Raw genomic sequence first — 57,671 nt, forward strand, 5'->3', positions numbered from 1 at the left:
AATTGACAATATTAAGTTTTTTATCATAAATTGATATAAATTCAAATCATTCCCTTGAACAGGTATTCCCAAATATTCGAACTGCAAATTATTTTTTCCAGGAAGAAGGGTAACTTCTGCAGACAATGAAGAAATATTGTTACTTACAGGTACATTCACAAACAACCCCAATCCCGAAACTCTTAATATAGAACTTTCTACACTAGAGGTTTCGCTTTCCCAAGACAATTGAACTTTAATAGATTGACTTGTAGAATTGATCAATTCTAAATTGAACTTAGATTGGGTGCCAATAGCCCAACGAAAATAGCTCTGTCCATCATACTGATAGCTACTAAATCCATGTCCCCATACAATGCTTAACAGTCGAGTAGGCATTCTAACGGGGAGATATAGCATTTCTTTCACATTATGAGCTAACTCTTCTAGCATATTGGGGGAAAGAAGATATAAATTCGATAAATGAATATTCGATATCAGTAAGTGATCCACTTTATTTAATTCATCTGCAATAATTGCAGGGTGACATTTCTTGTAGACTCCAGGTTCATTATCGTTATTCAATGCACCATTTTCCAAAAAGGATGATGGTTGAATCCAAGTGAGATTTCTCCTAAGGACTTCAGGAAATAATCCACTAATAATCCCCCCCCAGTGGCCAATTACACCATAATAACCATTATGATCTTTGTACAGAAGTTCAGCTAATCGTTCGGCGGAAATAAATTTAAAAATCGAATATTCATCCTGTTTAATAAAACTATGGGAGTACGCTGTATACGTCTCTATTTTATAGTTTGAATCAACAGCAATTCCATTGGATAAAACGATAGATTCTGAAATTTGTTCTTCAAATTGATGGCTTATCCTATATTCGGTTTCAACATCTGAATAATTAACATTAATATTTTGCAGCATGTACCTTAGTTCATCAATACCTTGACTTAAAATCTCCAAGTTAATTTCTGTATCTAAATTTGTTGGTATAAAATTTTTCTTACGAATTCTTCTCATTATATAGTTCCTTTCATTTGGGTACAATTATATTCCCCTACAACTCTATCAACACATTTCCTTTTTTTCTTCAATCTTTATTGTGATGATATTTCTGCATGAATTTGCGTAATCCATTTCTGAATATGCTCTGTTTTGTTTGATATTAATTCCAACCATTCTAGCGATAACTCAAGGTTACCCAACAAATACATCGTAACTCCTAAGTTCAACAATGTTGTATGGTTCTCATTGTCAATTTCAAAGGCTGCTGTAAGGTAAGGAAGACCAGATTTGGGTTCAGAATGTTCTACCAAACACATCCCAATGTAATTTAATACTTCAATTACCTGAGTGCCACTACTGGATTTTACAACTTTTAGTATTTCTTCAACATCATATTTCACTAACTTCATCACATAATAAGAAGTGTCTGTCTGTATTATCAATTCATTTAGAACTGACTTGATTTCCTCTTCAAGCGTCTGCTTGGTTGCTGTAACTAGAAAACAGGATATAGCAAAAGTTTGAACTGATTTCTGGTTACTTAAATTCTGCAATTGCTCAACAAAAAAGCTCTCCATATCTGTAAGGCTCGAAGTTAAAGCCATAGATTCTATACGTTCAAATCCTGCTTCCTTACATAGCGGCTCTATCTCAAAACTCTGCAAATAGTTTAACTTTTGTCGATCAATTCCACCATTAATCAGATTATGCAAAATACTATGGTGTAAGAGGTGTGGAAGTATTAAAATACATTTTCCTGTACTACTTAAGCACTTTGAATAATAAGTTAATTCATCTTTTAGATTATCCCGCTCTTCAATGTTATTAATAATAATGTAATCAAAACTATATTCTCCTAATTCGTGAACATTAATACTCGCCACCAAGTTAGCCACCTTTGCGGCCTTCTCATTTTTTTCGATACCAAAAAATTCTGCCTTAGGATACCGATTTCTTAATTCAATAAAATATGCCCCAACGCCACAGCCGACCACCAAAACCTTTATTAAGGCGTCACGTGGATTTTGCACTTGATTTACCAAATAATAATTAATATCAGACAGCAGATGTGGGCTGAATCCCCACTTCCCCAAAAACTTCTGTTGGTTTATTTTCATTAACTTCAAATATCCTTCAGCATTATCACGAAACGAAGTGCTTCCAAAATGATGTATAAATGTATCTTTGCACAATAACAATCTGTACCCAGCCAAACGAATCCTTAAACTCAGATCATCATCTTCGTAATTACCTGGTGTAAACATTTCATCTAACAATCCAATTTCTTCGAGTACATGCTTCTTAATTAGAAGATTATAGCCAATCAACCGCCCTCGATCTTCCCATTGCTCGTGATTGCTTCGATTATATGAGCCCGCAAACTTCTGCATCTCCTCAATCGTATTGTAAGGAACAGGGATTTCTTGATAATTTGAACAATTGTTTGTAACTGTACTTACAGCTCCAATATGTTCTGCACTATATAATGCCAGTAACATTTGATCTAACCAATTTAAAGTTACTATAGTATCGTTGTTTAATAATAAAATAGAATCTCCATTGGAAACCTCTATGCCTTGATTACAAGCTTTTGGAAACCCAAAGTTCTGATCGTTAAAAATTACATGTATATCATTTTGCTGCATCAACCAGTTCGCTGTACCGTCGGTCGATTTATTATCTACTACAATAATTTCATAACTATCTTGAGCCGTATATTGTCTAATACTCTCTATACAAGCTTTTGTGTATTCTAATTTATTAAAAGTTGCAATAACTATACTAGTTATCAAATGAATTCCTCCTGATGCTCTTAGTTTATTGATCTAGTAAAATTGGAATTACGCTATGATAAAAAAACACTTTATTATATATCGACATAATTAGACAATAATATAAGACTTTAACTTCATTTCTTGTTAGAAATCACATATGTTCTTAGAAATGAAAGCTCCAGACCGAAATTAGTAGTAATTTAAATAACTTGAAGTAAATTGAAAACATCTGCCAATCCAGTATTGTTGTAAGTCTCACCAAATACAAAAAGGAAATGACCAGATGTAACTTCAGTATATCTACGAAATGCTCGTAATGCCTGAACTTCCGATTCATAACATTCTCTCCCACGATCAGAATGAACTGCATTTAGGAAGACCCCGATGCTGTACGAAGTACGTTGAAAACGATGTAAAATTGGGAGGGAAAGATAGTAAATTACCATAGCTGTCGCTGGAAAAATGCGGCCTTAGAAGGATGCATAATCTTATCAAAGCTTATCAACGCCGTCACTACTTTACACGTAAACGAGATTGTTACAACGCGGGAATTCTGATTGAATGCAATCGTCACTGTTTGTCCAATTTAAGTGTCGACCACTAATCTTGGGTAGAGCCTTTATTTTATTGCTGTATTTTGTATCAAATCGATTTTCTAAGATTAGCCTTAACCATTTGTTGCTTTATCGACATCGGACAAGATTATTAATAGCTAACTTTATTAAGAGCAAAAAAAATCTCCACTTTTTCCGATATTAATATATAGAGCTATATTTTATATGGTTTTTTTGTACACAAATAGGCAAGTAACTCACAAGGAGGATACCGTATGAAAAAACTATTATCGTTATGCATGATTGTAAAGAATGAAGAGAAAGTACTAGAGAGATGCTTGAATAGTGTTAGCAGACTCGTAGATGAAATTATTATTGTTGACACCGGTTCTAAAGACCGAACGAAAGAGATTGCATTTCACTTTACAGACCAAGTTTACGATTATCAATGGGATAATGATTTTTCGGCAGCAAGAAATATAGCAATATCTTATGCCACAAGTCAGTTCATTCTTGTTCTGGATGCTGATGAATATATTGATCTTACGAAATACAATCAAATAATAAATTTCTTATCATCTTTACCAAATAAATCACCTATTGCAATTATTGTCCCTATATATAATTTTGTTGGTTCACCAAACTCAGGGAACCTTAATCAGATTGAAGCTGTACGGATATTCTCTAACGATCCTCAAGTCAAGTTTGACAGACCAATACATGAACAAGTAATAAGTACTAAAGAAGAATTAGAGTTTGTGAGATTTGATTTACCGATTTACCATACTGGTTATACAACCGAATCTATGGAGCAAAAGCAAAAATCAAAACGAAACCTCAACATCTTTGAACATTTAAAAACAAACAAACAGTTAAATTGTTACGACAATTACACTTTGGGTAATGAATACTTTGCCTTAAGTAACTATTCTCTAGCATTACAGCACTATAGCTTAGCCTATAAAAATCAAGAATACGGAAAAACTTGGATGCCACAATGCCTTGCGCAGATGCTGCAGTGTTTATTTAAACTTAGACAATATTCGGAGATGTATGAACTTTGTGAACATGCAATAGAATTATGGCCTTCAGCTTGTGATTTTTATTGGTTCAAGGGATCTCTCTTTATGGAGATTGGGGCTGATGAATATGCTATTCAAGCCCTACATCAATGTATTCATATAGCTGAGAGTTCTGAAAGTTCTCAAACCTGGATAATCAGTCCAAATTACGGAAGTAACTTATCTTATCAATTGCTGTCACTTATCTTTCTAAGACAACATGATATTGAAAATGCGGTCCATGCTTTAACCAAGCTTCTATATATTAATGTTAATAATCAAGGAGTTTTACTTAAGCTACTTCCACTTTTATTAGATCACGAATCAATAGATCAGATTATTATGTTCCTAAATCAAGTATATAAGCAACCAGAAGACTATCAATTGATAATGCTATTTGAGACCTCTTTGTTGTTAGCCTCTGTTGAACTTAGTCACTATTACTGGAAATTATGTAAACATCTAAATTTTCAAAACCGTCCTGATCTTCCGTTTTATTATGCTGTAATAACAAAGAACAATGAGCTGATTATGGAGTATGAAACAAACAATACGAATACTACTGGCCGATTACAACAAATAAGTAAAATTCTAAAATCAATTCTTATTGAGGGGAATATGGACATTTCGATCAACGAAGATCTAAAGTCCTCATTACTAATATCCTTATTCCGCTTAGGTCAATATGAAATGTATGATACACTACTGAAAGTAACTGATTATAACCATCCCATTATAATCAATGATTTAGCTGATTACTTTTTTGATAACCAGCATATTGATTTAGGGATTGACTATTATTCAACGTTATTAGATAACAACCAAATAAATCTATCAGGAATTCTGAACATTTCACGTTATTATATAAAACAAGGTTATTTACTTGATGCTTCTGATTTCATTAGAAACACAATTCAGTTACAACCAGATCATTTAACTTTGTATATACTTTATTTCCTTACCTCAGAACATCCAACAAAAAGGATTGTTCAACAGTTTTATGATTTATTTCCTAACTACATACAATTACCTTTTGTACCGCCAATTCACAATAACTAATAAGACAAGTGGGGAATTAGAATGAATTCATTGTTATCCTTATGCATGATAGTGAGAGATGAGGAAAAAGTTCTTCGTCGTTGCTTGGAAAGTGTGCAAGATCTAGTAGATGAGATGATCATCGTGGACACAGGATCTATAGATCGGACCAAAGAAATTGCTCTAGAATTTACAGATAAAATATATGACTTTACGTGGATTAATGATTTCTCAGCGGCTAAAAACGAAGCAATATCTAAAGCAACTAGCAAGTGGGTACTTGTTCTTGATGCTGATGAATATCTTGATATTGAAGAGCACTCTAAGATCATTAACTACCTTAGTCAAAAAGATAATACGAAACCACAAGGTTTTACATTACCAATTTATAATCTAACAGATAGAGCTGGCTCCAATAATATTATCGAGTCCGATGCAGTTCGTATCATAAGTAATCATCCCGACATATATTTTGAAAGACCTATTCACGAACAAGTCAAATATAAAAATGGAGAGCTACCATTACAAGATGTAAATTTCATTATATTCCATACTGGTTATACATCAGATATTATTAAAAATAAAGACAAAAGAAATCGAAATCTTTCTATTTTTAATGAAATGAAATTGATTAAGAAATTTGAAGAGTATGATTATTTCACTTTAGCTAATGAATATGAAGCACTAGGTGATATAAAGAAGGCTCTGTACTATTATCAACGTGCTGATACCAAAAAGTCACGTAAAATGACCTTTTACGTTTATTGTAAATATAAAATTGTTACATCCCTTATTCAATTAGGCCACTTCAAAGAGGCTTTAAAAATCAATGACGAGTGTATTCAACTATGGCCACAATATATTGACTTCTTACATATCAAAGCAGAGTTTATTAATCAATTAGGATTATTCGAAGATGCAATTATTTTATTCGAACAGTGTATTCGCCAGGCAGAAGAAAAATCTACACATAAAGTGAATTTTTGGGTTATTTCTCCAGATCTTGCTGCACTCTCTTATTCAAGACTTTCAGAAATATACATAGCTAAACAGAACTATTCAAAAGCTGTGACTTCATTAATAAAGCTTATTGAATTAAAGCATAAGGAACTTACTAATCTAACCACACTAATTCATTTACTACTTTTAACTGACGAAGTGCCTGTCGTAATTAGTTTTCTTGATAACTTATACACCGAAAACACAATTTCATCACTGCCACTTCTCTTTCAAGCAAGTCTATTCATCGGCAATAGTACTTTAGCATCACACTTTTTTAGTAAATGTTCAGCTTTAAACATAAAAATCAACTCAATATACTTGATTCACTATGCGTTCGTTACATACGATGAAACATTATTTAGAAATGAATTACCAAATGTACCCAAACAAATTCAGCCCGATGAAATCGATTATTTAAACAAATTAATTGGGCTTGGTATTTGCTTGTGGAAAGATAACAATCTGTTATTACATCTGATTTCTACTGAAAATAATACAAATATTATGAATACATTTAATCATTTAATAAATAATCCATCATCAGAGTTTTTAGCTTTAAACAAAGCAGATATACAATCCGTTTCTAATCTACTTATTGATCTGTATAAAAGTGAATATTTTGACGTATACGATTGGTTAATTCAGCAATTTCCAGAACAACAAGATACTTTTGCTAATTTGTTAGGTGACTATTATTATTCAAATCAACAACTGAATTTAGCCTTTGATTACTACTCCATGCTAATACAAAAAGATAAGCTTGACGCATCAGGATATGCCAATATTGGGCAATACTACTTAAACACAGGGAATGTATTCGAAGCTGTGGAGGTCTTTTCTAAGTCTATTGATTTAAATCCGCTAGTATTGAAAACATATATAAAGTTATTTGAATGTTCTCCTAGTGGCACTTTAAAGAGAAATTACATTGATCAATTTTTAAATTTTTTTCCCGGTTATGCTTCAACGCCAATTACCCAAAAATTATTCATGAAATAAAATAAGAGAAGTTGGTATCAAACTCATGATACCAGCTTCTCTTATTTCTTTCGATCAATAAAAAAACCCTCTGCTTGGACAAAATTATTCGTATACATGTTTTTAGATCGAGAACCAATTTGCAACTTAAGGAGTTGCTCTTCAGCCCATAAAAGAGATTGGTTCAGTTTGCTATTCAAAGATTCTTCTAACTCCACACATTGTTTAATAATGTGTTTCGCATCAGATAGCTGTAGTAATTCGGGCATACAAGGAGTAAGTAGCTCTCTTAATGTTACTTGCTCTCGTTGCAACTCCTCTAATAGGAAACAATCAGCTTCATCGCTAAAATCAAGGTATTGTAAAGCAATAGTTATTTCTCTCAATCGGTGTAAAGATTGCATAGCATCGTTTGAAGTCATCATTGATTAACCTGTTGTTTTGTATGAAGTTGCTTCATAGCTTGTACCCAAGTGTCCCTTAAATCAGTCATTAATGTTATAGATTCCGTTATATGCGATGTATCTACCTTCGTATTGGCTAAAAATAATTTTTCTTTCATGTAATTATACAATGCTTCAAGTTGTTTAGAAATATCATAATTTCGATTTAAAGTGATAATAAGTTCGTCCAATATATCTATGGATTTCTTAATGTACATATTTTTTTTCTCAAAATCTTTACTCTCAATTGCAGTGATCGTTTGTTTCATAAATTTAATACAACTATTAAATAATAATGTTGTTAATTCCCATGGTGCAGCAGTCTGAACCTGCATTCTCAAATAGGTATCTTGTGCCTGATTATTAATCATTCCTATCACCTTTTCTCATCAATAATGATCCCTGCTGAAAGTTCCTGAAGTTTTACTACGAGATCAATAAACTTCTCGGGAGGAATTTCGCGAACAACTTCATCAGTCTCTTTATTAAGGACCTTTACCATAATATCCCCTGTTTTCTTATGAACACTAACTTCTAACTTAGTTTCGATTCCTTGTAAAGCTTTATTCGCCTTTGTAATAATTTCCTGAAATGCCGAGTCCGAAATCGACAGTTCATACCTTTTCTTATGAAGGAGCTCTGAGATGCTCATGGTGGATAAATCATTCGCTTTAGTTAGTTGACTGTCGTTACTAACATCAATGATAGGCACCCTCTCACCTACAGGCTGTTTATGAATACTAGCCATTGAATTAACTACGCTTCCATCCATCGCTTCATTCACATCACCTTTCGTTTAATTAACCATTAGATAAAAGCCAATTTAATTGAGAGTTATTTTTCGCAACAGCTGAGTCCATTTGAGCAAAAAGTTTGTAATAATACTCTTCTTTCATGGCAAGCTTCGTATTAAACTTATCGATCTGTGTATTAATACCTTTCATCTGGAGTCCTAATGTAGTTATAATACTATCCGTAGGCGTCCCTACTCCACCAGCTTTTTCAATAAGCTCTGATAAGGCTGAATTTGAACGATCATATATCTTGCTCGCTATTCCATTACTCTGATTAGTGAATAATGCAACAACGCTACCTGCATCTTCTGCAATACTTTTACGAAGTTTTGCCTCATCAATTACTAGTTTACCTGAGTCATTCGGTGAGGCTGCACTGTAAGGCATAGTATCAATCCCGATACTAGACAGCACTTTGAATCCTTCTGGATTTGAGGAAACCACACCACTTATAATTGATCTTAAATCTCGAAGTGTCGATTTAATAATTTGATCATTACTCAATAATCCTTTCTTCGCTTGCTCCTCCCAATTTTTTATATCCGTTTCCTTCATATCAGACTTTTGATCGTCTGTTAATGGACTATAGCCTCTAGATTTTCTTTCTTTGGAACGCTCGTTCAACAAATCAATCGTTGAATTGTATTGATCCACAAATTCTTGAATTTGTTTAACCATGCCATCATCATTACCAACGACATTTATTTTAACGGGCTCGGAAGTCACCTCTTTAAAACTATACGTTATTCCATTAGCCGTAAATGTGTTAGAAGCAGATGAAATTGTAATACCAGGATCTGAATCGCTATTTTTTTTCTCATCGAAGACTACTATTGCGTTCTGACCACTGGCCAGTGTATTTGAGACACCTATAGTCCCCAATAAAGTTCCCGTGGATCCACTTAAATCCAGTTTTTCCAATGCTCCTGTCTCTTTCGTTACAAGGGATACTTGCTTCGTCAATTCGTCATAATTCATCCGTACACCAGTATCCGAAGCATTTACTTTATCCATTACACTCTTAACACTGTCAGAAGCTGAATATTTTACTTCCTTACCGTTTAGCATTAATATTCCATCTGTACCGATAGTTACATTTGCCGGATCAAAGTTATCAGCTTGCTTGCTCCCTGTGATCGTTGCACCTGTAGCTAATTGTTTAACTATCACACTATGACTTGATAGCGGGACGCCTGCCTGTGCTGTTGCACTTACAGCACTTTCGTTTGATGATGTTGCCTTACTATTTTGCCAGTCGCCATTTAAACGAATACTATTTGCAGCTTTTCTCAAAGCGGTAAGTTTCGTATTTACCTCACGATATAAATCACTTGTCCAACTGACTGTTGTCTTCTTCTGCTTCAACTTATCTAGCGGGATGCGCTCGGCCTTCATTAAATCTGTTACTAATTTATCAATATCAAGTCCAGATCCCATTCCTGTAATACGCATAACCATATTTTTCATCCCCTCGCACGAAATATCCTTATATTATATATCGAAATCCGCGTGATATTATTAAATAGCTACGACAAAAAAAATAGCCTTTCTAATGCTGGTTTAAAACTATAATTTGAACTGATGTTATAATACTCTTTCGCCTTAGCTAATTGTCCTGTCATTTCATAGAATAACCCCAAATTAAAAGCTGCTTTGAACGTTCCGACGCCAGCTACAGAGCTATATTTCGTCGTCTCTCCTATTGTAAGCGCATGTAAATAAGATCGCTCAATCTGCTGAACATTCCCCGTCTCCATAGCTAACATCCCTTGGAGGAAGAATAAATCTGGGTATTCCGGGTATTCAACAACATACTGGCTAATTAAATGTTCAGCCTCGTTTACCTTCCCTTGTTCTTTAAGAACATAACCATACATCACTAGCATAACGGGGAAGTAAAGACGATTTCTTTCTTGCTGCTCTATTCCCTTAATTAAATAATGCTTGGCGCTTTCAAGCTGACCTATACTATAATATAATTTACCAAATTGATATAACATATAACCATCATCAGGACGTTCTTTAAGATGCTTCTCATAAAGCGAAATGTATCTAATTTCTTTCTGATGACTATAATATTGTTCTTCCATATATCCATAATGATATAAGACCAGTTCCATTGGGACATATGAAGCAGGTAAATCCCCATTAAATAACTGTTCATGAACAATGCCAATATAATTGAATTTGGGCAAGTTCGGAAAAAACCTTATCATCCGATGACGAGTCACACCCTCATCCGTATCATTCTCGATCAATACGGCTCCTGGTTCCTCTGGACACTGCAAGACGTGATTCCTTATAGTTTCATCTACGTTATCACCTAGTTGTTCATCTGCATCCAATATTAGTATATAGTCTCCTGTTGCATAGAAACATGACATATTCCTTGCCCATGCAAAATCTTCGCACCATTCATGATCATAAACTTGAGCTCCAAGAGCCTTAGCTATTGCTTTGGTCTTATCACTAGAACCTGTATCAACAACAATCGTCTCGTAATGATCCGGAATACTCTTTAGAGCTCTTGCTATATTCACTTCTTCATTCTTAACGATCATACATACACTGACTTTCATATACCCTCCAAACTATTTAAAGAGCCCATTACGATGTAATGGGCTCCTTAAAATTAATTATTAGAACGATTGATTAACGAATTAATTGAAGTACACCTTGAGGAGCTTGGTTTGCCTGAGCAAGCATCGAAGTAGAAGCTTGTTGCAAGATGTTCAATTTTGTATAGTTCATCATTTCTTTAGCCATATCTGTATCACGAACACGAGATTCAGCTGCTTGTAAGTTCTCTGTAGTAGCACCTAAGTTATTAAATGTGTGCTCTAATTGGTTTTGTACCGCACCAAAGTTAGAACGTGCAGTATTAACAGAACCAATAGCAGAATCAATTAGAGCCATTGCAGCTTTTGCACTAGCAGTATTGCCAATGGTACTACCAAGAGCTAATGATGCAGTTGTGATATTGGTTAGATTAATAGCAATTTCATCATCCTTATTATCGCCCATTTGAATGGATACTGAAGCGTTAGCTGCAGTGTTCAACAAGCTGATACCATTAAACTTCGTTTTATTCGCAACATTATTAATAGCAGAAGATAATGCTTTGTATTCTGCATCGATAGCGCCCAAGTCAGAAGCATTGTAAGTTCCATTTGAAGCTTTAACTGCAAGTTCTTTCATACGAGAAAGCATATCGGATACTTCGTTCATAGCACCTTCAGCTGTTTGTACTAGAGATACACCGTCTTGAACGTTGGATTGAGCTTGGTTCAAACCGCGGATTTGTGTACGCATTTTCTCGGAGATTGAAAGACCTGCTGCATCGTCTGCTGCACGGTTAATTTTATAACCGGAAGACAATTTCTCACTGGATTTACCTTGAGCGATGTTGCTGCCTTGTAGGTTACGGTGTGCGTTCATTGCGTTTAGATTGTGATTGATAATCATTGGATATTTCCTCCCTGAAATTGGTTTATTCCACTTCCGTGTGGATGTTTGAGCGTTTTACCGCTTCATGTTATATATATCGGATGAATTTATCGATTGTTTATAGTGAAATGTCGAAAAAACAAAAAATTATTCGCTTTTCATCATATTTTTTAACAAATCCATATTTAGTGTGGAAGTCATTGCTTCCATATTACTCTCTTGAATAGCTTCAATAACTTCCTTGCGGTATATCTTTACGTTTTTGGGGGCATTTATTCCAATTTTTATTTGGTCTCCATCGATGGCAGAAATTATAATTTCTATATTATCATTAATGACGATAGACTGACCTTTCTTACGTGTCAAAATCAGCAAGATACTCCACCACCTTTTAATAATTGTCCTTCAGCGATTGAAGTTCTTGTCTGATATTCATACTTCGGAGGGAGGACGATTTGTATTCCCTTCATATTCTCAATATTTACCACAATAGGCGCTAATAAATTCATGGTTGAACTGTTAAAAGGATCTTTAATCGTCATGATCGCAAGTATGAGAGCATCATCTGGTTTTAGCAGATCAATAGCTTCTTTATCTTCTTCCGCAATTTCAAAGGTATACGATGTAAAAAAGGAAAATGGTGAAGCCACAACAAAACCAACACCCTCTTCTTCCTTGGACTGCAACAAGGCGAATAATCTATTCCCCTCTACCGCATGAATCGAAAATTCTTGCAGATGCCCAAACCCTAGTAATGACCCATTCAATTGTATGACCTTGCCGTCCAATTCTTGTATCAACATTTTTTTCTTCCTCCCTCTAAAAAGAACAGAAGACTATAGCATAGCTATAGCCTGTCCAACTTCATCCTTAAGATTCCCAGTCCATTGAATAATCCGTCACACGAATATCAATAGAATATGGTTCTCTAATACTTATATTTACTTTTCCTGCTTCATACTGTGCGTTAACCCTTTGCGGCGTATAACTCATATTTATATTTGCTTGCTGCACAACCTCAGACTGATACGGTGCAGGATCAAATTGTACCTTTACATTAAGTACAGAAGCTGGTGTTGTATAATTAACCGGTTCCAAGTCGCCTTGACTTGCCTTCTTGGCAATATCAGCAAAGGCATTACGCTTGTTCGTAATATCACCCATACGATGTCCATCTTCTACTTGCTTAGCGATGGCTTGTAAAGCAATCTGATCCATTTGACTATATATCAAATTGAGCCACTGTCCATGTGAACCAACACCAAGTGCATTCCATGCCGCAGAAGAATCAATCGATAAATTACCTGGTTCATAATTCCCATGAATAATAGGTTGCTGCGTTTCGATAGATAATTCTCCTCGCGGTGATTCCATCGTTTGCTGAGCGTTCTGTGTCTCCATCCCTAATTTACCATAGGTTTGCCGAATTGATAAACGTTGAAGCTCCATCGTGCTCCTCCTTTATCAAACTTAACGAAGATAATCGAGTAAACTCGGTTGAATGATTTTGGCTCCACTAGACAAAGACGCTTGATAGACCGATTCTTGGGTTTGTAATTTAATGATGGTCTCTGCCATATCCGCATCTTCCGTCTTCGATTGCAGCTCCGTTAGGTTCGTATTGAGATCTTTAAGCCGATTATCCATAAGATCGATACGGTTAGACCGCGCACCAACTCCTGAACGCATATCAAGAAACTTATTCATTCTCGATTCTAAACCAGACATTAGATCCTTAGCTCCATCCTGATCACCATTCTTGAAAGCTGCCTGAATAGACTTAATCACAGTAAACATGTTATCAGGGTCCGTACTTGCACCGAACACTTCATTCCCCGTCACATTAATTGGTATCATGACACCTGCTGCAGATTGAAAATTAATCTTCTGTGTATCTGTTGATTCTGCACCTGTCTGATAAGGTTCAACATCCGTCTTCTGTCCGTTAAATATATACTTCCCGTTCATTTGATCATTTCCTAGAGTTAATAAGGTATCGTATAATCCACCAAGCTCAGCACTGATCGCATCTAATGCTGACTGTGGATTGGAGCCACTAACACCTCTGACTGTCAATTCATTTGCACGCTGCATAACGTCATTAATCTGTCCCATAACCGTATCTGTATGCTCAACATAAGATTTGGCAGCATCCATATTCTTCTGGTATTGTTCATTCATAGACAACTCACTGCGGTATCGAAGTGCATAGGTAATACCAACTGCATCGTCCGATGGTTTGTTGATTTTGCGTCCTGTGGACAAATTTTCTTGATATTTATTCATATTGTTATAGTTATTCGTAATATTACGCAATAACTGATTTGTCATCATACCTTGTGTTACGCGCATTGACATATTGCTTCCCCCTCGATCAACTTAGTCTCTATCCCTATCTGCCTACAACGCCCATACTATTAATGACTTTATCTAAGACTTGGTCGAAGGTCGTCATTGCTCTGGACGCCGCCGCATAAGCATGCTGGTACATGATCATATTGGACATTTCTTCGTCGATCGAGACACCACTGACCGATAATTTATGAGAAGAAATTTGGTCGACAAGCGCCTTCTGATTGGTTGCGTTCCGATTCGCCTCACTCGTCTGTACCCCAAGTTGTCCCACCACAGAGCGGAAGAAATCGTCAATCGTTCCATTCGAAACCACCGTACCGCTGCCTGTTGCTCCAAAAGTAAAGTTGGAATCCTTCAACTGTGAAGTTAATAGTGCCAACGTGTTGTTCCCTTTCGTAACCTCTTCCGTCGTACCCGCCGTGGTCGTACGCATGGAAGTCGCAATACGTCCAGGATCATCCGCGATAATCGTGTTGAGTTGGAAATTAGCTGCGGTAATCGGAGCTCCATCTTTCGATGTAAAGAAATCCACACCCGTTTGAACCGGATTATTCAAGGTATAACCAAGCTTTTGCAAGCCATTTAAACCTTTGATCGTCACCGTTGTATCTGCATTGACTGTACGATTCGCCCCAGAGTATGTAACACCGTTCAGCACAGTGCCGTTAGGCAATACAGAACCTTTAGGAATCGTAATTTGCACATCACCATTAGCTATTGTGTTTGCCAACGTATTCAATTGATTTTGATAGTCGGCTACATAACGATCACGTGCTGTTACGGTACCGAATACTTCGCCACTGCTAATATCTCCAGATTCAACCGCAGATGTCAAAGATGCCCCAGTCGTAGCTGTTGCCGTATCAAACGTAACAAGGTTCGTACTGCCCATGTTAATCGTATACCCTTCCGGTGTATCGGAAACGGTAATATTCACAATTTGAGACAATTGATCTGTCAATAGATCACGTTGGTCACGCAAGTCATTCGCATGATCCCCTAATCCCTCAAGACGGTGAATTTCGTCATTTAAGCTGGCAATCGTACCTGTTATCGAGTTAATCTGATTCGACTTCACTTCGATATTATTGGTAAGATCGGCACTCAGATCGCTTAATTTTTTACTTGTATAATTAAATGCATCCGCAAGCGCCATCGCGTTCTCACGAACGACTTTGCGGCCTGTCACATTCTCAGGATTCTGACTCAAATCAGACCATGACTTCCAGAAGTTATCGATGACCGTACGAATCCCCGTATCCGAAGGTTCGTTAATAATCGATTCGAGCTTCCCAAGCGTATCGGATTGAACACTCCAATTTCCGAAGTCTTTGCTCTCATTGCGGAATTGATCATCTAAAAATTTATCGCGGATACGCGTGATGCTGTTATATTCAACCCCGGTTCCGAGTTGCCCCGCCGCATTACTTTTCGTAAATCCTAACGCTTCAATCGGACGCGATGCCGATACATTGACCCGTTGTCTAGAATATCCGTCTGTATTCGCGTTCGCTACATTATGCCCCATCGTCTGCATGAGAGCCATTTGAGTCGATAGCGCTCTTCTGCTCGTTTCTATGCCATGAAAAGTTGAAGTCATGATTTCCCTCCCTGAATCTTATCGTCTATGGTTAAATCCTTGAATCGAACATGCCTTTGCGCTTAGGCGAATAGCCCGGGTGACCCGGATGCTGATATATCACTTCATCCTCGGGCCCACCCGTTACTAAATCCAGCGAATAATTCACGATCGTTAAGGATTGTTCTATCATTTGTTGGTTAAGCGTGTTCAAATGTTTGAGTTCCGTTAATGTCTGGGTAAATTTCTGCTGAACGTCCATTAACCTGCGCTTCTCCTCCGGATGGAATACCATCCGCAACAGCTCCGTGATATTGAGATTGAGATTCGATTTAATCCCTTTCTCGTGCAAAAATTCATAAACCGCTTGCTGGCGAACCTGATCCAATTCTTCGATGTGCTTAACAAACTTTGTTTCTTTATTGACGATTCGCGTCAGTTCATCCACATCATTCTGGATAATCGCTTGCTTCTTCCGTTCTCCAAGCTCCAGCATCAGAGTATGCTGCGCATTCATTTCTTCTAAGGTATCGATCAATGCCTGAATCGCCAATGTGGTTCACCTAATTTCTATCAAGTCTTAATTCCGAAAATACGGTAGGAGTTTCTCGGCTATTTTGTTCGCATCAACGCGATACGTTCCCGTTGCTACCGATTGCTTCAGATCTGCAATTCGCTTGGCATGCTCAGGATCTACTGCACGTGCTTGAGCATCCAGCATCTCCTTGGCTTCCGGGGAAATGGACACCTCATCCAGCTGGCGCGTTTTCTTATTGACGCTGCCTTGACGCGCATCCGTATTCCGTTGGTACTGATTAATGGCACCGATTCGTTGCGTCTCATTAATTTTCATTGCTCTTCCCCCCTCGTTATTCAACCGATCGTTTGTTACTATCATTATCGGTTGTTCTTGGAATATTTTTTAGAGATAGTTCATTTTATGCAAAAGTAATCTACGCTACCTTATCGATATTTAAAAACAAAAAAGCAGCGGAAACCTTCCGCAGCTCTTCGTTGGAATCTTCTACTTGTCTATTCTCGTTCTCGGAAACGATCTACTGCCCGATAGACTTGGTTTCCGGCCTGAGATTCGTTCTGCAATTCTTTGCGACGGTTATCTTCTTTTAAATGATTAATATCCTTTACAAGACGACTGCGGCAAGGGATACACAAATTGCCCTCACGGATCGGCAGACCGCAAGCATCGCATGGGTACGACATATTTGGCGCATTTTTCATCGATATACGGCCTTCGCGTAGAAACTTCGTAATCTGCGAGACCGATACGCCCGTTTCTTCGGAAAGCTCTTGCATCGTTGCTTGTTTATATTCACGTAAATATTTAACACAAATTTCGTATTCTTGTTCAATATCTTGATAACATCTCGGACAAATATCACGAATCCCTTTGGCGAATATTCGATCGCAGCGTGGGCAATTCTCCACATTCATGGGCCAGACGCTCCCTTCATTGCATGTGCATAGTATAAGACTATTTTAACAAACTCTATGACTATTTTCACTCTACCTATATTATCGTCATTTTTGCTCAAAAGTTTAGCGTTATGACCTATGAACGAGCCCAGGTTAAGCTATATATTTCTAGCTTGTGAACAGGATCTATGGACTTCTTCAACTGGTGCGCACATGCATTAATCGTACTGCCCGTGGTATAGACATCATCCACTAATAGAATACGAAGGGTTTGGGAATCAGGATTGTTAGGATTTCTTATTTTGAATAGAGATTGTAATTGATGATTCGCGTTATTCACAGCTGAAAATACATCTTTCATATCTTCGATACGATTACCTCGCGATTTCATGCTTTGCTTGATTGTGTGCCTGTTACGTTGAAGCAGCGATTGAACTGGCACATGAGCATATTGAGCTACGATTCTCGCTAGCTGCTCCGCTTGATTAAAGCCCCGCTCCTGCAATCTCGTCTCACTAACGGGGACATAGGTGATTAGGTCTATACGAGGTGATTGCTTATACATAAGTTGCTGCAATAACACTTGGTGATACGCAAACAATGCCATGTACCCCAAGATTGATAGATATCTCTCGTTTTCTCGGAATTTATACTGGGCCAACCATTCCCTCATTGGGGGACTATATTGAACAGCACTGCGATTGTATTGAAAATAAGTCCTCTCGGATCCTCTCCGGGTACAATCTGGACACCCTATGGCTCGACCGCAGATGGGACATCGAATAATACGAATCCAAGCCATCTGACAGAGGCAGGCTTCACATAGGTTGATGAATGGATGTTCCGTTGGGCGAGTGAACAAGGATGATCGTGTTAGCGATGCTCCGTGTAGTGTTGAATCTGTGTTTTGAAAAAATGGATCATACCTTCGAAAATCCGCTCCTTGTTGTCGATGAATCGGTCGGTTACACGCTAGACAAACCTCCGTTTTTGGAGCCAGTAAAGCATAAAGCTTGGCCAGCCAATGCGAAAAATTCATCCTTATGAGCTCCTTTCCGTATCGGTAGGAAGAAGATACCCTTGTCGACGGGCAATTCGATTCATCCCTACGATCTGACGGACAGCCAAACGTTGGGCCCGATTCCATTCGGCAGCGCAAAACAGCACATGACCCGCAGGGTCATCCTTCGAGCGCCCTGCCCGACCCGCCATTTGCACCAAGGATGCAGCGTCGAATAACGCACTATCTGCATCGATAATAAACACATCACTCTTCGGAATCGTAACCCCCCGCTCCAAAATCGTCGTTGTGACAAGCATTCGACTTTGACCATTCCGGAAACGCGTGACTTTTTCTCCCCGCTCCTTGTCCTCTGAAGAAGTCCCTTCGATCGTAATCACCGGAAAATAATGGCGAAGCAGCTGAACGAAAGCCTCCGTCTGCTTGATTCGCGTAATAAATAAAAACAGCTGCGCGCCGCGCTCGACCGACCTGCTTAGCTGATGAAGAAGACTTTTGGGCAAAGTTTTATTCTCCAAATAATGTCGTAATGGCTTTATGGTTAACCTTTGCGGTACAGGCAGTGGATGCCGGTGAAACCTGACGGGTACCTTGGCATGCGGCAGCCGCCCTCTGCGAACTTCTCGCTGCATAGGCTCTGGTGGTGTTGCGGATAGGAAAATGAATTTCCCTTCCGGTTTACAGGCTTTACGCGCTGCATATTGCAGCAATTCATTATTGTGATAAGGAAACGCGTCCAGCTCATCTACAATCACGACATCGAACTTGTGATAAAACCGCATCAGCTGATGCGTCGTGGACAGCGTGATGTCACCCGCAGTCCATCGTTCTTCGCTGCCACCGTAGAGGGTGACGAGACGGTGCTCAGGGAAGGCTTGCGCGAGCCGCGGCGCAAGCTCCAACACCACATCGCGCCGCGGCGTCGCGATGAGCACGTGCTGTCCCCGCTCGAGCGTATACGCAATGAGCGGGAAAATCATTTCCGTCTTTCCTGCGCCGGTAACGGCCCAGAGCAGGAAAGACGGCGCAGCCGCTGCAGCAGCGCTCGGCTGCTGCAGGAAGTGAAGCGCAGCACGCGAAGCGTCGTGCTGCGCTTCACTGAGCCGCCACCTTGCCGCAGGCTCGGTGGCGGGAGCGCGCTCCGCGGCGCGGGCAACGCCCGCCGCGGACGCGCCTGCGTTGTGCACTGCTGTGCCATGCACCAGCAGTGCACAACGGCGGCTGCGCCCCATTGCGAGGCAGGCCTCGCAATAGGCGCAGCCGGGGTTACCGCACGCGGCGCAAGCCGTGCGGTGGTGTTGCGCTGCGGAGCTGCCGCAGCGCAAGCACTGCAGTTCTCGCTGTCTGCGAAGCAGCGAGAACTGCCCCAATGAGCGGGTCGTTATCCCGCTCAAAAGCTTCACCTGTCCACGGATGTACGCCAGCTGGGCAAGCGTCCTCCAATACGCAACGGCATGATCCAGCCCAGCTGCCGCCATCAATTCCTGCACCTCATTCGCTAACAACGCACGTCCACTTATTTGCGCGGCCAACAAATCCGATTCATCCTTCATCTGTTTCCATACGGCATCAGACCACAGACTTTCCTTCAATATCCCTCCCTCGCCTTCAAGCTTTCCTTTCCGATGCTCCTCAATTACACCAATCCCAATCTCCCGCCATACCTCCTCCACACCTATACGTCTGACCTGGATACACTCTCTACCGAACCAATCCAAAATCCCTGGTTCAGCATCTTGCATCAATTTCACCAAGCGCTGCACTTCCAGCCTACTTTCTCCCCACTGCCCCACAACATCAACGGCCGTACCTAACGGTATACAGCAAGTTGTGATCCATAATTCTGGAGCACAACGTTCGTTTGTTACATCCGCATGGCTTGAATTCTCTCTAACTCCATTGGCAACTGCCTGACTGAACCAGTATCTCACATCTACCCGCCAATCCAGCGTGAATCGACATCTCCATTTCCCTTGCCATAGCACTGAATATACATACACCCTCATCCTAACTCTCCTCCATTTCTTTTCGCCTAAAATGCAAAAAAGCACACCTCTCAAAGCTTTCGCTTTAAGAGGTGTGCTTCACCATCGACACGCTATACATTCGTCCGTATTCAACCATACACACGAGGTTCATTCTTGTAATCGTTTACCAGCTTCAATGAACAAACGGAAGTTTTGCCCAGTCGTCCGGATCATTCAATCGAATCGGAATAGGAGCTTCTAATGCCAACCTATCCGTATTCGGTTTCCACTCCGTATGATTCACAATTTTCACATCGATATATTGATCCATCGTAAGCCTTTGAGCAATAGGTATGGTCAAATCCGTCGAATCCTCATCGATAATCGTTAAACGTAATGTTTTCCCTTGCAACCATGCGTACATCATCAAAGCGCGAACAACCCATTCGATCTGAGATTGATTTTGCTTCGTTACCAGCACATATTCTACCTCGCGATTGGTTGTACCCGATGTATGCTTTTTCCGCCAGCGAAACGCCAAATGCACCGCCGCTACGGCCAAAGCATAGCTCAATACAATCCACAACAACGTAAGTAACATCGAGGTTCACCTCCCATGGTACAGTATATGCGCCATGAAAGGTGCCGGTTCCTCACATCCTATGGACACCTCGTCCTCTTCGAATGGTAACCGGTCTCCTCTTTTTTATAATGTCACCCAGCCTTGCTTAATGGAGTTAATAACCGCTTGCGTGCGATCTTCCACTTCCATCTTTTGCAAGATACTACTGACATGGTTCTTAACCGTCTTCTCACTAATGAACAGGTATTCCCCGATCATTTTGTTGCTCTTTCCTTCCGCCATTAAGCGAAGTACTTCCGCTTCACGACGCGTTAGCGGGTGGTCTTCATTCGCCATAAACTTCACGCCAGCTTCGCGAACCACCTCGCTGCCATCGCTCATCACGCCAATTTCATCCAAATACGTCATACGACGAAGCTGTTGAATCAATTTGCCCGTCACTTTCGGATGTATGTAGGCATGTCCTATGATCACGGAACGGATCGCTGTTACGAGAGCCTCTGCCTCCATATCCTTCAACAAATAACCGGAGGCGCCTTTGCGCAGCGTTTCGAACACATAGCTCTCATCATCATGGATGGAGAGAATTAAAACTTTAATGTCCGGGAACATTTCACGTAAACGCTCCGTCGCTACAACACCGTTTTCTATAGGCATATTAATATCCATTAATACCACTTCTGGCTTGGTATGATTGCAGAACTCAAGGACTTGAATGCCGTCCCCGCACTCCCCGATAACTTCGAGATCGTCTTCCATATTTAAAATGCGTTTTAAACCCTCACGAAAAAGTTGGTGGTCGTCGGCAAGCAAAATTTTAATTTTTTGCTTCCCCATTGTCATGTTATCCATCCTGCAACTCCTCTCTACTGTTAGCGTTTGTAGGAATGACAAAACTAATTTTGGTTCCTACTTTTTCAGCGGATTCGACTTCCATCCTCCCCTCTAGCAATTCTACTCTTTCTTGCATCCCAATTAAACCAAAATGTGTATGCTTTTTCTTTTTTTCTTCCAATGATTCTTTATTAAAGCCAATACCATTGTCTTGAACGACAAGCTTTACCATTTGTGTCTGGAATGTAATGTCGAGTGAAACATAAGAAGCATGCGCATGTTTCATGGTATTCGTAAAAGCTTCCTGTACCAATCGGAAAATCGCGGCTTCCATCCCCGAATTTAGGCGGATCTCCTTTCCCCTTACTTCAAAGGTTGTACGGATCCGCGCCTTCTCCTCAAAGTCATGAACGAATTTGCGGAGCGTTGGAATCAGCCCCAAATCATCCAATGCCATGGGACGGAGATTAAAGATAACCTTACGAATTTCCTCTAAGCCAAAACGAATTTGCGATTTCAGATCTATTAATTCGTCTTGTACCTGTTTAAAATCCTGCTTATTCATCATTCTTTCGACAATTTCCGTCCTAAGCACTAGATTCGCTAGGGATTGTGCAGGGCCGTCATGAATCTCGCGGGCAATGCGTTTACGTTCCTCTTCTTGTGCCACGATAATTTTAAGTCCAATCAATTGTCGGTTTTTGGCAGATTCCAGAATACGGGTGACCTGATTCAGATCACCCGATAAGTATTCAAGTACAACATTCATTTGCGATCCTATTGTTTCCGCTCGCTCGATGGATTTCTCTACATTACGAACACGTTTCTGTAGATCATCACGCCGCGCGCGCAAATAGATCTCTTTTTCCCGAAAAATCATTAAATCCAATTGAATTTGTGTTGCCTTTTCATAGGCTGTTTTGATATCGGTCTCCGTATACCGTACGAAATCACGGCTTACTTCCGTTAGACGAATCCGGGCAAGACGATAATCCCGTTGCAATTGATCTACTTTATCGACCGTTTCCCCAGCCTCTTTCATCACAAGCTGCAGTTCTTGGTTCATTGAACGCATTTCCGTGCGCGCATGATCCAAAATTTCATAGATTTGATATTTACTGCTCTCCATGACGCTGATGGCATTCTTAATGACACGGTCTATCATATCCACCTGCTGCTCCATGTTCAATCTACTCCATTTCTAGACCGATGTCCAAGATATTAATAGTATCATACCATATCACTGCAACGTAATGGACTTGTTTTTACCATCCCAATCCACTTTAAGACCAATTTGCTCAGATACAAGGCGTAAAGGGACATAAGTACGATTTTTGTATATGAGTGGAGATACGTCAGAAGTATTGCGAACACCGTTGGCAATATAATCCTTTTGACCTACCCAGAGTTCAATCATTTTCGTTGAGCGCAGCACCATGACCTTCTTCGCTTTTGCATCCCATTGCGCGCTTCCGCCGAACTCATCCAATATGGTTTTTACTGGAACATAGGTGGTACCATCCTTCGAGATTGGAGCCACTTCGATTTTCTTGTTTTTCCCATTCACTACAGCTGTTGTATTATCAAGCTGAAGTACAACCGTTGGTGCTGGCAGTAGTAACGAACCGTCTGAAGCAGGCGACTTGAACTGAATGTTGTCAAAAGCAACTTCACCTGTTAAAGCACGCTCATCCTGACCTTCTGGGACATTGACGACATAGACGCGTTTTAGTTTTGCCGGGTAACTCATTTTTGCAGCGCTTAAATCCACTTCAATCGTTTTCCAGTCTGACCAATCAATTGCTTTGGACAAGTCAACGTAAGCAGTCTGATTGTTAGCGTCGACAAATTCTGCCCGCAGCCAATTCAGGCTCTGATCTCCTTTGACATCGATGCTCATGGATGTTGGATGTCCGTCTACCGCCTTACCGCTCGTCCCGTTCAATTCCGCATAAGCGTACAATTTGCCTTTAGCTTGCGTCATATCGTACTGGAGGTCCAAGACCTTAGATTTCTCACGGCCTTCAATGCCTGTCGTTACCTTCGCGCTGCCTTGCACTTCCGCAGGAGCTCCTGTGAACTGAATTGGATAGCTAACATTCTCGAAATCCTCCCACATTTGGGTTAATCCCGATTGTAATATCATCACGGCACTGAAACCGTCATATCGAGCAACCGCGTATCCGATCTGTGCATCCTTATTCACTTCATTTACGGTAACCTTATTGCCTTGGACAGACCCTTTAAAGCCATAGAACTCCCACTTCACTGAAGATGCAGGAAGTGAAAGCGTACGTCCATCCTTTAACTTCACATTGATATCTGTTGATGTCGATGCTCCTGGTTCCAACGTGCCTGTATCATTGCTTAATTTCATTTCATTGATTTGGTCTCCGCCAATGACTTCAACCTTCATGCTTGTTTTGGCATTTTGAGATTTGGCCACGACTTCAGCTGTTCCGGATTTAACGGCTTTGAATGATTGTCCCGTCCATGTCACGGCATCCGACGCGGAACTCCAGTTCACAGCAAGATTGGACGTGTCATATGGGTTGTAGTACGTGTCATATCCTTTGAGTGAATAATTTGTTTCTTGACCCACGAAAAGCGTATTCTGTCCGCTTACCATGAGGCCTTTTAATTCACCTTGCGGTGCGGTAGAGAACACGCCTAAGCCGTTAACGACGCTTCGCTGTGTGCTTCCACTTCCATTCGACGTCGGGAAAGCTAAAGAAGTACTCGTCTCCCCTAAAGGACGAGATACCAACGTTGTCGATCCGCCACCATCTAAGTTAACGGCTTTCCAAAAGCCGACATCCACCATAAAATTCTGTAATTCCTTCAAGGTCATCCCTGAGCTGGATCCGTTTTGCTGTACGGTGATCATATAGGCTGTTTTCTTATCCTTGGAGTAACCTACAGCAGTACGTGCAACCGCACTTGATCCGCTTATATTCGAGGTGTCTCGCGTAAATGCGGATGCCTTCCCATTTTCTACAAGCAACGTATGCCCGCCAATCATCATCTGAAAGCTATTTGGATCTACTGTCTGTTGCGTTGTGCCCGATACCAGATTGTAGTCGATTTGCAGTGCTTGTCCGATTTGAACATGATCACGGATAAATTGAGCTGCTTGTCCATGCGTACGAAGGATATATCCGTCTGCTGGCACAGCCATTGGTAGACTTGATCCATCCGATATCTGCTTTACAACGCCATTTTCAATAAGCACCTCGGTTGGTGTCGTAGAAGGATCGGTTGGGCGGCTCAATGACTTCCATGCACTCGTATATAGATACATCGCATTCACATGACTATGCGCTCCACTTGGTTCTTCCGTATACTTGGCCTTATTCACGCCAGATAATGTGTAGAACGCACCATCCGGAGCTGTCACCTTTCCTTCAAAACCGAATAAATCAATTACCGGCTCACGATTTTGGGTTATCCCGAAAGCATACATCCCTTTTAACTTCGAAGGACTGCCCATCAATGTATTATTTGCGACTTCCACACCCATCGGAACGCGATCTGCACCTGTACCCATGGAGAAGTAATCCCCATTCGTTCCGGCAACGGCTCCTGTTTCCTTAGCCATACCACCTACCGATTGGGTCGTCGTAAACTGATTGTTTTGTCCCGTCATGACATCCATTTTTACATTCTGATTCGTTAAATCAATTTCAATCACATTGACCTTCGCTTTTACGGATTTATTCGAACGCGTACCCGACCATTCATATGTAACCATCTTCGCGCCAGAGGTAATCATACCTGATTGAAGCTGTACAATATTTTTGGTTATTTGTTTGCTAACGGTTGAAATTGCACTATCACTAGAATTCGAAGCCGCGTGGACCGTACTGTCCGCCCAAACAGGCTGCAAGAGTAATGCTCCCGCAACCGTTAAAATAAACACCTTTTTCCCGACCACATATACGCCTCTGCGTACGGCTTCATTGTAATTCTGCACCATGTTTCGTAGCTCTCCCATCTTCTTCCCATTGTGTTGCAACTGCTAGTTTTATAGATTCAAGACATAGTTGAATAAGGGTTCTCTGCTAGCCCTAATAATAGAGACGCTTTTTTCGCCAAAAAGTTACGACATTTCCTAGGAAATGATCCGATAGACACAGAAAAACCGTCGAATCTATTCGACGGCTCTCTATTTTATTCCATATATATCTATTTTTAGTCAATATATTGAATGGCTTGCATCATCCGTTTCAACATAACTACAGCTTGCGCACGTGTCGCGTTCCCTTTAGGTTCGAACGTCTTTGCAGTCATGCCTGCGATAATTTGAGTCTGTAGTGCCTTCGCTACGGAAACTTTCGCATCCTTGCTAATCTTGCTGCTATCCGAGAACTTCTGCAAGAGCGTAGAAGCGTCGGAATTCAACGTAACGCCTTTCCCCGTGTAGTCCATCGCACGGACAACCATCAACGCCATTTGCTCACGTGTAATGAGGTTGTTCGGTTTAAACGTCCCATCTGTATTCCCTTGAATAATTCCTGCCTTTGACGCTGCACCGATGTACGCACCCATTACGCTATTTACAGAAACATCTCGGTACTTCGCAGCAGCCGTCTTGTCTCCCGACAATCCCAATGCTCTAGCCACAAATACCGCAAACTCTGCCCGCGTAATCGATGCATTGGGTACAAAAGAAGTCCCTGTGCGGCCTTCAACAACGAACTTCGATGCTAGTTTTGTAATGTCTGACTGAGCCCAGTGGTTTTGAATGTCGGAGTAACTTGTTACAGCACTAACAATACGGTATGTCTCATTACTGTTCCCCGTGATATTCGCGTAAGTCGTGGACCCTGGTCTGCCAAAGACTGTTGGTGCATAACTGATCTTTCCAACATTATTATCATATCGAACAGCAGCGGTCTGATCACTGTTAACCGATTGATTTAATTTGATCGAATGTTCCATAATCATCTGCACATCAACCATTCTGGAAGGCTGGCTGCTGATAAGCGCAGATACATGGAATTCATATGGATCTGTGATCGATTGAACTCCCGGACCGTTTAATTGAGCTACGATTGGAATCATTGAGCTATTCGTATCCTGTTTTTCAAATTGTAACATCAATGAAATATCGCTTGAGATTGAATTCAAATTACGGGATATTTCACTAACATTCAAGTTTTTCAGTGGAATGGTATACGTTACATCTCCATGCCGTACAGACATGTAGGTGTTTTTATTCTGGTTCACAGCATCTTCCAACGGTTGCAACGGAACAACAACGGTAGCTGCTCGCTCGGTCGTAGGAACATCGAACGTAATCATCTTATTTAAGGAGCGATCATTAGAAATAACATACGTGAACGCTTCTTTCAGTTTATCTTTGTCGATACTGTAGCGATTAACGACTTTACCTAAGCGAGAACGGTCTGAACTTGTTTTTGCATTCTCAGGCTTTAATAGATTCAATGAATTTGCAATTGGACTATAGCTTTGCTCAATCGTTAGTAGATTGGAACCTGACGCCGTAGATCCTGAAGACTGATAGGTTACCGCCATGTTTGTAAAAGCCTTCATTTCATTTCCATTTGAATCCTTTAACGGATAATACCCCGGCGTATAACTAACCGTTACGGATTGTCCTGTTGGAATAGCCGAAGATAAATGAAGTGTAATGACGTCCCCTGTACTGCTTAAAGTCGCTCCGCTTATGGTAGTAGAAGTATTATTAACGCGCACAGAAAATACGGTTGAACTCAAGGATGAAGTACTCGTAACCTTTTTAGTCAAATTCAGTGTAATGACATCCCCATTAAGCGTAGCTGTTTTCACGGAAGGGATATTCGTATCCAATGTCACTCCTACTTCAACAAGATTGAAGGCAGGTGCATAGTTACTGTTCAAGTCCCTTAGACGTGGATCACCTGGTGCATAGGACACCGTAACTGCTTGTCCAAGGGTAACACTTGAAGCTAATTTTAACTCAACAATATTCTGATTAATCGTAATGGCTGTCACATAACGCGGCTTATCATCAACGAGTACAGAAAAATGACTTTTCATCGGCACCTTCGTGCTGTCTAGTCCTTCATTGTAAGTTAAGATCAGCTTGTCACCCGATACGCTTGTCGATTCTAGCGAGGGAGCTTTTGTATCATAAGAATTCCGAATAAAGAAATTCGAGAATGTGCTAATCGGTGTACCATAGTAGCTCATTAGCGGATAAGAACCTGGCGTATAACTTACGCGAATAACTTCGCCGTTTTCCACCGGACTATCCAAGGTCAAATATACCGTTGATCCATTTGAGGTATTGATACTACTAATGCTCTTTGTACGACCATCCGCCGTAACCGTAAATTGGGTGTAAGCATAAGACGAAATATTATTTACCGTGTCACTGAATGTTAATGAAACTGAACGTCCTGATACGTAACCACTCGTTATTTTCGGCAGTGTCGTTTCAACGGTATTTTGGACGGTCTGATTAGAGAATCCACTCGCTTTATTTTTTGCTAAGTCTTGAATTGGCCGTGCTCCTGGGCTATAAGAAATTCTCACATTTTGTCCCACGGCAACACCACTCTGTAAATATACATACACCCGATCTCCAGACACCGTCACACTGGATATCCCACGGCTTTCGTCATTTACACTTACCGTGAAATTTGTGTTATAAGGTGTTGAATAAGAATCAAGCTGCTTATTATATTGCAGTAAAATAGCATTATTATTATACATTTTTGTAGATTGTAATACAGGAGCCGTTAGATCCTGAATCGTCGTCGTGAAGTTCCAGTACCCTGTGCCTGTTCTTGCGTCATTCGAGTTCCCGGAATAATCTCGTACGAAGTCACTAGGGATCTCAATATAATATACTGTGCTGAAATTCAAGTTCGAATTTGGCGTAATCGTAACCGTACGACGATCGGAATTTAACGTCGTGCGACCCGTTATCGAACCGGCGGTGGTATTCAACGGCCGAATTAGAACAGAACTCGAGTATAATTGTACTTCCTTGTTAAATTCCAATGTAATTGGAGCACCAATCGCGACATTGCTAGAACCGTTAGAAGGTGATTGGCTTATCACGTAAGGCTTATTCGCATCACTAGCTACACGGAACGTCCAAGTGGTGGAGTTCGATATCCCTGCGTAAAGATTATAGAATTGATCCGTGAATGCACCGGAGTCAATTTTTACGTAATAAGAAGTGTTATTCACTAGTACGCCGCTTGCCGGTGCTATATTGATTACTGTCGTTCCTGCTCCAGTAACTCTGTTCGAATTCACGGGAATCGTATCTACAATTTGATTACTTGCATTAAATATATAAACATTTCCATTTTGAGGATACACAATTTTGTTAAACGTCATTGTCAGTGTTCTGGATGATGAAATGTTAGTTCCATTTGCTGGCGATAAGCTTGTTACCACAGGTGGTGTCTGATCGACTGCACGTACAGTTGTAAAGATCCACTCGCCTTCTCCAATCCCTGTAAACGGTAAGTCGCCCCCTTCTGTTGTATTCACAAATGCGCCTGGATCGACCAAAACATAATATCGTTTATTGGGTAACAACGTTTTATTATTAATCGTAACCAAAGTGCTATTAACGCTAACATTACTAGAAGCAACATCGATACGTTCATATTCGCTACCTGATTCCATGATTCTAATCGCACCAGATCCTTTGACTACAGGTTGGTCCAGCACAATATCCAATCTTGTCGTTGTACTAACTTCTGTTGCATTTCTAGAAGGAACTAAATTATTGATTTTTGCCGGTGTGTAGACTGAATCCGTAACGCTAGCTATTGTCGATAAGTTTGATTTGATTACACTCCCAATTCCTGCAGCCGCTACAGGCATCATACCTACAACCAACTGCAGCACCATCACGCAAGCAACCCATAGTGATATTTTCCTTTTCATTTTGTTCTCCCCCTATGTACATTCCCAATTAAAACATGTATCAACTATGTTCTACTTATAATTAGACACTCGTAACTATATTTTCGGCATATTTCGCTAAGAAGTTTAGATTAAGACCTAATTTCAGCTAGTGAAAACTAAAAATGAGGGAAATTGAATTCAGGGTGAGATATTAAAGAAGAGGAAAATAATTTCTTTTTTTTTTTGTTTTTATCAACTTGAAATCATGGGTAAATATACTCCATGCTTTCACTTTCTCACTGCCCACCTCGGAATTACTCACCCTATAATTGGGTATAGTTGAGTCTTGCTTACATAAGAATTAAATAAAATGTTTTATGCATTAGTCGCCAATTGGCGGTTTGTTGTTCTTTTGTCCTCAATATTCGACATTCAAATCGTATAATTTACAATTAATTACAAAAAACACAATACCCATGGACTATATACTAATATTTAACAATAATGTATATTAAATCTATCGGGCCGATAACAAAATAAGAGAGGCGGAAAACATATGAAGTTGAAAAAGATGTTCTCTATCTTATTAATATCTGCAGGTCTTATGACCGTTTCGCTATCTGCTTTCGCTGATGGAGCAGTTACTAATAGTGAAGTTACCCCTCAAGTGAGTGGTCTTGGGGATACACGGGCAACGGCACTTGATATCTTTCCAGGGTCTGATTACAATCTGTTTCTGGAAACTGCAACTGACGAAGATTGGTTTAAGTGGACCAACAATACTGGAGCACCTAAATTGGTTTATAGTAGGGCATATAATAAAGGAAGTGAGAATGTCATAGTCCTGGGGGCAATTCTTCAATACACACCTACTATTGAATCAACTATGATATATGCAAATCCAACAGAGAAAAATAACTCAAATAGGCCATCTACATTCGATTTGCTATATATTCCAGCAGGAACAACTGTATTCTTTAAGGTACAAGCCAAGGAGTTTGTTAAGTTAGAGAGTTATAGATACCAGTTTTTAGTTCAAGATATTAACTGATCCAATTCTTATAAAAGGCACTCCTTCGGGGTGCTTTTTTATTTGTTCTGAAATCGTTTTTTTTGTACACTTGCAACCTATATATAGTGATGTGTATGTTAGTCTATACTAAATGCCTTACCTTTAGGGACGGACAGATTGTTGATAAAGCCCCAGTTTTTCGGGGCTTTAGTTCTTTACGTTTAGAAAATCTACTGTTGAAGGCTATACGAAAAAAGATCGCCCGTTACCCTGCCCTCTTGGCAAGGATATTGGCGATCTTTTTAATGTTTTGGCAGGTTGCGGTCATCAGTGATTGTTGCGGTATCTCTTAACGACCACGAAAACGGCAATAGGGAAGTCCATGGAGTTCTTTAGCGTCCGCGAAACTTCGCTCACCCGTTTGGTATCTCAATCGGTAAAGATACTTGCCCGATTTACTTCTGCCATTAGTACTTACCCATTCCTTGCTGGGTTGCCATACATGACAAGTTAGCACTTTAGTCTTGTTCTTAGACCTGTACACTATGACAAAACAAAAAACCCCTGTGTTTTCACACAGGGGCATGTTCTTCATGACGAATTACATTCGTCTTATGCGTTTGCTTGTTCTTTCAAAAGCTCTGCTTTGTCAACGCGCTCCCAAGGAAGATCCACGTCTGTACGGCCAAAGTGACCATAAGCAGCCGTTTGACGGTAAATCGGTCTGCGAAGATCCAACATTTTAATAATGCCTGCTGGACGAAGGTCGAAGTTCTTTTGAATGAGTTCAACCAATACTTCTTCGCTAACTTTACCTGTTCCATAGGTATCTACGCTGATCGATACAGGGTTAGCTACACCAATCGCATATGCCAATTGGATTTCACATTTCTCAGCAAGACCTGCAGCTACTAAGTTCTTCGCTACATAACGTGCTGCATAAGCCGCAGAACGGTCCACTTTCGTAGGATCCTTACCAGAGAATGCACCGCCGCCATGACGAGCATAACCGCCATATGTGTCTACGATGATTTTACGGCCAGTAAGACCAGCGTCCCCTTGAGGACCACCGATTACGAAACGGCCTGTTGGGTTAATGAAATATTTTGTCTGATCGTCCAACAATTCAGCTGGAACAACCGGAAGGATTACTTTTTCTTTGATGTCCTTTTGGATTTGCTCCAAAGTTACATCTTCAGCATGTTGTGTGGATACGACAATCGCATCTACACGAACTGCTTTGCCATCTATATACTCGATCGTTACTTGAGTCTTACCATCTGGACGAAGGTAGTTCAATGTACCGTCTTTACGCACCTCAGATAAGCGACGTGCAATACGGTGAGATAATGCGATTGGTAATGGCATTAATTCAGGTGTCTCGTTCGCAGCGAAACCGAACATTAAGCCTTGGTCACCTGCACCAATATTTTCGGTCTCTTTATCGACCTGAGCGGGGTCACGATTCTCAAGTGCTGCGTTAACGCCTTGAGCGATGTCTGCCGACTGTTCATTTAATGAAGTCAATACGGCACATGTATTATAGTCAAAGCCATATTTCGCACGTGTATACCCAATGTCCTTAATCGTATTCCGTACGATGGCCGGGATGTCCACATATTCCGATTTTGTACTAATTTCTCCAATAACAAGCACAAGACCTGTTGCAACAGAAACTTCGCAAGCAACCCGAGCATTTGGGTCATTTGCAAGAAAAGCGTCAAGTACCGCATCCGAAATTTGATCGCAAATTTTGTCCGGATGTCCCTCGGTAACCGACTCAGATGTAAATAAGCGTCGTCCATTTAAAGACATCAGTTTTCAACCTCCAACTCATAATAGTATGATGGCATTATCTTATAATACCTATACAAAAAAAGGAACCTTTCCCGCTTGGAAAAGGTTGTTATACAATCCTTCGAAACACATCTTACTTCATTTGTCGGACGATGTCAACGAATGAAATATTAGGAGATGATACCATTATTCTATGCTCATCCTTAGAGTAAGGTGCGTTGCGCTTCTTGGATTAATCTTTTGGTAATTCCGCCGCCGACAGATCCCGCATCTCTTGAAGATAAATGCCCCCAATAGTCTTTTGTAGCATACGATGCACTTCCTGAACTCTCGCCTAACTCAGATCCAAATTCAGATGACACATCACCCAAGGCTTGTCTTGGATTAACTACGTTAATTCCTAATTCCGCGGCAATCTCATACTTCATTTGATACAACGCATCACGACTGGCTGGCACCAATTTACGATTTCTTGACATAAGAGCTGCACCTCCGTTGTGTTTTCAGTTGCAGCTTTAGTATGTCGTTTTACTTAATTTCGTAACCGCCACGAACCATCACTGTTAATCCATTTTTCTGGTTCGAATCTGGTGTCACACCTCGTCCATCCCGCGGAAATAGCAGCAAATGATTATTTACAACAGCTTGTCCGTTGGAAATATCTTTACCATCTGTCAGGTCAGATATTCCATTTTCGTCTGGGCTAAATACTACGCCTTTACCAGCACGTACAATAAATTCCGCTCCAGCCTTCCCGATGAGCTTCTCTCCGCTTTTAATGGTTACGATTTGAAGTGCACCAGTATCACCAGTGTTTGAAGTCTCATTGGAGCCAGAATTGCCTGAGCTCGATCCTCCGGTGCCAAGAGCCTTTTGAATTTGTTGATCGACATAACTTTTTGTTACCACTGGATCGTCAACGGAGCCAGGTTGGGAGCCACTGACTGTGGCTCCATCTGCATTTGTTGATATAACGCTGCCTAATAGAATGGCACTAGCAAGTATTGCGATGCTGAAAGTATATTTTTGGGTTTTGTTCATGATGATTCTCCTTGAACTTTAATCATTCTTGTTGTTCGTAAAGAAATACGCTTGACTTGCTAATTTGATCTTTTGTCCCTGGAACTGATCGTACAATACAATTGTAAAGTAATTGTTCGTTTTTCTATCCGTATCCGAACCGTCGAAGCTAAGGGTTGTCGATTTTCCGTTTCCAAGTTTCAAATCATTTTCTAATGTAAGTTCTCGCTCCGAAGTTCGTCCAGTTGAATCTACGATCTCAACGAGTAGTTTATGTTCATAAGTGCCCATTTCGTAATCGCTATCTCGTTCTAAATTATAGTTCATATTTATACTTATAGATGCCCCCGAAGCATAGGCAACCATATTTGTGACTGATAATTTATACGGGAATAATTCAATATTTGATAGTGAACTTTTATATTCGTTGGAACTCTGCACCAACTCATAAGCGGCAGCATTCACATACCCAGTTGCCACACCTTTGATCGGAGTAAATTTATTATCAGTAACACTTTCTCCAACAATAAGTTGCATACTAGACGTGTCTAGACCTCTTGGAACTTTAGCCCAAAATGTTACTAGATTTTTGCCAGCAGGGCTTGTTGCGTTTTCTACTTGCGTTACGCTAGCTTTAAAATACTGACCATCTTTAGATTTGTAATATCCCGTTAATTGCGATAAATCCGTTTGTCTAGTTTCAAGGTTTTTCATTTCAACTTCAGAATAGATAATATTCGAACTTGAACCAGGGTATAATTTTGTTTTCCTTACTTTTACTAGTGCTCTACGCCCTTGGGTTGTAAATTCGTTACTATCGCCATTTTTAATGACCGGCAGCTCTGACATTGATCCATTATTAGATATTTGAATAATCTCTGATGAATTTTCTTCCGATAATTTTTCCATTAGATAGACTTGAAGTTGTCTAAAATCCATACCATACGGAACCTTAGTTACGATGTAGGTATCTAGTGTTTGATTTGCTCCTAATAACACCGTTGTATTTGTCTGAACTAATTTTGTACCATCAGTAGCCTTAATATTATCAAATTTCATAAGTCCGTCCAACTTCGGTAGTTCAACAGAATCAAATCGATAGTTTCTAATTGATATCTTAGCTGAAATAATGTCCCCGTCGATCCATGGTAAACGCTGAACAGAACTCAACTTTACTCCGAGTGTACTATTTGCTGCTGTTTGTACCGTATATTCTTTGCCAATCGTATTCTCATTTACTGATAATGCAGGCAATTTAAATATAGCTATCGGATAGTCAATATTATCTTTTGGAGTTGTATTTTCTGGCGTTGTATTTTTTGGTTGATTTATAGCGATTTGCATACCCTCAGTATTAAGAAGAGCAGGTATTTCCGTAGACAATCTTATGGTCTTTTTACCTAACGGATCAATAGTGACATTTTCTAATGCTTTTGTCGTGATTGGATATGAATACCCATCCCTTGTAATGAAAGCAAAATTATATTTAGGGAGGGTTATCGCTTGATTGCCGCTATTTTCAAATTCCAATGTAGCAGTTATTTCATTATTATCTTTCCCGCTTGTAACCCATGAAGAACGTAATTGCACATTTAGCTGTGTATTTCCCGCATTAATCGTGCGAACATCATCCTGGCTTCCCTCAATATTTTCTTTTTTCATCTGCGCTAGTTGGTAAGTTGCAACTGGCAATGTCAGTTTCGATGTTTCATCATCTTGGATAATTTGTAATTGCAATTTGTCTGTTTTAATACTTACTGGTATTCGAGTCATTAAATTTAACGTTTTATTGCCTTGGGGCTGAACCTTGTAATCTACACTGGAAGTATCCAGTTCTACAGGGTAGTTAAAACCTTCAGCTGACTTCACAACAAACTTAAACTTAGGGTCCTCTAAAACTTTATAACCTTGATTCAGAAAATTAAGGCCAATGGAGATATATGAATAATCCTTTGTGGTATAAATACTGGATGTAGCTACTTTTGTTTTAATAGGAATATCGTTCGCTCTTATCGTCTTACTATTACCAGGCAATGTTTCAACTGTAACTGTTCCTGGTATAACATACTGTCCTAATTGTTTCTCGTAATTTGACATGCTAAAATCCCATTTTACTAGCCCTATGATTAGGTCTGATACTTTAGATACTTTTCCAATTTTCGCATAATACGTAATGGTTAGTGATGATTGTGCCGACACTCTTTTCTTTTCCTTGTCTTTTGCAAGGATATTACTTGAATAAACAGTTCCTGATTTCGTTTTTACCTTTGACCAATAATCGATTAGCGAAATATCTTTCTGATCCATATTGGTATATGTAAGTGTGTATGTAAGTATATTTTCATTATCTTGGGTCAAAATATTAATATCAGTTAGTTTTACTGAGCTTTTTGGAGAAATATTAATTGATTTTATACTTGAGAGTGTTGCTGATGTTGTTGCTTTATTCGCGGTGTTTGTTGTAGCTGGACTTTGTTTGGTAACGGCTTGTGCTGCAAACGATACACTTGCTCCCAACTGACTTACCACCATTGATAAAGTCAGAATCATGATCAGTTTTTTAGATCTTCCCACTTCATTTGCCTCCTCTTATATACTTTACTCTACGATGATTATATAGAGTCCATATACTATATATTAAACGCAATTGGGAGGTAGAAAGTTTCGTTTGTGTTACTTTTTATCACAATCTTATAACAACAAAAAAAGGAGCCGAAGCTCCTTTTTCTGTAAATCATTAATTATTTAGCACTACCGTATTCAAGACCTTCAGTGAAGCCTTTCAGTGCATTGCCATCACGGTCAGCAATTGCTTTAACATCGCTGTTTGCTGAACCTTTGAATTCGACTCTGAAGAGTGTAGCATCTGATACTGTTACAGAATCATCTTTTTTCACTCTAAGAGTAATCTTTTTAGTATCTTGAGGGACAAATACTTCAGTTACTGTTGCATCTTTGCCAATTAAAACAGTGAACAACTTGGTTAGGTCAGTTGTGTTATTGTTATTAACAATTGCAGTTGTATTGAAAGTAATGTCATAGTAAGTTGCATCAGTTGCTGAAACTACTCTAAATGCTTGACCTGCTGTATCAATTTCAGGAACTACTTTATTAGCAACAGCCACTGCATGTTCTGCGTCAATTGCTTCGATTTTTGATCCAAATCCATCTTGAGTATTAGTTTGAGCTACGGTATAAATTACAGCGCCATGTAAGTCTGCTGGCAATTTATTCGTATCATTGAAGTTCAAGTAAACGATAGTACCATCAGAGCTCAAGCTTGCACTTGAAGGAGTTTGAACATTGTCTCCTACTTTCACTCTAAAGTCTGTTTTATCAACAGAAGTAAGTTTACCTGCAAATTTAACTTCAACTTTCTCTCTGGATGTAGCTTTAACAGAATCTGTAACAACTTTCACTTTGTCTTTGCCAATTTGTGCCTTCAATACGTAGCTGCCTGCATTAGTAGTGATGTAGTTACCGTCAATATCTTGAATCAACGTTGCTTCAACGTATGCGTCATCAGTAACTGATTGAGTAGTTGTGATACGAACAGTATCGCCAGCCACTGCAACAACTGTAGCTTCATCATTAAGTTTGTTACCACCGACAGTATACTTAGCTTTGACTGTCGCGCTACCAGCACTATCATCAGTTTTTACAGCTTTTTTGTATTGAACATAAATATTTTTTTCTGAACCATCTTTAACTAACCAAGCTCTTGCAATACCATTGTCAACTGCAACGGAAGCTTTTACAGAAGTTGTGAATGGCAACATTGTGTTAGGCACATATGCAGTATCTTTAACGCTGTTCACTTCTAGTGTGTAAGTTCCTTCATCCAATTTGCTTGCAAGATTAATTGTAACTGTCTTCTTGTCAGCATTGTATACTGGTTTCGTCACTGGATGTCCATCAGAGTTCAATCCATCTGCAGATGCTGCTTTGCCATCAGAATTTTTCAACGTGTAGTAGCTAGCTGTCTCAGCAGAAGCTTTATCTACAGATTTGCTGAAGTCAATCACTATCTTGTGGTCTTTAGAAGTATCATCTTGTTTGATTTCTACTTTTGAAACAGTTGGTCTTTCAACATCCAATGTTGGTGTTACTTTAACTTCACGGTTCGCTTTGTTACCGCTGTAGTCTACTACACCTTCAACAAAGATTGTATTTTCGTTCATGTTCATTGGGTTGCTGAATGTAACTGTTACTTTGTTATCGTTAACTTCTGTGATTGTTCCACCGTTAACTTTAGCATTGTGGTAGACTTTTTCTACAGATTTTACAGTTTCATTGAATTCCAGTGTAACTTCTTTCAAATCGTTTGTTGTTGCAGCAACGATTTGAGGAGCCTCTGTATCTTCTGCTACTGTAAATTCTTGTTCTACTGGAACAACTTTAAGACCTGAGAAGTCTTCAACATTGCTTACAGTTAATTTATGAGTACCAACTTCTAATGCTGTGCTTACAATAGCAACGTTAGGGTATTTATACTCAACACTTCCGTTAACTACTTTGCCATCTACTTTGAAGTTGCTAGTTGCAAAAACTCCAGCTTTTTTAACTGGCTCTGAGAATACAACTTTGAATGCTTTTGTTCCCAAACCTTTAACTTCTTTAACTTCTGGAGTTTTCACATCAATTGGTGTGAATTTATACTCACCGCTAAGAGTTTTAGTTTTGTCACTGTTTTGTACGTTGCTTACTTTCAATGTAGCTTCTTTTTGGTTAGTCAAAGAAGTGTCAGCTTCGTCAAGCAAAATCAAAGCAGATTTTTTATCATTAGCAACAGTCACGCTTTTGATTGATTCGCTTTTGTTCAAGATATCATAGTTATCTTTGTTGCCAGCTGTTTTAGTATCAACTTCGCCGTCAAAAGTAACTAAGATTTCTTTCAAGTTGTCTGCTTTAACAGATTCAATTTTGTTTGCAGCAGTAATAGTCCAAGTGAACTTAAGAGTTACCTCTTTACCATTTTCACGTTTAACTGTTACTGTGTTTTCTTTGTTAGCTTCTAATGCTTTGTCAAGTTTGAATTTCTCAACTTTGTCTTTTGCATCAGAGAAAGTTACTTCGATGTTGTTAGCATCAACAACTTTTACTTCATAAGAAATTTTAGAAGCTTCGATAATTTCGTTAGCTACATAAGTAGCGTCAACTAGTTGTGCACGAGTTGCTGCTGCTTTGAAGTTAGCATCTGCAGGGATCAAACCAGCTTTGATTGCTGCATCAACATAACCTTTAGCCCAAGCAGATGCGCCGTTGTCTGCAGTTGCTGGAACATCAAGTTTCGTTGCAACTACAAGAACTTTAGCCATTTGCTCAACAGTTACGTTACCGTTGTAATCAAAAATTGTTTTACCTTTTTGGTTCAAGAAACCTTCCATCAAACCAGCTTTGGAAGCTGCACCGATGAAACCAGCAGCCCAGTTGTTAGCTGTAACGTCTGTGTATTTGCTTGCTGCAGCTGCATCTTCTTCAAGAGAAAGAAGTTTTGTTACAACTTTCGCGAATTGACCGCGAGTCATTTCTTTGTCAAGACCAGCAGTACCGTCTGTGTAGCCAGCGAAAATACCTGCTTTAGTTAAAGCATCGTATTTATCTTGTGTAGTAAGTTCTTTCTCTGCACCGAATGCTACAGATGCGAACATTGAGAATGCCATTGCTGTGGATAATGCGATCGTTAAAAATTTCTTCATAACCTTTGTTTCTCCTCCTTGAATATCTTTCATCTTATTCATTTGTAATTTAGATAAATTGTAGCTCTTGTTACTCATCGCCGATTCACCCCCTTCCTCGAGTTGAGCAGCATTCCTATAATTCATGTCCGTGACAGTGAAGTCACAGAAACTAGTAAACAATAACATGGAAAATAGATGTAGATTCCTAGCCCACTTTAAACATTATACAATGTAGGTATACAGTCGTAAAGGCATATTTTATGAATTAAACCTATTACTTTGTCAAAAACTGACTAATCTTGTAACCATTTAAGTAGTTTTTGTTACCAGTTTGTTATGTTCATACATGTTAGACGCACCAGTTTCTAAAAAGTTGCGGTTTTGATAAAAAAATATTTTTGAATTATTCTTTAGACAGGCTATCAGATTCGACATCATAGATGCTACACGGATTAGCCACGAAGGTTAGTATATCATTTAGATATACTACCGTCACTATACAAAAACTGTAATTTTTTTGATAAAAAAGAAGACGTCCCCAGCGGACGCCTTCTGCTTCATTTATTGTAGTTATTACTGCGATTATTAACGAATACGCATTGCAAGATCAATAATGGTTGCACGCGCTTTAGGATTGGAATTAAGGTTCTCATACATACGATCAAAGCTTTCCTTATTATCTAGGTAAGTCTTCTCACGTTTAATTGTCGTATGAGACCAATCAATCAATTCATTCTCTGCGATTGTTAATGCATTAAATGCATCGTGGAAACCCGTTTCCATAACAAGGCCTTCCATAACTTCTTGTGTGATCTCTCTCAGCACACGTGTCTCTTCAATACGCTTATTTAGGATTGCTGATTTTTCTTCAAACTTAACTTTTGTTTTCTGATAATCCACTTGTGGTTTCGATAAAATTTTACTCATATGTCGAACTCCCTTATAGTCGTTTTTCAACTATTGTATCCCAAAGTGAGCGGAATTACAAAACATCCCTTAATTTAACATACATAGCTCATGAAGAAAGGGAGCCTCCGCTCCCCATCTCACTAGATATACACCCATTTCTCACGAACTAAAACTATTGTCTGAATCTGTCGTTTTAAAGGCGAATATGACTGAATCCTTAAACATGAAAATCGAGTTTCTTCTATATTACTTTATTTTCTTAAGTTTTTTCATAATACGTTCAGCAATAACAGCCGCATCTGCACGTTTCATATTCGATTTTGGATCAAATCGATACGTGACCTTTTTCTGACCCGCTGTAGTAGAATTTGGAAGACCTAAGATATAACCAGCCTTCGTAATAGCTAAAACGGAGCTCACCATATAAGGATCAACCGTGTTCGCATCCGTAAATTGTTTCTGAAGAGCAGGAAGGTCCTTATCTAACGTCCCCAGCTTCAAATTCAATGCACGAGAGATCATGGTCGCAGCTGCTTCACGCGTTAAATCACCGTTCGGATCAAATATCCTTGGCGCAACACCGCGAATAATCCCTTTACGTACCGCTGTCTCTACATATTTAAAATCCCATAAAGAGTTCATGGTGCCATATTGGCCTACATCATCAAACGTCGGATTATTCACATCATAATCCAATGGAATATCTAGAATTTTGACTAGCATCGTCGCGAACTCGCCGCGGGACACATTATCATAAACACCAAACTCGTAATTATCTACAGGTTTCATGATGTCACTTGCTAGCATAAGCTCTAAGCTATTGCGCGCATAGGGATGACCAATAATATCGTCAAACGTATAACGTACTCCTAGAACAGCATAATAGCCGAATCCGTCAAACGGAGCAGTAATGGTTTTACTCGTTGCATTAATAGTTCCTCCGAGGTTAACCCATTTCTGATCGCGATCTACCCAACGCCAAACCGCTAAATTGCTAGAGATGGCATTCACGATATTGGCATCGTATTTCAACGTTATCGTACCGCGTTGTGTTGGTTCCATCCATTGACTGTTAAGACGTTCATAGAAGTTTGGCTGCTTCACAGAGTTAGTCTGAGCTTTGTAAGGCAGAGCGCCTTCAATCACTTCTATAACATTCCCTGCACTATCCTTTTTAATATATCCAGCATCCATCCAGAACAATTCAGAAGCATATCCAAATCGGCCTGGTAGTGTTAAATATTGCGTTGCACTGAAGTCCGCAGGGATTTCTTTAATAATCCCATCCTGTGGACGGTTCGATTCAACTTCACCCACAGCATTGTATCTTTTCAGAATACGTCCATCTTTACGATCCGCAATACCGAACAAGATTTGTTGATTATCGAACATATTGATTTCGGCTGGAGCTTGTCCAGGCGTTGTGTTCGATTCGCGAAGCAAGGTACCCTTTGGTAAAGCAATAGTTAAATCACCTTTAAACAAAGAAGTTTTCCCTGAAGATGGAATAGATGTTTTATATAAGGCACCTGCTAATTTCTCGCCGGCATAATTCACTATAAATTGACCGTTCGTTTTTTGTTTCCCTTGCACTACAGTGAATTTGATTGTATTCTTGCCTACTTTTAAATTGTCCACTTCACCACGGAAAATATCGTTCACAGCATCTTTTACCAATTCTTGTTTGCCGATTAAGATCTTCTCAGCACCCTCAGACTCGATACTCACCTTTAAAAAGTTCTGGTTAATAACACTCTCATCCGGGAGCTTGGGCGAAAGAATCTTGAAGCTAGCGTTCTCACGCACGATCGTAATCGTATGCGACACGTTCGCAGACCCTTTGCGTACCGTAATCATAATACTCTTTTCTCCAGATTTCGGGAACGAAAGAGCATCGGTAGCGTTCGTTGGATCTTTAAGCAGACGGAAGGTGTAGAATTTTAATGGTTTACTTTCCTCATCCGTAATAGGATTACCGTTCTCATCGGTCTTCTCTGTCGTAGATTCTAAAATGATTTTATTATTTTTCAAATCCCATGACCCCGAAGTCAGCATTTCCGCTGATGTAAATGTCTTCCCATCAATTTTAACATCTAATTTATCGGCGCTGCTCACCGTAAACAACACTTCAAGCGCTTTTTCAGAAGTTACATATTTGCCATCTGCGCCTTGTACGAATAATCCGTTAGGGTCTCCTGTTTGAGGAATCGATGAACCCGAAGGATCCAACACAAATGGCACCGGAATGACTCCTGTAATTTCAGGAGAGTTCTTAGGGAAGATATACACCGTAATCGTGGTGGATACCGGCGTTCCATTTGTCGTTCCAGAGACAATGATCTTGTTCGGCCCTGGTACAAATAAACTCGTATCACCGCTCGCGTCATAAGTAATGGTTCGTGCACCGGCAACATGAGTACCCGTCAAAGGTTTCTTCTTCCCATTAATGGATATAGACAATTTATCAAGATCTGATGCTGAGAAGTTCGTGTATTTTACAACGACTTGACTAAGATCAGAGCTTTTGTTAAACACTTTGCCGTCAGGAATATTTACGATCTCTAAGAATGGAGCTGATACATAACTTACCGCAAATACCTTCTCATCCGTAGTTACGCCGCCTGGCGTAAAGACGAGCTTCTGTTGACCCGGAGCCATGTTTTCAATTTTGAAAACCGTCTCATTTCCGTTTACTTTCTTCGATGTAACTAGAGCCGTTGAGTTAGAACCGTTAATTAAGGAAGCAAGTGTCACATCAATTGGATCACTCGTCTTCACAGAAATATAAACCGGCATATCCAGGAACATCGCATTATTTGCTAATGGGGCACTTCTGTCATAAGTAAACATGGATCCATTATCCACTACGTTGAAGACTTGCTTCACATCTGTAATATACGGCGTACTATTCTTTCTATTTGTGAAATCGATGGCATAGTTCGCCGTTTGATCACCATATTCACCTTTTACAAGCAACTTATATGTTCCATCTGCCGTCACATTCGCCGTTGCTGCATTGGAGTCAAAATAAAATGTAATAAACCGATTATCTTTTGTTACTTTAAGCACTTTTCCAGTGTATGGAACGACATTGCTGCTAGGGTCTGTTAAAGATAAGCTAAAGTTCGTAATCGTCTCAGCTGCACTATTTTCTAATAAGAAGGACACAGCACCCGTAATGATCCCTGACGGATTATTCACAATGCTACCCCGGTTAACTTCCGTAGAACCGATTTTTGTGCCGAAAGCAGTTGGAGCACCCGCATAGTAGATTACATCACGAGTGTCCGTAATGCTCTTGCTACCGTTCGTCGCCGTAATCACCAGTGTGTTCTTCCCAAACTCGAGCGGAAGATCCGATGCTACGAAGTTCTTGCCATCTCCAGAGTACATTTTCTTGCTGCCGACATAAACATCCGTAGCATTCGTTGCACGCAAGGTAATCGACTTCGTATCAATAACCGTCGGATCGGTGCTATCTCGAAGCACACGTCCATCCGCTGCTTTGATATCATAAATCATTGGAGCGTTGCTATATCTGACGAATACTTGTTCATTCACGACGTTACCTACCGAGTTCGTCCCTCTGACGGTTAACTTATTTAAGCCAGGATTCAACTTAACCGCGTTAAAGCGGAACGTCGTATCCGCAATAACAGGCTTTACATCGCTGCCTCTTGGCGTAGAGATTTCATCTATCTTATCGCCATTAACAACAATGCTCACTTGTTCGTATGAAATACTTGACGGTGAGACACCATTATATGTACCTACAAGGTCAACCGCTTCTGTATTCACATCTGTTGGGTTATTGACGTCGGTACTGAAACTCGTAATCAAAAAGTAATCCGACGCCGCCTCCGCCTTCTGCGGTGCCATCGGTATAAACGTGACGAGCAAGGCGATCGCCATGATGACTGATAATATTTTTTTCAACAAAATTTCCTCCTTTAATAGGGTTAGCTATGTGAAAATGGACCTCCCCTTTTGATAGACTATGTACTCTTCTTATCGGTCAAACCTTGTTGAATTTTTAGGTTTTCTCGCGGAAAAAGTAGACGCATGCGAAAAGAGCCCTCATCGGATTCCGATAAGGGCTCTACATTTATAAATAAGATCTATGATTTCGATTGTGTTTCGGTTTCGGTCTTCATAATCACGCGACTGAAGAAATTAATCACAGGCTTCTTCCGTTTGTCGACGATCCCAATGACCTCGGCACCAATCTGTAATAAGAATAAAAGAATAAAAACGACGATAAAGGTTACCCAATTCGCTTCATGCGCAGCAGCCACAGATTGAATAATGGCTAACATCCCGAATAATGCCGCAATCGCGTAAATGACAAGAACCGTCTTACGGTGGCTTAGGCCCAGCTCTCGCAAACAATGATGCAAGTGGCCTTTGTCCGGTGCAAAAATCGGCTTCTTGTTTCTCCAACGACGAATGATCGCAAAGAACGTATCCGATAAGGGAACACCGATGATGAACAGCGGCGTTAAGAACGATACGACGGCTACCTGTTTAAATCCAAGCATCGATAACATCGCTAGACTGAATCCTAAGAACAACGAACCCGAATCCCCCATAAAGATCTTCGCAGGGTGGAAGTTAAAGAATAGAAACCCGACGATACTTCCTAACAATAGCAAGCTGATGAGAATAACTGTTGTATTCCCCATGATGATCGCCATGACAAGAATCGTAGTAATCGCTATCCCCGATACTCCAGCAGCAAGGCCATCCAAGCCATCAATCAAGTTGATTGCATTGGTTACGCCCACAATCCAGATGATCGTTAGTGGAATCGCCACCCAATCCGGCATCGAGAAGTTCCCGTGCCCAAATGGGATATTCACAAAGTTCATCGTCACATCAAATCCAAAGACGACAACACATGCTGCGATGATTTGTCCTAGCAATTTCACCTTCGCAGATAATTCAAATCTATCATCCAACGCCCCGATCAATACAATGATGGATCCGCCAGCAAATAACGCTCTAACTAAATTGGTCTCTCTATCACTAGCAAGCAAATTGTCTGGAAGCCATGGCAGCAACACCACAAACGCGAGTCCAAATGCAAAAAATATACCTAACCCGCCTAATCGCGGCATAATTCTCGTATGCACCTTACGTGCGTTCGGCATATCCATCGCGCCGACCTTGACCGCAAATTTCTTCACGAGCGGCGTTAAACCTAAGGCCAACCCTAATGCTAGAATAAAGCCAATTCCATACACCATTCCCATTGGTCTTTTCAACCCCCATTTTCTCTACCGGAATGAATTATACTCTGTTCAAATTCGAATTGCTATCCTTATTTTTTCGCATTCCACCGAATTTTCATGAGATTTCTCCGATATTCTTATGGTTTTGTTACGTTTTCTTTCTCGCGCACCACTTTCACGACGAATTTCGGGAGCGCAAGCATTCTCTTGTACCGTGCAGGCTCCTTCGCAAGACGATAGAACCACTCCAAACGAAGCTTCTGGAAAATGACTGGCGCTCGTTTCATCTTCCCTGAAATGATATCGAAGCTGCCGCCCACCCCCATCATGATCGGTACATTCAGCCGATCCCGGAATTGTGCAATCCAAGGCTCCTGCGTCGTTGCGGAACGAGCTACAAACAGCATATCTGGCGCGGCTTCCACAATGCGGGCCACTACCTCATCGTCTTCCGTCGGGCCAAAGAATCCATTCTGCACACCCACGATGTCTACGAGCGGATATTGCAGCTTCAGATTATTGGCAGCTTCCGTGATGATTTCTTGCGTCGTTCCCAATAAAAATACGCGCCAACGGCGTTGCTCCCCTACACGCATAAGCTCATGCAGTAGATCGAACCCTGTAACTCGCTCAGGTAGCGGTTCATTCACATAATTCGCTGCCCAGATGATCCCCGCGCCGTCCGGAACGATCAGATCAGCTTGCTTCATCACGCGCATCATCTTCTCATCATTCACAGCAGCCATGACCATAATCGGATTGGCCGTAATGATGTGATGGGGCTCGCGCCGCTCTACGACTTGTGTTAAATAATCAACGGTCTCCCGCATGGTCAACGTCGAGAACGGTACGCCGAAGATTGAAATTTTCTTGATCGCTTGTTGTTCGGTTGCTTTCACAGTCGACTCATCCTTTTAAACGAAAATATTCTACAATTAGTTCCGCTGGTTCACTAGCCTGATCTTTTAAATTTGCGATCGCCTCGGCTTTATCCTGCTGCCATTGCGAACGGTTATTCATCAAGTATGTAGCTTCTCCAACCAGGAGATCCGGATTCAATACTTCCGTCGTCCCTGCTGCTTCCATGCCTAACCGATTCAAGAAATTATCAATCTTTGGATCGTAGGAGATCCCTATCATCGGTACCTGTTGGGATGCTGCATAGATCAACGAGTGCAATCGCATACCTACCAACAATTCACAACGGCTTACTTCGGCAAGCATGGCTTGCGGCTGCTCGAGGGATGGACAGATCGAGATCTCACATCCTAACTCAGCAATATCACCAATTCGTTCTATCACATAACGCGATGCCTCTTCATCACTTGGCATATGGAAAGGCAAAAATCGTAAATGCACCGCACGATCTTCACAGAGCAACCGTAGTGCTTCGGCGATCCGGTTCATATCAGATCGATCCTCTCGCCAGAACCGCAGCGAAACCCCTACGATCGGCAATGAATCTCCCATCTCCATTACCCCTAAATCCTCCGCTTGAATCTCGGGATCTGACGATAACGGCAATCCCATCACAGGGTCGGGTACGACATGAAGTAATTCTTCTCCCAATCCCATGGATTGAAGCAGTTCTGCGGATTCGATATCTCTCACCGATACCATTTTGCTTTTCTTAAAGGCATTTCGGATAAAAGGAAAAAACGCCTTGTTATTCACAGGGCCTACACCCTGTGAATAGATGAACGTTGGTTTCCATAACCATTGAGCGAGCTTAATAACGGCCAGATAATACGGGATTGTCTTCTTGCTAGTTGCATCTTGTAGCAAGCTGCCTCCCCCGCTGATTAATCCGTGACTCGTATAGATGGCGCGAAGTACTTTCCGCATATCCATCCGATTGACAGCTTGTACACCATATAATCGTTTGGTTAAGCGCGGATTGTTGGACAATACAATAGGCGCCACCGTAATCCCTTGTGCATTCGCTTCCTGCTCCAATGCTGTCAAAATGGATTTCAACACCGCTTCATCCCCGCTGTTTTTAAATCCGTAATATCCAGAGATGACTATTCTACGAGGAGTGGTGACCATTTTTTCCAACACCTTTCAACGATTTGCCACACGAGAATGGCAATCAATCCAATAACAAGACCAAGACCTAATCCAAGCAGACCACGGATTGACGAGATGATGATTGGAGAGTGAATATGCGCAAACGTATCAACCATAGATAATTGTCCCATCACCGCAATAATGAATAGGAATCGTCCCCATGCATATCTTAGCCCTACAAACATGCCAACTAAGAACAATGGATGAGCAAGCATAAACTCCTTAAAACGAGGACGAACGCCAATGACATTTTCAAGCGTAGAACGGAATACCATTTCAATAGAAGAAACTTGTCCTTCATTTCCTGTTCTTGTCAAATAGTAATATCCCGCTGCACCAGCAATGGCCACACCTACAACCATAATGACTGTAATTGGCATACTGAGCCATCTCCGCAGTTCCTTCATAACCGATTCGCCGCAATACAAGAATACATAAAGGGCAATGAGGCCAATTGGCGCGAGATGGAGCAAGCTCACACCACGGAATTGATTCAACACAAGGCTATAAGTAATATTGTTGAGCAACGCAATCATAAACGGCACAGCCATGAACGAAATAATCGCTGTTTTGACATATTGAATGAGCGTGCTCATGATCCGTTTCGAACCCGATAAATCGCCGTGCGATTCCCGCAATTGCTGCGTCTTCCGAATGACAAGGATCATTGCAATCGTCGGTGCACTAATGGCAACCCCAAGAGCTAGTCCCTGTTCCAAGAGAGCAGGCTTTAATTTGTACAATCCGGCTGCACCAATCAATCCGATGATAAAAGCGGGTGAAATCAGTACAGGAATAAAATACGAAATTAGCAAAGCAATAAATGCAACAGCCCCCAGAACCACAACAAGCTTCAGATAATGCTGCAAGCTGGAGTGATGTACTTGGAATGGCTCGGCTTGTCCAAGCGTGAATCCATTATCCTCAATAGCTTTCAATGCATTCCCCGGTTTTTGCAAGCTATTCACAAGATTCGGCAACGTGTTCGTTAATTGAGCTTTCGTCACATCTTTATTTGCTTGCGTATTCAGGTACAGCATCCGAATGTTGCGATCTTTCGTCGCTAATGCAAAACGATCGGATATGGTTGCTGGCGATAAGGACGAATCTTTCTCACTTAACGAATACAACCGTACAACATTATAATCAATGAGATAAGATAACTTTTCAATTCCCTTTTGCGGCTTCTTCAAGTTCTCAATCGTAGCAATTCCGATATCGTATTTCGTAAGGCGATTTGCGAAATCGGTTAAAGATCCTGTTTCAGCGTTGTCATTATACCCTTTTACGGATTCACCTTCGAAAATAATACGTTTAACGCCTAGATCATGAAACTTCGCAAGCGTCTCTTCTGTTGCTTGTTGATTATACGGCAGCGCATCCGTTAATCTCGGTACGATTTGAAATCCGCGATCATGAAGCATTTGCATCGTAATCGGATCCTGCGGCATCGGTTTCATGAGTGCATCATCAGGCGATGTCTCAATCTTCAGTCCGTCCATACCATTATGAGTCCAGTAATTCACCGTATAGCCAAGGCTCGTAAACGTGTTGCGAATGATTGGAGAAAGTGCAGTTTCATTCGCTTTGTTCGTAAACAACAGATACGTGTAATTTTCGTTCAAGCTAACAGGTTGTCCCGTCAGCAAAGAAACATCGTTTGCGTTATATAGTAAAATGCGACGGCTTGATTTAAATTCAGACAACGTACTTTCGTACATCGCCATCGATTCCACGCCCGCCTCTTTTAATTTTCCCAACCATTCCTGAACGAAAGCTTCGGGGTTCGGCTGCAAAGCCGCTACATCTAACAAATGGCGATAATCAAATACGGTTTCAACTTTCTTGGACGTATTCTCCGTCTGAACCCGATCATAAACCACCGGAAGCGCAGCGAGAATACCTACGATAACAACCCACCATAACCAAGAGCGAAAACGTGTGTTCCATGGATGCAAACGTTGAAGCACAGAAAAACCTCCTAAAATAAGTACCTAAAATTCCAATACCTCTTCAGAAAATTCGAGATCTTCCGAAGAGGTCCTGTATATATCAACTATATATCAACTAATTACAAACGTTCAACCACGGCAGCAACTAAGCGATCCAACGCTTCGGTGGATTCTTGATAGGATTGTCCGCGTACCGCGAAATAGATTTTGATTTTAGGCTCCGTACCCGATGGGCGTAAGCAGAACCATGATCCATCTTCTAACATGAATTTCAACACATTCTCAGGTGGCAATCCGTCCACTCCTGCAGAATAGTCGATGCATTCTGTAATCTTCACACCCGCAACTTCTGCCGGTGCCTGTTCACGCCACGTTGTCATGATCGCTTGAATTTGAGCGACGCCGTCGATTCCTTTCAACGTACGCGATTCTAGCTTCTCCATAAAATATCCAAAGGATTCATAGAGATCATGAAGGACATCGTAGAGCGTCTTGCCTTGGCTCTTATAATATGCCGCAGCTTCACTAATTAACATGGAGGCGATGATCGCATCTTTATCTCGTGCGTAAGTTCCTGCAAGATAGCCGTAGCTTTCCTCATATCCGAATAGGTAGGTGTAGTCTCCCGTTGCCGCGAATTGCGTCATTTTCTCACCGATATACTTGAATCCTGTGAGTGTGTTCATGACGGTTGCACCAAAGTGACGTGCAATGGTAGCTCCCATTTCGCTCGTTACGATGGTCTTTACAACGGCTCCGTTCGATGGCAGTTGACCCGCAGCCTTCATTTGGCTTAATACATAGTACACCATAATGGCACCGGATTGGTTGCCGGAGAGCACAACGTATTCTCCTTCACTGTTCTTCACAACCGCACCCATACGGTCTGCATCTGGGTCCGTACCGATAATAATATCCGCATCAACCTCTTCCGCAAGCTTCACGGCAAGCGTAAATGCTTCGCGTTCTTCCGGGTTCGGTGATTTCACCGTTGAGAAATTGCCATCCGGTTGTTCTTGTTCGGGTACCACATATACATGCTTAAACCCAATTTCCTCAAGTACCCGACGAACAGGCATATTCCCTGATCCATGCAATGGGGTGTAAACGATACGGAAGTTATCGCCCAATCCGCCTTCTTGTGCAATAAGCGCTTTGTTCTTGCTCTCTGCGGCAACGGTCTGGATATAAGCTTGATCTTCCTCTTCGCCTAACCAAACAAGAAGACCTTGGGATTCTGCTTCTTCACGCGAAACGGTACGGATCTGCGAGAAAGACGCTATGTTTTGAATATCAGCAATCACTTGCTCTGCTTCATGAGGAACGACTTGACATCCTTCGCTGTTATACACTTTGTATCCGTTATATTCTGGAGGATTATGACTTGCCGTAATGACAATTCCGCCTGTAGCTTGCAAAGCACGAACGGAATAAGACAATTGCGGTGTAGGGCGAAGCGCTTTATATACTTTTGCTACGATCCCGTTACCTGCAAGGACAAGTGCAGATTCAAGAGCGAATTCCGGAGAGTTGTTACGGGAGTCATAAGCGATGACAACAGAGGGTTTACCAGGCTGTCCTTCATGCTGCTTCAGAATAAACTGAGCGAACCCTTGCGTAGCCCGTCCAATCGTATACTTATTCATACGGTTTGTACCCGCACCCATGATGCCGCGCAAACCACCCGTACCAAATTCTAATTCTTTATAAAAGCGTTCTTCAATTTCACGCGGTTGATCAGCAATCGACTTCAATTCTTGCTTAGTCGCCTCATCGATCAAATGGTCTTGAAGCCAGCTCTCATAAATCTCTTGCGCACTACGTTTCTCTTGTGTCATTAGTAAGTAAACTCCTTCCAATCATCCATATTTGTTATCTCTCGATCCTACTTCGGCTCATCCATAAATTATTATCTATGCTGTGAACGGATTATTCAAGTTTGCCATCCGATAACGCGAACATAATCTCGCCTTCGGCAACAACCTTGCCTTCTACCGTTGCTGTCGCTTTTCCTTTGCCGATCGAACCTTTCAAGCGAGTGATCTCCACTTCAAGACGGAGAACATCCCCTGGCGTCACTTGTCCGCGGAATCGGAAACCGTCAAGACCTGCTAGGAACCCAATCTTTCCTTTGTTCTCTTCTTTCATTAAGATCGATGCTGCACCAACTTGAGCAAGCGCCTCAACAATCAGCACACCCGGCATTACAGGATATCCTGGAAAATGACCTGCAAAGTGAGGTTCGTTCATCGTTACGTTTTTGATACCAACGGCACGTACGCCTTCTTCTACTTCAATAATGCGGTCAACCAACAAAAATGGGTACCGATGCGGAATAATTTCTTGGATCTGCTTCGTATTTAACACAATCATAGCCCCTTCCATTATGTATACCGTATCAAACGGCATATGAATAAAAATACCTTCATCAACAAATACTACCAGAGTCCTTCATGTACTGCAGAACGTGAAGGTTGAGATAAGGAGCTTATTTAGGAAAGCTTATGCTTTCATGAATAAGCTCTTTTTGACCACATCAGAAAGTATAAGTTTTCGACATCCGAAAACGACTTTCTTATTGGCGATAAAACCTGCATCTAAACGCGGTCGCTCATCTTCGCTGAGGCCTCGATAGAGGTTTTCTCACCTTATCATCTGTGAAAGACCTCAGTAGAGGTTTTATCATTTAAGCCTTTAAATTTCACGATGTACATGACTGAGGTTACAAACGAGAATATAATAACAGCCCATAGGAACTCTTGCGCATAAGGAAACTGGAAAAAGATCCACATGATTGCCGCGTACAGCAATACGGTTGTCAATTTCCCCATCCAATTCGCTGGAACTGTTTTATACCCTCTAAAATGAAAAAAAGCAGACCCGATGATCATCCCCAAATCGCGAATTACCATCGCTGTGACAGCACTCCACGAGAGGTCTCCCGACCATAGCAGAGTTACCATCACGGCAAGCATCATGGTCTTGTCCGCGAGCGGATCTAACATAACGCCTACTTTTGTAATCTGATTCGTTCTTCGTGCAATATAACCGTCCGCTATATCCGTGAGTCCCGCTGCAACAATGATGAGAAATGCTGAATACCGAGGACCATAAGCGAAGACCAGAATATATATGGGAACAAGCACAAAGCGGGCCAACGTGATTAAATTGGGCGCATTCAACCTTTGTCCCCCCCATTCTCACAGTTCTCCCAATCATTATACAACTCCACTAATAAAAATAAAACTCCCCGTCCGAGGAGTTTTATTTCGTTAATCTATTCGTTAATCTAAATTATTTTGCAAAAATAAGATCAAATACATGCTTCCATGTGCTAAATTGGAATACTTCGCCGATCGGCTGCTTGCCAATGACAACATACCCCACCGTCATACCGGCGTAGATCACAAGAATCCAGACCACGATAAAAATAAGCGGCTTTACGATTCTCCACCACATTGGTTTACGATTCTTCGCCCGAGGCTTATGCGTATTCTTCTTATTTGACTGCTCTTCACTCATCTTACAATCCCCACTTCAACTGCACTAGCCGCGCAGGTTATTCGCGAGTCCCATCATCGTGTCGCTGGATGTTAACGCTCTGGCTGTTAATTGATATGCGCGCTGCACCTGCATGAGATCAACCATTTCGTCTGCTAGATTCACATTGGATTGCTCCAATACGCCTTGACGTACTGCAATGCCCTTCGATGCATTAGCAGGATTCGTAAGATCCACGTTACCTATAATCGTATTCGCCGCGGTTGCAGCCGTACCATCTGGCAGTACATACATATTATTGTCAATCTGTTTCAAGAGATGCGGTTGTTTCGGTTCTACCACCTTGATATGACCGATATCCATCGGGTCTGAACCATCCGGCATAGCCACCGTAACAAATCCTGTCGCATCAATCTTCATATGATAACCGTTCGGGATCGCGATGGGGTTCCCAGCCGTATCCAGCACCATGTGACCTTGATTCGTGGTCAAATACCCATAACTTGAATCGTTCTCCGCAATGCTTAATTTGAAAGAACCATCTCGCGTCCACGCATGGTTCCCTTGGTCATCCAGCGCGATTTCGAACAAAGCATTACCTTCAAGGGCAAGGTCTGTCGGAACATCTGTCGTCTTCATCGACCCTTGCGTCATATCTTCCGTCATGCTGCTCATTCTGGATCCCCATCCCAGTGTAAACCCTAAAGGGGTCGCGCGTCCATCCTGCTTCATTTTGGGCTCATGGGATTGAACCTTCGTCAATACATCTTCGAAGGACGCCTTTTTGCTTTTATAGCCTACGGTATTGGAATTCGCCATATTATCTGAGATGACATCTAATTTCTGCTGAATGCCGCTCATCGATACCATCGCTGAAATCATCGAGTTATTCACGTTCAATCTCCTTTTACGTTACGCGGGGCACCCGCTTAATGAAGCTTACGATCTTAGACGCGTCCTACTTCATTAACGGCTTTGTCTAAGCTGCGATCATAATACTGAATAATCTTCTGGTTCGCTTCATAAGCGCGTGCTGCAGCCATCATATCGATCGCAGCTTGGGTTGCATCTACGTTAGAACGCTCCACATAACCTTGACGGATCTGAAATGCTTCTGTCGTAACGATGGGGGAAGCGCTAGCTTCATCCGCTGTATTCGTAAACTTAAAATTTCCATCGCCTTCACGAAGCAATAAGTTCGGGTTCTCGATTCGGGTAATCAATAAGGGGCTGATGCCGCCAACAGTGCGCCCTGTGGTCGCGTCGAGCCATTCGCCCTTATCATTGATACGAAGTTCCGTAATCGGTACCGGCAGCTTGATCGGCTGATCGTTCGTTCCTAGTACCTTGGCACCCGTGCTGCTTAACAATTCGCCGTCCGCATTCACCTTAAACTTCCCGTCACGCGTATAACGTGTCTCCCCGTTCGCATTCTGCACGGTAAAAAACGCTTGCGGCTTGTACATGACTTCTCCGCTCGGCAGAACGGCTCTTCCATTCGCATCAAAGGCAATGGGGTTACCCGTCGCAGGATCTACGGCTTGTAAGTCAACCACGAGCGCAAAATCAGAGGCACTCTTCGTCTCCGTGATATCCCCTTGCGTAAATTGAGGCAAGCTCTCCTCGGCGAACACGCCTGTATTCAACCGGCCAAGGGAACCTGTAGGTTTATGATCTGCACCCATCAAGGATACAAGCATTTCCGGAAATGAACGCTCAACCGCATTCACTTGCTTGTATCCCGGTGTATTTAAATTCGAAATATTATTCGTTACGGTATCATGGATACGCTGTTGCGCCATCATTCCTGAAGCCGCTGTATATAAACCTCTTAACATGGAAGTCCTCCTCTTATAAGACGATACACATATGAGTACTATATCGGTTTACAAGAAGCTTTTCTTAACCACTTTATCTAAATTATCCAACATAATGCCCGTCCCTTTTACCACGCAATGCATAGGGTCTTCAGCAATTAATACAGGTACTTTAAGCTCCTCGGATAACAGCTCGTCCAATCCGTCCAATAATGCGCCGCCACCCGTCAGAATGACACCACGATCAATAATGTCAGCAGACAATTCCGGCGGAGTCCGTTCCAATACGGATTTCGCAGCTGCCACAATGCTTGTGACCGATTCCCAAAGCGCATCACGCACTTCACTGGAGTTGATCGTCACCGTAATCGGCAATCCTGTGACCATGTCACGTCCGCGGATATCCATCTCCGTCTGCCGTCCATGCGGATATACCGTACCGATATTAATCTTAATATCTTCGGATGTCCGTTCACCAATCAACAATTTATATTTATTCTTAATGTATTTCATAATCGCCGCGTCGAACTTGTCCCCTGCGATTTTAATAGAAGAGGCGGTAACGACGTCGCCCATAGAGAGCACTGCAACGTCAGTCGTTCCGCCACCGATATCCACGACCATATTGCCGCTAGGCTGGAAAATATCCATTCCAGCCCCAATGGCTGCCGCTTTCGGTTCCTCTTCCAAGAATACTTCCTTCGCACCGCAACGTTCCGCTGCTTCACGAATGGCTTTCTGTTCCACAGACGTAATGTTCGTCGGTGCGCAAATCAAAATACGTGGGTGACTATACCACTTCCGACCGCCAATGCGATCAATGAAATACTTTAACATCGCTTCTGTGATTTCAAAATCCGCTATAACTCCATCCTTCAGAGGGCGAATCGCAACGATATTTCCCGGTGTACGACCGACCATGCGTCTTGCTTCTTCACCAACCGCTAGTACTCTTTTTGTTTCACTTTCGATTGCAACTACAGAAGGCTCGTCGAGAACGACACCCCTGCCTTTCACATGAATCAGCACGTTCGCTGTGCCAAGATCGATACCGATATCCTTGCTAAGCATAATTGACCATGTCCTCCAAAAGTACAGTTTTAATATTAAGAAGTTCGACACGAAACGAGGATTTCCTTTATATCATGTCAATCTTTATAAATTACCACACTTTCGTTTCAATGAGCAATTGATACTTACGGCACTTTTCGATCTAGGATTTCCCTGCTACAATAGCTTCGCGTTTTTTACTGCTCGTTTTTTTGTACTTAATCTTCGTTGCTTCGCCTCCCCGCAAATGCCTTATCGATTTGTGATATTCCAGAATGTGCTTCACCTGGTCTGCGAGCTCCGAATTGATCTCCGGCAGTCGTTCGGTTAAATCCTTGTGCACCGTGCTCTTGGACACTCCAAACTCTTTCGCAATCGTACGAACCGTGTTCTTCGTCTCCACGATACAACGGCCTATTTTAATGGTTCGCTCTTTGATGTAGTCGTGCACGCTCCCGCCTCCCTACTCGAGATAGTTTGGTACATTATATGAGGGGCGTGCCTATATATTCTTTGTTTCCAAGCCTGACAAGCTCAAATGTGTACAAATATTTTCAAAAGCCCGTTATTTCGGGATCAAAAAAGTGAACCTCGTGCCTTCTCCCCGTTGACTTTGCACGTCAATAACACCGCCGTGACCTTCGACGATCGATTTACTGAGGGACAAGCCAATCCCAACGGAACCTGATTTTTTATTCTTTTTCCCTTTGTAGAACCGGTTGAAAATATGCGGGATTTCACTTCGCTCGATCCCTTCCCCTTGATCCTGGATATGAATTCGGCATAAGGTTGTTCCCGTCTCCAATTCCACGCGAACGATGCCGCCCGCTGGTGTATGCTCGATTCCATTCTTCAACACATTCAATAACGCTTCAATCAGCCACTCTTTATCGTGCTTGATCATGCTGGCTTCGTGAGAATCGAAATCGGCAACCAACGCCACCCCGCGTTGCTCTGCCAACCCGTGAATCATCTCCACGCTCTCGAGTACCGTCTGTTGCAGCGAACGCGGTTCGCGGTGGAACTCTATGGCGCCGACATCAAGCTTGGCCAGCTTTAGAAGACTCTGAATCAACCAATTCATGCGTTCTAGTTGTTGTTTGCTATGATCAAGAAAGAGGGTTCGTTGTTCCATCGATAGATCCCGCTCCGATAAAATCTCGTTGTACATCGTCAACGCCGATAGAGGCGTTTTCAACTGATGAGAGATATCTGACATGAGCTGGACGAGAAACTGCTTCTCTGTTTTTAAATCCTCAATGTTGCGCTGAATAACTAGCCGCATCCGGTTAAAGCTGTAGGCAAGCTTCGAGAAATCCCCCTCCTTCATTTCAGGCAGCGGCGTAGATACTTTACCTTCTAGCACATGATCCGCATAGGAAGTTAACTGCCGCACGCGCGAATAAATATATCGATTCCGACGATATTGAAAGAGGATAAACGATAGACTCACGATTAACAGCAAGACCCCGATAATGAGATACAGCTGCTTAAATGCATCATGAAATGGAAGAATCAACTTCGAGCTCAAGGAGGATTCATACCCGTATTGCCGCAACACGTCTAGACCTGTCGCAATCAGCTCTTCACTAGGCTTCTTCGTCAGCAAAGGGATGATTTCGCTTTTCAATTGCGGATGGTCCTGGAGCAGCATCCCTACGATGGCAGCTTGCCCTTCGACATAACGCAACTTCACCTGCTGTTCGAAACGCCACAATCCGATGAGCACACCAATCACCATCAAACCGATGAGCAGCATCCCCATTCTCGTATCCTTGCGCACCTCTGGATTATCGAGCAATCTCATCTTCGCATTACTCCCTTACCACATGTCTATTCCAGCTATACCCCATTCCGCGATGCGTCACGATATAACTTGGCTGTGCGATATC

General features: G+C 41.3%; 48 protein-coding genes and 2 pseudogenes (2 of these 50 only partly in view). 5 read left to right on the top strand and 45 right to left on the bottom strand.

Translation table 11 applies throughout. The features are described 5' to 3' along the window. Both BVG16_RS20160 and BVG16_RS20165 read right to left on the bottom strand, forming a co-directional pair. Positions 1–1,014, bottom strand: partial view of a hypothetical protein gene (locus tag BVG16_RS20160; RefSeq protein ID WP_144027429.1) — the 5' portion only. 324 nt of this gene lie to the left of the window's left edge; only the first 1,014 of its 1,338 coding nucleotides appear in the window; the start codon lies at positions 1,012–1,014; the stop codon falls past the left edge of the window. Positions 1,015–1,091: 77 nt separating this feature from the next. After that, a complete protein-coding gene (locus BVG16_RS20165) occupies positions 1,092–2,792 on the bottom strand; it encodes a glycosyltransferase (protein WP_158081732.1) in 1,701 nt (566 codons plus the stop codon). A gap of 368 nt (positions 2,793–3,160) precedes the next feature. On the opposite strand from BVG16_RS20165, the pseudogene BVG16_RS34205 reads away from it, so the two are divergent. From BVG16_RS34205 to BVG16_RS20185, 3 genes and pseudogenes are all read left to right on the top strand, one after another. Beyond that, positions 3,161–3,378 (top strand): annotated as a pseudogene (locus tag BVG16_RS34205) (transposase); the annotation flags it as partial. Positions 3,379–3,603: 225 nt separating this feature from the next. Then, entirely contained in the window at positions 3,604–5,448 is a 1,845-nt protein-coding gene (locus tag BVG16_RS20180) for a glycosyltransferase family 2 protein (protein WP_078500958.1), read from the top strand. A gap of 21 nt (positions 5,449–5,469) precedes the next feature. Next, a complete protein-coding gene (locus BVG16_RS20185) occupies positions 5,470–7,428 on the top strand; it encodes a glycosyltransferase family 2 protein (protein ID WP_078500960.1) in 1,959 nt (652 codons plus the stop codon). 41 nt (positions 7,429–7,469) lie between these two features. Here BVG16_RS20185 and BVG16_RS20190 read toward each other — a convergent pair whose 3' ends face one another. The 15 genes from BVG16_RS20190 to BVG16_RS20260 form a co-directional block, all read right to left on the bottom strand. Further along, positions 7,470–7,832, bottom strand: coding sequence for a hypothetical protein (locus BVG16_RS20190; protein ID WP_078500962.1), 363 nt, complete (start codon positions 7,830–7,832; stop codon positions 7,470–7,472). Next, positions 7,829–8,221 (bottom strand): flagellar export chaperone FliS, encoded by a 393-nt coding sequence (gene fliS, locus BVG16_RS20195; protein ID WP_078500964.1) that lies wholly within the window; start codon positions 8,219–8,221, stop codon positions 7,829–7,831. Before fliS ends, BVG16_RS20190 begins: the two co-directional genes overlap by 4 nt. A 5-nt stretch (positions 8,222–8,226) precedes the next feature. Beyond that, positions 8,227–8,634, bottom strand: a complete 408-nt coding sequence (locus BVG16_RS20200; RefSeq protein WP_233147109.1) for a flagellar protein FlaG — start codon at positions 8,632–8,634, stop codon at positions 8,227–8,229. 16 nt (positions 8,635–8,650) lie between these two features. After that, positions 8,651–10,102, bottom strand: a complete 1,452-nt coding sequence (fliD, locus tag BVG16_RS20205; RefSeq protein ID WP_158081733.1) for a flagellar filament capping protein FliD — start codon at positions 10,100–10,102, stop codon at positions 8,651–8,653. Positions 10,103–10,170: 68 nt separating this feature from the next. Next, the gene (locus tag BVG16_RS20210; protein ID WP_078500968.1) at positions 10,171–11,223 is read right to left on the bottom strand and encodes a glycosyltransferase family 2 protein; all 1,053 of its coding nucleotides are present in this window, start codon (positions 11,221–11,223) and stop codon (positions 10,171–10,173) included. A gap of 73 nt (positions 11,224–11,296) precedes the next feature. Further along, positions 11,297–12,109, bottom strand: a complete 813-nt coding sequence (locus tag BVG16_RS20215; RefSeq protein WP_078500970.1) for a flagellin N-terminal helical domain-containing protein — start codon at positions 12,107–12,109, stop codon at positions 11,297–11,299. A gap of 129 nt (positions 12,110–12,238) precedes the next feature. After that, positions 12,239–12,466 (bottom strand): carbon storage regulator CsrA, encoded by a 228-nt coding sequence (csrA, locus tag BVG16_RS20220; RefSeq protein ID WP_078500972.1) that lies wholly within the window; start codon positions 12,464–12,466, stop codon positions 12,239–12,241. Further along, complete coding sequence (fliW, locus tag BVG16_RS20225; protein ID WP_233147110.1) at positions 12,460–12,894, bottom strand: flagellar assembly protein FliW; 435 nt, start codon at positions 12,892–12,894, stop codon at positions 12,460–12,462. Before fliW ends, csrA begins: the two co-directional genes overlap by 7 nt. Positions 12,895–12,961: 67 nt before the next feature. Continuing rightward, positions 12,962–13,540, bottom strand: coding sequence for a DUF6470 family protein (locus tag BVG16_RS20230; RefSeq protein WP_078500974.1), 579 nt, complete (start codon positions 13,538–13,540; stop codon positions 12,962–12,964). 21 nt (positions 13,541–13,561) lie between these two features. Continuing rightward, a complete protein-coding gene (flgL, locus tag BVG16_RS20235) occupies positions 13,562–14,449 on the bottom strand; it encodes a flagellar hook-associated protein FlgL (protein ID WP_198957512.1) in 888 nt (295 codons plus the stop codon). Between the two features lie 34 nt (positions 14,450–14,483). Further along, entirely contained in the window at positions 14,484–16,046 is a 1,563-nt protein-coding gene (flgK, locus tag BVG16_RS20240) for a flagellar hook-associated protein FlgK (RefSeq protein ID WP_078500976.1), read from the bottom strand. Positions 16,047–16,077: 31 nt separating this feature from the next. Continuing rightward, complete coding sequence (locus BVG16_RS20245; RefSeq protein ID WP_078500978.1) at positions 16,078–16,578, bottom strand: flagellar protein FlgN; 501 nt, start codon at positions 16,576–16,578, stop codon at positions 16,078–16,080. Between the two features lie 27 nt (positions 16,579–16,605). Continuing rightward, complete coding sequence (gene flgM / locus BVG16_RS20250; protein WP_078500980.1) at positions 16,606–16,878, bottom strand: flagellar biosynthesis anti-sigma factor FlgM; 273 nt, start codon at positions 16,876–16,878, stop codon at positions 16,606–16,608. A gap of 179 nt (positions 16,879–17,057) precedes the next feature. Further along, on the bottom strand, positions 17,058–17,477 hold the full coding sequence (locus BVG16_RS20255; RefSeq protein WP_078500982.1) for a TIGR03826 family flagellar region protein: 420 nt from the start codon (positions 17,475–17,477) through the stop codon (positions 17,058–17,060). A 118-nt stretch (positions 17,478–17,595) separates the two neighbouring features. Then, positions 17,596–18,066, bottom strand: coding sequence for a ComF family protein (locus BVG16_RS20260; protein ID WP_144027431.1), 471 nt, complete (start codon positions 18,064–18,066; stop codon positions 17,596–17,598). Positions 18,067–18,144: 78 nt separating this feature from the next. Between BVG16_RS20260 and BVG16_RS32900 the strand changes: the two genes are divergently transcribed. Next, complete coding sequence (locus BVG16_RS32900; protein WP_158081734.1) at positions 18,145–18,285, top strand: hypothetical protein; 141 nt, start codon at positions 18,145–18,147, stop codon at positions 18,283–18,285. A 215-nt stretch (positions 18,286–18,500) separates the two neighbouring features. On the opposite strand, the gene BVG16_RS20270 is transcribed toward BVG16_RS32900, so the two are convergent. From BVG16_RS20270 to BVG16_RS20295, 6 genes are all read right to left on the bottom strand, one after another. Continuing rightward, the gene (locus BVG16_RS20270; protein WP_078500986.1) at positions 18,501–20,486 is read right to left on the bottom strand and encodes a DEAD/DEAH box helicase; all 1,986 of its coding nucleotides are present in this window, start codon (positions 20,484–20,486) and stop codon (positions 18,501–18,503) included. A gap of 154 nt (positions 20,487–20,640) precedes the next feature. Next, positions 20,641–21,048 carry a hypothetical protein gene (locus BVG16_RS20275; RefSeq protein ID WP_078500987.1) on the bottom strand — a complete coding sequence of 136 codons (408 nt, stop codon included), beginning with the start codon at positions 21,046–21,048 and terminating at the stop codon, positions 20,641–20,643. A gap of 105 nt (positions 21,049–21,153) precedes the next feature. Beyond that, positions 21,154–21,882, bottom strand: coding sequence for a response regulator (locus BVG16_RS20280; RefSeq protein ID WP_078500988.1), 729 nt, complete (start codon positions 21,880–21,882; stop codon positions 21,154–21,156). Further along, positions 21,875–23,047, bottom strand: coding sequence for a sensor histidine kinase (locus tag BVG16_RS20285; RefSeq protein WP_078500990.1), 1,173 nt, complete (start codon positions 23,045–23,047; stop codon positions 21,875–21,877). The genes BVG16_RS20280 and BVG16_RS20285 overlap by 8 nt, the downstream gene beginning before the upstream one ends. 57 nt (positions 23,048–23,104) lie before the next feature. After that, positions 23,105–25,840: a stalk domain-containing protein gene (locus tag BVG16_RS20290; RefSeq protein ID WP_078500991.1), complete on the bottom strand. Its 2,736-nt coding sequence runs from the start codon at positions 25,838–25,840 to the stop codon at positions 23,105–23,107. A gap of 215 nt (positions 25,841–26,055) precedes the next feature. Next, on the bottom strand, positions 26,056–29,778 hold the full coding sequence (locus tag BVG16_RS20295) for a SwmB domain-containing protein (protein ID WP_078500992.1): 3,723 nt from the start codon (positions 29,776–29,778) through the stop codon (positions 26,056–26,058). 517 nt (positions 29,779–30,295) lie between these two features. Between BVG16_RS20295 and BVG16_RS20300 the strand changes: the two genes are divergently transcribed. Continuing rightward, positions 30,296–30,790, top strand: a complete 495-nt coding sequence (locus BVG16_RS20300; protein ID WP_078500994.1) for a hypothetical protein — start codon at positions 30,296–30,298, stop codon at positions 30,788–30,790. A gap of 226 nt (positions 30,791–31,016) precedes the next feature. Here BVG16_RS20300 and BVG16_RS20305 read toward each other — a convergent pair. From BVG16_RS20305 to BVG16_RS20410, 22 genes and pseudogenes are all read right to left on the bottom strand, one after another. Further along, a pseudogene (locus tag BVG16_RS20305) lies at positions 31,017–31,289 on the bottom strand (transposase); the annotation flags it as partial. Between the two features lie 74 nt (positions 31,290–31,363). Next, complete coding sequence (gene metK, locus BVG16_RS20310) at positions 31,364–32,566, bottom strand: methionine adenosyltransferase (protein WP_078500995.1); 1,203 nt, start codon at positions 32,564–32,566, stop codon at positions 31,364–31,366. Positions 32,567–32,751: 185 nt separating this feature from the next. After that, positions 32,752–33,027, bottom strand: a complete 276-nt coding sequence (locus BVG16_RS20315; protein ID WP_078500997.1) for an alpha/beta-type small acid-soluble spore protein — start codon at positions 33,025–33,027, stop codon at positions 32,752–32,754. A gap of 49 nt (positions 33,028–33,076) precedes the next feature. Next, the gene (locus tag BVG16_RS20320) at positions 33,077–33,589 is read right to left on the bottom strand and encodes a hypothetical protein (protein ID WP_078500998.1); all 513 of its coding nucleotides are present in this window, start codon (positions 33,587–33,589) and stop codon (positions 33,077–33,079) included. Between the two features lie 18 nt (positions 33,590–33,607). Beyond that, the gene (locus BVG16_RS20325) at positions 33,608–36,142 is read right to left on the bottom strand and encodes a hypothetical protein (RefSeq protein WP_078501000.1); all 2,535 of its coding nucleotides are present in this window, start codon (positions 36,140–36,142) and stop codon (positions 33,608–33,610) included. A gap of 167 nt (positions 36,143–36,309) precedes the next feature. Further along, on the bottom strand, positions 36,310–39,345 hold the full coding sequence (locus BVG16_RS20330) for an Ig-like domain-containing protein (RefSeq protein ID WP_078501001.1): 3,036 nt from the start codon (positions 39,343–39,345) through the stop codon (positions 36,310–36,312). A gap of 489 nt (positions 39,346–39,834) precedes the next feature. Continuing rightward, a complete protein-coding gene (locus BVG16_RS20335) occupies positions 39,835–40,176 on the bottom strand; it encodes a hypothetical protein (protein WP_078501002.1) in 342 nt (113 codons plus the stop codon). A gap of 228 nt (positions 40,177–40,404) precedes the next feature. Then, the gene (locus tag BVG16_RS20340) at positions 40,405–44,094 is read right to left on the bottom strand and encodes an S-layer homology domain-containing protein (protein WP_078501004.1); all 3,690 of its coding nucleotides are present in this window, start codon (positions 44,092–44,094) and stop codon (positions 40,405–40,407) included. 182 nt (positions 44,095–44,276) lie between these two features. Beyond that, positions 44,277–45,410, bottom strand: a complete 1,134-nt coding sequence (locus BVG16_RS20345; protein WP_078501005.1) for an MraY family glycosyltransferase — start codon at positions 45,408–45,410, stop codon at positions 44,277–44,279. Positions 45,411–45,526: 116 nt separating this feature from the next. After that, entirely contained in the window at positions 45,527–46,219 is a 693-nt protein-coding gene (locus BVG16_RS20350; RefSeq protein WP_078501150.1) for a WecB/TagA/CpsF family glycosyltransferase, read from the bottom strand. A 76-nt stretch (positions 46,220–46,295) separates the two neighbouring features. Continuing rightward, positions 46,296–47,438 (bottom strand): polysaccharide pyruvyl transferase CsaB, encoded by a 1,143-nt coding sequence (csaB, locus tag BVG16_RS20355; RefSeq protein WP_078501007.1) that lies wholly within the window; start codon positions 47,436–47,438, stop codon positions 46,296–46,298. Then, the gene (locus BVG16_RS20360; RefSeq protein WP_078501009.1) at positions 47,414–49,429 is read right to left on the bottom strand and encodes a DUF5693 family protein; all 2,016 of its coding nucleotides are present in this window, start codon (positions 49,427–49,429) and stop codon (positions 47,414–47,416) included. The genes csaB and BVG16_RS20360 overlap by 25 nt, the downstream gene beginning before the upstream one ends. A 101-nt stretch (positions 49,430–49,530) precedes the next feature. Then, positions 49,531–51,249 (bottom strand): phospho-sugar mutase, encoded by a 1,719-nt coding sequence (locus BVG16_RS20365; RefSeq protein ID WP_078501010.1) that lies wholly within the window; start codon positions 51,247–51,249, stop codon positions 49,531–49,533. Positions 51,250–51,340: 91 nt separating this feature from the next. Further along, a complete protein-coding gene (gene fabZ, locus BVG16_RS20370) occupies positions 51,341–51,778 on the bottom strand; it encodes a 3-hydroxyacyl-ACP dehydratase FabZ (protein ID WP_078501151.1) in 438 nt (145 codons plus the stop codon). Between the two features lie 284 nt (positions 51,779–52,062). Then, positions 52,063–52,593, bottom strand: a complete 531-nt coding sequence (locus BVG16_RS20375; protein WP_078501012.1) for a CDP-alcohol phosphatidyltransferase family protein — start codon at positions 52,591–52,593, stop codon at positions 52,063–52,065. Between the two features lie 112 nt (positions 52,594–52,705). Then, on the bottom strand, positions 52,706–52,933 hold the full coding sequence (locus BVG16_RS20380; protein WP_078501014.1) for a DNA-directed RNA polymerase subunit beta: 228 nt from the start codon (positions 52,931–52,933) through the stop codon (positions 52,706–52,708). Between the two features lie 24 nt (positions 52,934–52,957). Beyond that, positions 52,958–53,806 carry a flagellar hook-basal body protein gene (locus BVG16_RS20385; RefSeq protein WP_078501016.1) on the bottom strand — a complete coding sequence of 283 codons (849 nt, stop codon included), beginning with the start codon at positions 53,804–53,806 and terminating at the stop codon, positions 52,958–52,960. 53 nt (positions 53,807–53,859) lie between these two features. Further along, positions 53,860–54,750: a flagellar hook-basal body protein gene (locus tag BVG16_RS20390; RefSeq protein ID WP_078501018.1), complete on the bottom strand. Its 891-nt coding sequence runs from the start codon at positions 54,748–54,750 to the stop codon at positions 53,860–53,862. A gap of 48 nt (positions 54,751–54,798) precedes the next feature. Next, positions 54,799–55,800 (bottom strand): rod shape-determining protein, encoded by a 1,002-nt coding sequence (gene mreB / locus BVG16_RS20395; protein ID WP_078501020.1) that lies wholly within the window; start codon positions 55,798–55,800, stop codon positions 54,799–54,801. A gap of 142 nt (positions 55,801–55,942) precedes the next feature. Beyond that, positions 55,943–56,230, bottom strand: coding sequence for a sporulation transcriptional regulator SpoIIID (gene spoIIID / locus BVG16_RS20400; protein WP_078501022.1), 288 nt, complete (start codon positions 56,228–56,230; stop codon positions 55,943–55,945). A gap of 114 nt (positions 56,231–56,344) precedes the next feature. Continuing rightward, the gene (locus tag BVG16_RS20405) at positions 56,345–57,586 is read right to left on the bottom strand and encodes a HAMP domain-containing sensor histidine kinase (protein ID WP_078501024.1); all 1,242 of its coding nucleotides are present in this window, start codon (positions 57,584–57,586) and stop codon (positions 56,345–56,347) included. A gap of 7 nt (positions 57,587–57,593) precedes the next feature. Beyond that, positions 57,594–57,671: the final stretch of a response regulator transcription factor gene (locus BVG16_RS20410; protein ID WP_078501025.1), read on the bottom strand. Its footprint extends 615 nt past the window's final position; only the last 78 of its 693 coding nucleotides appear in the window; its start codon lies beyond the right edge, outside the window — the gene reads right to left on this strand; it ends in the stop codon at positions 57,594–57,596.

It is taken from the genome of Paenibacillus selenitireducens (assembly GCF_002021565.1).
Taxonomy (GTDB): domain Bacteria; phylum Bacillota; class Bacilli; order Paenibacillales; family Paenibacillaceae; genus Paenibacillus_K; species Paenibacillus_K selenitireducens.

What these genes read in the sequence shown, in the direction of transcription:
- BVG16_RS20180 (WP_078500958.1), top strand. Translation starts at nt 3,604, where the DNA reads ATGAAAAAACTATTATCGTTATGCATGATTGTAAAGAATGAAGAGAAA.
- BVG16_RS20185 (WP_078500960.1), top strand. Translation starts at nt 5,470, where the DNA reads ATGAATTCATTGTTATCCTTATGCATGATAGTGAGAGATGAGGAAAAA.
- BVG16_RS20190 (WP_078500962.1), bottom strand. Translation starts at nt 7,832, where the DNA reads ATGATGACTTCAAACGATGCTATGCAATCTTTACACCGATTGAGAGAA.
- fliS (WP_078500964.1), bottom strand. Translation starts at nt 8,221, where the DNA reads ATGATTAATAATCAGGCACAAGATACCTATTTGAGAATGCAGGTTCAG.
- fliD (WP_158081733.1), bottom strand. Translation starts at nt 10,102, where the DNA reads ATGGTTATGCGTATTACAGGAATGGGATCTGGACTTGATATTGATAAA.
- BVG16_RS20210 (WP_078500968.1), bottom strand. Translation starts at nt 11,223, where the DNA reads ATGAAAGTCAGTGTATGTATGATCGTTAAGAATGAAGAAGTGAATATA.
- BVG16_RS20215 (WP_078500970.1), bottom strand. Translation starts at nt 12,109, where the DNA reads ATGATTATCAATCACAATCTAAACGCAATGAACGCACACCGTAACCTA.
- fliW (WP_233147110.1), bottom strand. Translation starts at nt 12,894, where the DNA reads ATGTTGATACAAGAATTGGACGGCAAGGTCATACAATTGAATGGGTCA.
- BVG16_RS20230 (WP_078500974.1), bottom strand. Translation starts at nt 13,540, where the DNA reads ATGGAGCTTCAACGTTTATCAATTCGGCAAACCTATGGTAAATTAGGG.
- flgL (WP_198957512.1), bottom strand. Translation starts at nt 14,449, where the DNA reads ATGTCAATGCGCGTAACACAAGGTATGATGACAAATCAGTTATTGCGT.
- flgK (WP_078500976.1), bottom strand. Translation starts at nt 16,046, where the DNA reads ATGACTTCAACTTTTCATGGCATAGAAACGAGCAGAAGAGCGCTATCG.
- flgM (WP_078500980.1), bottom strand. Translation starts at nt 16,878, where the DNA reads ATGAAAATTAATGAGACGCAACGAATCGGTGCCATTAATCAGTACCAA.
- BVG16_RS20255 (WP_078500982.1), bottom strand. Translation starts at nt 17,477, where the DNA reads ATGAATGTGGAGAATTGCCCACGCTGCGATCGAATATTCGCCAAAGGG.
- BVG16_RS20260 (WP_144027431.1), bottom strand. Translation starts at nt 18,066, where the DNA reads ATGGCATTGTTTGCGTATCACCAAGTGTTATTGCAGCAACTTATGTAT.
- BVG16_RS20270 (WP_078500986.1), bottom strand. Translation starts at nt 20,486, where the DNA reads ATGAGGGTGTATGTATATTCAGTGCTATGGCAAGGGAAATGGAGATGT.
- BVG16_RS20275 (WP_078500987.1), bottom strand. Translation starts at nt 21,048, where the DNA reads ATGTTACTTACGTTGTTGTGGATTGTATTGAGCTATGCTTTGGCCGTA.
- BVG16_RS20280 (WP_078500988.1), bottom strand. Translation starts at nt 21,882, where the DNA reads ATGGATAACATGACAATGGGGAAGCAAAAAATTAAAATTTTGCTTGCC.
- BVG16_RS20285 (WP_078500990.1), bottom strand. Translation starts at nt 23,047, where the DNA reads ATGGAGCAGCAGGTGGATATGATAGACCGTGTCATTAAGAATGCCATC.
- BVG16_RS20290 (WP_078500991.1), bottom strand. Translation starts at nt 25,840, where the DNA reads ATGGTGCAGAATTACAATGAAGCCGTACGCAGAGGCGTATATGTGGTC.
- BVG16_RS20295 (WP_078500992.1), bottom strand. Translation starts at nt 29,778, where the DNA reads ATGAAAAGGAAAATATCACTATGGGTTGCTTGCGTGATGGTGCTGCAG.
- BVG16_RS20300 (WP_078500994.1), top strand. Translation starts at nt 30,296, where the DNA reads ATGAAGTTGAAAAAGATGTTCTCTATCTTATTAATATCTGCAGGTCTT.
- metK (WP_078500995.1), bottom strand. Translation starts at nt 32,566, where the DNA reads ATGTCTTTAAATGGACGACGCTTATTTACATCTGAGTCGGTTACCGAG.
- BVG16_RS20315 (WP_078500997.1), bottom strand. Translation starts at nt 33,027, where the DNA reads ATGTCAAGAAATCGTAAATTGGTGCCAGCCAGTCGTGATGCGTTGTAT.
- BVG16_RS20320 (WP_078500998.1), bottom strand. Translation starts at nt 33,589, where the DNA reads ATGAACAAAACCCAAAAATATACTTTCAGCATCGCAATACTTGCTAGT.
- BVG16_RS20330 (WP_078501001.1), bottom strand. Translation starts at nt 39,345, where the DNA reads ATGAGTAACAAGAGCTACAATTTATCTAAATTACAAATGAATAAGATG.
- BVG16_RS20335 (WP_078501002.1), bottom strand. Translation starts at nt 40,176, where the DNA reads ATGAGTAAAATTTTATCGAAACCACAAGTGGATTATCAGAAAACAAAA.
- BVG16_RS20345 (WP_078501005.1), bottom strand. Translation starts at nt 45,410, where the DNA reads ATGGGAATGGTGTATGGAATTGGCTTTATTCTAGCATTAGGGTTGGCC.
- BVG16_RS20350 (WP_078501150.1), bottom strand. Translation starts at nt 46,219, where the DNA reads ATGCGGGAGACCGTTGATTATTTAACACAAGTCGTAGAGCGGCGCGAG.
- csaB (WP_078501007.1), bottom strand. Translation starts at nt 47,438, where the DNA reads ATGGTCACCACTCCTCGTAGAATAGTCATCTCTGGATATTACGGATTT.
- BVG16_RS20365 (WP_078501010.1), bottom strand. Translation starts at nt 51,249, where the DNA reads ATGACACAAGAGAAACGTAGTGCGCAAGAGATTTATGAGAGCTGGCTT.
- BVG16_RS20380 (WP_078501014.1), bottom strand. Translation starts at nt 52,933, where the DNA reads ATGAGTGAAGAGCAGTCAAATAAGAAGAATACGCATAAGCCTCGGGCG.
- BVG16_RS20390 (WP_078501018.1), bottom strand. Translation starts at nt 54,750, where the DNA reads ATGTTAAGAGGTTTATATACAGCGGCTTCAGGAATGATGGCGCAACAG.
- mreB (WP_078501020.1), bottom strand. Translation starts at nt 55,800, where the DNA reads ATGCTTAGCAAGGATATCGGTATCGATCTTGGCACAGCGAACGTGCTG.
- BVG16_RS20405 (WP_078501024.1), bottom strand. Translation starts at nt 57,586, where the DNA reads ATGAGATTGCTCGATAATCCAGAGGTGCGCAAGGATACGAGAATGGGG.